At 37.7% G+C, this 57016-nt stretch carries 46 protein-coding genes and 1 pseudogene; 20 read left to right on the top strand and 27 right to left on the bottom strand.

Translation table 11 applies throughout. The annotated features are described in order from the left end of the window. Nucleotides 1-315: pseudogene (locus H592_RS24200) on the top strand (ISKra4 family transposase); the annotation flags it as partial. Between the two features lie 238 nt (nucleotides 316-553). Here H592_RS24200 and H592_RS0107710 read toward each other — a convergent pair. Next, nucleotides 554-2095, bottom strand: a complete 1542-nt coding sequence (locus H592_RS0107710) for a hypothetical protein (protein ID WP_028868264.1) — start codon at nucleotides 2093-2095, stop codon at nucleotides 554-556. Nucleotides 2096-2372: 277 nt separating this feature from the next. Here H592_RS0107710 and H592_RS23565 point away from each other — a divergent pair, with 277 nt between their 5' ends. Then, nucleotides 2373-2594, top strand: a complete 222-nt coding sequence (locus H592_RS23565) for a phage integrase N-terminal SAM-like domain-containing protein (RefSeq protein ID WP_084296230.1) — start codon at nucleotides 2373-2375, stop codon at nucleotides 2592-2594. Between the two features lie 201 nt (nucleotides 2595-2795). Here H592_RS23565 and aspS read toward each other — a convergent pair whose 3' ends face one another. Further along, a complete protein-coding gene (aspS, locus tag H592_RS0107700; protein WP_028868263.1) occupies nucleotides 2796-4577 on the bottom strand; it encodes an aspartate--tRNA ligase in 1782 nt (593 codons plus the stop codon). Between the two features lie 169 nt (nucleotides 4578-4746). Between aspS and cmoA the strand changes: the two genes are divergently transcribed. The 4 genes from cmoA to H592_RS0107680 all read left to right on the top strand — a co-directional run bounded on the left by cmoA (nucleotide 4747) and on the right by H592_RS0107680 (nucleotide 10270). Beyond that, the gene (gene cmoA / locus H592_RS0107695) at nucleotides 4747-5478 is read left to right on the top strand and encodes a carboxy-S-adenosyl-L-methionine synthase CmoA (protein WP_028868262.1); all 732 of its coding nucleotides are present in this window, start codon (nucleotides 4747-4749) and stop codon (nucleotides 5476-5478) included. A 42-nt stretch (nucleotides 5479-5520) separates the two neighbouring features. Beyond that, the gene (gene cmoB, locus H592_RS0107690) at nucleotides 5521-6507 is read left to right on the top strand and encodes a tRNA 5-methoxyuridine(34)/uridine 5-oxyacetic acid(34) synthase CmoB (RefSeq protein WP_028868261.1); all 987 of its coding nucleotides are present in this window, start codon (nucleotides 5521-5523) and stop codon (nucleotides 6505-6507) included. A 256-nt stretch (nucleotides 6508-6763) separates the two neighbouring features. After that, entirely contained in the window at nucleotides 6764-7357 is a 594-nt protein-coding gene (locus H592_RS0107685) for a CoA pyrophosphatase (protein WP_028868260.1), read from the top strand. Nucleotides 7358-8191: 834 nt separating this feature from the next. Beyond that, complete coding sequence (locus H592_RS0107680) at nucleotides 8192-10270, top strand: cation:proton antiporter (RefSeq protein ID WP_028868259.1); 2079 nt, start codon at nucleotides 8192-8194, stop codon at nucleotides 10268-10270. Between the two features lie 303 nt (nucleotides 10271-10573). Here the strand turns inward: H592_RS0107680 and H592_RS0107675 are convergent, their stop codons facing one another. The 4 genes from H592_RS0107675 to H592_RS0107660 all read right to left on the bottom strand — a co-directional run bounded on the left by H592_RS0107675 (nucleotide 10574) and on the right by H592_RS0107660 (nucleotide 15894). Next, a complete protein-coding gene (locus H592_RS0107675; protein WP_028868258.1) occupies nucleotides 10574-12601 on the bottom strand; it encodes a putative bifunctional diguanylate cyclase/phosphodiesterase in 2028 nt (675 codons plus the stop codon). A 187-nt stretch (nucleotides 12602-12788) separates the two neighbouring features. Further along, nucleotides 12789-13403, bottom strand: coding sequence for a hypothetical protein (locus H592_RS0107670; RefSeq protein ID WP_037071254.1), 615 nt, complete (start codon nucleotides 13401-13403; stop codon nucleotides 12789-12791). 71 nt (nucleotides 13404-13474) lie between these two features. Next, entirely contained in the window at nucleotides 13475-14503 is a 1029-nt protein-coding gene (locus tag H592_RS0107665; RefSeq protein ID WP_028868256.1) for a hypothetical protein, read from the bottom strand. A gap of 263 nt (nucleotides 14504-14766) precedes the next feature. After that, nucleotides 14767-15894: an acyltransferase gene (locus H592_RS0107660; RefSeq protein WP_028868255.1), complete on the bottom strand. Its 1128-nt coding sequence runs from the start codon at nucleotides 15892-15894 to the stop codon at nucleotides 14767-14769. Nucleotides 15895-16437: 543 nt separating this feature from the next. Between H592_RS0107660 and H592_RS21750 the strand changes: the two genes are divergently transcribed. Beyond that, nucleotides 16438-18072 carry a DUF3943 domain-containing protein gene (locus H592_RS21750; protein WP_084296229.1) on the top strand — a complete coding sequence of 545 codons (1635 nt, stop codon included), beginning with the start codon at nucleotides 16438-16440 and terminating at the stop codon, nucleotides 18070-18072. 131 nt (nucleotides 18073-18203) lie between these two features. Here the strand turns inward: H592_RS21750 and H592_RS0107650 are convergent, their stop codons facing one another. After that, nucleotides 18204-19379, bottom strand: a complete 1176-nt coding sequence (locus tag H592_RS0107650; protein WP_028868254.1) for an amino acid aminotransferase — start codon at nucleotides 19377-19379, stop codon at nucleotides 18204-18206. 21 nt (nucleotides 19380-19400) lie between these two features. Then, the gene (locus H592_RS0107645; RefSeq protein ID WP_028868253.1) at nucleotides 19401-20315 is read right to left on the bottom strand and encodes a DMT family transporter; all 915 of its coding nucleotides are present in this window, start codon (nucleotides 20313-20315) and stop codon (nucleotides 19401-19403) included. Nucleotides 20316-20463: 148 nt separating this feature from the next. Between H592_RS0107645 and H592_RS0107640 the strand changes: the two genes are divergently transcribed. Then, complete coding sequence (locus H592_RS0107640) at nucleotides 20464-20919, top strand: Lrp/AsnC family transcriptional regulator (protein WP_028868252.1); 456 nt, start codon at nucleotides 20464-20466, stop codon at nucleotides 20917-20919. Between the two features lie 174 nt (nucleotides 20920-21093). Here H592_RS0107640 and H592_RS0107635 read toward each other — a convergent pair whose 3' ends face one another. Continuing rightward, a complete protein-coding gene (locus H592_RS0107635; protein ID WP_051369077.1) occupies nucleotides 21094-22128 on the bottom strand; it encodes an adenosine deaminase in 1035 nt (344 codons plus the stop codon). A 216-nt stretch (nucleotides 22129-22344) separates the two neighbouring features. Between H592_RS0107635 and H592_RS0107630 the strand changes: the two genes are divergently transcribed. Further along, nucleotides 22345-24174, top strand: a complete 1830-nt coding sequence (locus H592_RS0107630) for an ABC transporter ATP-binding protein (protein ID WP_028868250.1) — start codon at nucleotides 22345-22347, stop codon at nucleotides 24172-24174. Nucleotides 24175-24321: 147 nt separating this feature from the next. Here the strand turns inward: H592_RS0107630 and H592_RS0107625 are convergent, their stop codons facing one another. Next, nucleotides 24322-24537: a TIGR02450 family Trp-rich protein gene (locus tag H592_RS0107625; protein WP_028868249.1), complete on the bottom strand. Its 216-nt coding sequence runs from the start codon at nucleotides 24535-24537 to the stop codon at nucleotides 24322-24324. A gap of 235 nt (nucleotides 24538-24772) precedes the next feature. Here H592_RS0107625 and H592_RS23900 point away from each other — a divergent pair, with 235 nt between their 5' ends. Then, on the top strand, nucleotides 24773-24937 hold the full coding sequence (locus H592_RS23900) for a hypothetical protein (RefSeq protein WP_156916090.1): 165 nt from the start codon (nucleotides 24773-24775) through the stop codon (nucleotides 24935-24937). Between the two features lie 17 nt (nucleotides 24938-24954). Here the strand turns inward: H592_RS23900 and H592_RS0107615 are convergent, their stop codons facing one another. The 4 genes from H592_RS0107615 to H592_RS0107600 form a co-directional block, all read right to left on the bottom strand. Continuing rightward, nucleotides 24955-25626: an ABC transporter permease gene (locus H592_RS0107615; RefSeq protein WP_028868248.1), complete on the bottom strand. Its 672-nt coding sequence runs from the start codon at nucleotides 25624-25626 to the stop codon at nucleotides 24955-24957. Between the two features lie 2 nt (nucleotides 25627-25628). Then, nucleotides 25629-26369 carry an ABC transporter permease gene (locus H592_RS0107610; protein ID WP_028868247.1) on the bottom strand — a complete coding sequence of 247 codons (741 nt, stop codon included), beginning with the start codon at nucleotides 26367-26369 and terminating at the stop codon, nucleotides 25629-25631. 149 nt (nucleotides 26370-26518) lie between these two features. Further along, nucleotides 26519-27292, bottom strand: a complete 774-nt coding sequence (locus H592_RS0107605; RefSeq protein WP_028868246.1) for an ABC transporter substrate-binding protein — start codon at nucleotides 27290-27292, stop codon at nucleotides 26519-26521. 96 nt (nucleotides 27293-27388) lie between these two features. Then, nucleotides 27389-28156, bottom strand: a complete 768-nt coding sequence (locus H592_RS0107600; protein WP_028868245.1) for an ABC transporter ATP-binding protein — start codon at nucleotides 28154-28156, stop codon at nucleotides 27389-27391. Nucleotides 28157-28445: 289 nt separating this feature from the next. Here H592_RS0107600 and H592_RS0107595 point away from each other — a divergent pair, with 289 nt between their 5' ends. The 4 genes from H592_RS0107595 (at nucleotide 28446) to H592_RS0107580 (ending at nucleotide 32303) form a co-directional block, all read left to right on the top strand. Then, nucleotides 28446-29021, top strand: coding sequence for an acetate uptake transporter (locus H592_RS0107595; protein WP_028868244.1), 576 nt, complete (start codon nucleotides 28446-28448; stop codon nucleotides 29019-29021). Between the two features lie 397 nt (nucleotides 29022-29418). Beyond that, nucleotides 29419-29991: an acyl-CoA thioesterase gene (locus H592_RS0107590; RefSeq protein WP_211235641.1), complete on the top strand. Its 573-nt coding sequence runs from the start codon at nucleotides 29419-29421 to the stop codon at nucleotides 29989-29991. Nucleotides 29992-30495: 504 nt separating this feature from the next. Further along, nucleotides 30496-31500 (top strand): XdhC family protein, encoded by a 1005-nt coding sequence (locus tag H592_RS0107585; RefSeq protein WP_028868242.1) that lies wholly within the window; start codon nucleotides 30496-30498, stop codon nucleotides 31498-31500. A gap of 110 nt (nucleotides 31501-31610) precedes the next feature. Then, nucleotides 31611-32303: a nucleotidyltransferase family protein gene (locus tag H592_RS0107580; protein ID WP_028868241.1), complete on the top strand. Its 693-nt coding sequence runs from the start codon at nucleotides 31611-31613 to the stop codon at nucleotides 32301-32303. A gap of 264 nt (nucleotides 32304-32567) precedes the next feature. Here H592_RS0107580 and H592_RS0107575 read toward each other — a convergent pair whose 3' ends face one another. The 11 genes from H592_RS0107575 to H592_RS0107525 all read right to left on the bottom strand — a co-directional run bounded on the left by H592_RS0107575 (nucleotide 32568) and on the right by H592_RS0107525 (nucleotide 45450). Next, nucleotides 32568-34871, bottom strand: coding sequence for a xanthine dehydrogenase family protein molybdopterin-binding subunit (locus H592_RS0107575; protein ID WP_028868240.1), 2304 nt, complete (start codon nucleotides 34869-34871; stop codon nucleotides 32568-32570). Next, nucleotides 34868-35341: a (2Fe-2S)-binding protein gene (locus H592_RS0107570; protein WP_028868239.1), complete on the bottom strand. Its 474-nt coding sequence runs from the start codon at nucleotides 35339-35341 to the stop codon at nucleotides 34868-34870. Before H592_RS0107570 ends, H592_RS0107575 begins: the two co-directional genes overlap by 4 nt. Before the next feature lie 18 nt (nucleotides 35342-35359). Then, the gene (locus H592_RS0107565) at nucleotides 35360-36661 is read right to left on the bottom strand and encodes a cytochrome c (protein WP_028868238.1); all 1302 of its coding nucleotides are present in this window, start codon (nucleotides 36659-36661) and stop codon (nucleotides 35360-35362) included. Nucleotides 36662-37140: 479 nt separating this feature from the next. Then, nucleotides 37141-37860 (bottom strand): SDR family oxidoreductase, encoded by a 720-nt coding sequence (locus tag H592_RS0107560; RefSeq protein WP_028868237.1) that lies wholly within the window; start codon nucleotides 37858-37860, stop codon nucleotides 37141-37143. Nucleotides 37861-38186: 326 nt separating this feature from the next. Continuing rightward, the gene (locus H592_RS0107555) at nucleotides 38187-39089 is read right to left on the bottom strand and encodes a LysR family transcriptional regulator (RefSeq protein ID WP_028868236.1); all 903 of its coding nucleotides are present in this window, start codon (nucleotides 39087-39089) and stop codon (nucleotides 38187-38189) included. Between the two features lie 92 nt (nucleotides 39090-39181). Then, nucleotides 39182-39499 carry a hypothetical protein gene (locus H592_RS0107550; protein WP_037071253.1) on the bottom strand — a complete coding sequence of 106 codons (318 nt, stop codon included), beginning with the start codon at nucleotides 39497-39499 and terminating at the stop codon, nucleotides 39182-39184. Nucleotides 39500-39862: 363 nt separating this feature from the next. After that, nucleotides 39863-40516 (bottom strand): PEP-CTERM sorting domain-containing protein, encoded by a 654-nt coding sequence (locus tag H592_RS21745; RefSeq protein WP_051369076.1) that lies wholly within the window; start codon nucleotides 40514-40516, stop codon nucleotides 39863-39865. A gap of 517 nt (nucleotides 40517-41033) precedes the next feature. Continuing rightward, a complete protein-coding gene (gene nfsA / locus H592_RS0107540) occupies nucleotides 41034-41756 on the bottom strand; it encodes an oxygen-insensitive NADPH nitroreductase (protein WP_028868234.1) in 723 nt (240 codons plus the stop codon). Between the two features lie 580 nt (nucleotides 41757-42336). Continuing rightward, on the bottom strand, nucleotides 42337-44370 hold the full coding sequence (locus H592_RS0107535) for an FUSC family protein (RefSeq protein ID WP_028868233.1): 2034 nt from the start codon (nucleotides 44368-44370) through the stop codon (nucleotides 42337-42339). 10 nt (nucleotides 44371-44380) lie between these two features. Continuing rightward, nucleotides 44381-45241, bottom strand: a complete 861-nt coding sequence (locus H592_RS0107530) for an efflux RND transporter periplasmic adaptor subunit (RefSeq protein WP_028868232.1) — start codon at nucleotides 45239-45241, stop codon at nucleotides 44381-44383. A gap of 5 nt (nucleotides 45242-45246) precedes the next feature. Further along, nucleotides 45247-45450 (bottom strand): DUF1656 domain-containing protein, encoded by a 204-nt coding sequence (locus H592_RS0107525; protein WP_028868231.1) that lies wholly within the window; start codon nucleotides 45448-45450, stop codon nucleotides 45247-45249. Between the two features lie 493 nt (nucleotides 45451-45943). Between H592_RS0107525 and H592_RS0107520 the strand changes: the two genes are divergently transcribed. Beyond that, nucleotides 45944-46720 (top strand): haloacid dehalogenase type II, encoded by a 777-nt coding sequence (locus H592_RS0107520; protein ID WP_084296226.1) that lies wholly within the window; start codon nucleotides 45944-45946, stop codon nucleotides 46718-46720. Between the two features lie 114 nt (nucleotides 46721-46834). On the opposite strand, the gene H592_RS0107515 is transcribed toward H592_RS0107520, so the two are convergent. Then, nucleotides 46835-47377: a carboxymuconolactone decarboxylase family protein gene (locus tag H592_RS0107515; protein WP_028868229.1), complete on the bottom strand. Its 543-nt coding sequence runs from the start codon at nucleotides 47375-47377 to the stop codon at nucleotides 46835-46837. Between the two features lie 113 nt (nucleotides 47378-47490). On the opposite strand from H592_RS0107515, the gene H592_RS0107510 reads away from it, so the two are divergent. The 5 genes from H592_RS0107510 to H592_RS0107480 all read left to right on the top strand — a co-directional run bounded on the left by H592_RS0107510 (nucleotide 47491) and on the right by H592_RS0107480 (nucleotide 55001). Then, on the top strand, nucleotides 47491-48078 hold the full coding sequence (locus H592_RS0107510) for a TetR/AcrR family transcriptional regulator (RefSeq protein WP_028868228.1): 588 nt from the start codon (nucleotides 47491-47493) through the stop codon (nucleotides 48076-48078). Nucleotides 48079-48353: 275 nt separating this feature from the next. Further along, nucleotides 48354-50606 carry a penicillin-binding protein 1B gene (gene mrcB / locus H592_RS0107505; RefSeq protein ID WP_051369075.1) on the top strand — a complete coding sequence of 751 codons (2253 nt, stop codon included), beginning with the start codon at nucleotides 48354-48356 and terminating at the stop codon, nucleotides 50604-50606. Between the two features lie 31 nt (nucleotides 50607-50637). Then, nucleotides 50638-51045, top strand: coding sequence for a tetratricopeptide repeat protein (locus H592_RS21740; protein WP_051369074.1), 408 nt, complete (start codon nucleotides 50638-50640; stop codon nucleotides 51043-51045). A 655-nt stretch (nucleotides 51046-51700) separates the two neighbouring features. Beyond that, entirely contained in the window at nucleotides 51701-53083 is a 1383-nt protein-coding gene (locus H592_RS0107490) for an NAD-dependent succinate-semialdehyde dehydrogenase (protein ID WP_028868226.1), read from the top strand. A gap of 1234 nt (nucleotides 53084-54317) precedes the next feature. Beyond that, a complete protein-coding gene (locus tag H592_RS0107480) occupies nucleotides 54318-55001 on the top strand; it encodes a DUF2982 domain-containing protein (RefSeq protein ID WP_028868225.1) in 684 nt (227 codons plus the stop codon). A gap of 223 nt (nucleotides 55002-55224) precedes the next feature. On the opposite strand, the gene H592_RS0107475 is transcribed toward H592_RS0107480, so the two are convergent. Then, complete coding sequence (locus H592_RS0107475; RefSeq protein ID WP_211235640.1) at nucleotides 55225-56463, bottom strand: hypothetical protein; 1239 nt, start codon at nucleotides 56461-56463, stop codon at nucleotides 55225-55227. Between the last annotated feature and the right edge of the window lie 553 nt (nucleotides 56464-57016).

The following is a 57016-nucleotide window of genomic DNA, read 5'->3' as shown; positions in this document are numbered from 1 at the left end:
GGAATGCGTATTAGTGCAACAAAGCAGGGGTTAACCAAGCGCGATAATATTAATAAATGTGCAGATTACCTACTCAAAAACAAGCTTCGTTTACAATATGGAGAAGCATTAAAAAAAGGCTACCCTATCGCGAGCGGCGTCATTGAAGGGGCTTGCCGACACCTTATAAATGACAGGTTAGATATTACAGGTGCCCGTTGGAGTTTAAAGGGAGCAGAAGCAATATTGAAATTACGGTCATTAAAATCAAGTGGTGACTTTAATGACTATTGGGTTTTCCACAAAAAGCAATCGAGGCAAAGGATCTATGGATAGCTGTTTTATTGAAAAAAGCGTCGATTCAAAGGAACTACACCCAAAGCAGTTCAGGAAAGGTGATCTATCGAATAAAGCGATAAAGAGCAAAACACGTTTAACCAGAAAAGTTAGCCCTTTATATTTAAGTGGCGACGTACTTTTGCACGATATCAATTATTAAAAAATAAAGAAAAAACAGTTTAACCTTGATTTACAAGGAGTGTCCATATATGTCCAGCTTTAGTCCATTAGACCTTTATTGCTGATAACTCTGAAGAGAATTACTAACGAGTTCATTTCTTTTAATGCCTTGCGGAATATTATATATAACCTCTGAATCAGGCACATAATAGCCAGTAATTATAACCTCAGCTCCAGCTTTCGCTTCAAAACTAAAGTGCTCACCATTTTTTAACACTAAGTCTTTAGCAACTATCACATCATTCATTTTGATAGATGAAATATGGGTTATTTCATCTTCAATTTCTGCAATCACAACACTTGAAACTTTTGGTGGGATGCTGAAAGAGTCAGTTCCAATACTATTTTGACAGTCAGCAAGTAATTCCTTTTTATATGAAATATTTTCTCCAACAAAGAACAAATGAGGACATGAACCACACTGCCAGTGAAGATCATATGTAAACATATTTGTAAAATCAAAATCACGAATCGTAGTTTCAATAAGAGACTTATTCTTTTTGTATTTTATTGAGCGAATACTGAATCGATCGCCATAAACGATACAATCTTCATTACTTTTTAGATGAATAGATTCATGGTTAGTTATTTGAATGCGGTCTGAAAGACCTTCAGACCTTGTTGATGATATTTCATCACGCTTAAACGAATACAAGGGTGGAATTAAAATACAAATAGGGACAATTACACTTTGGCCTGATTTCAACATAACGTTAGGTATTTTAATGTCTTCTTGCTTCGATGAATTAGTTGAAAAACACTTAAATGAATCACTTTTCAAGTGATTCCCCGTCATTGAGTTTAGTTGTAACGATTTATCAGAATTATTCGTTATACAAATAAATGAGCACCAAAGTTTTCTTAAAATAAATTCTTCTTGTAAATCAATTCCTGCGCAAGCATCTTCATAACCACCTGCAATCGAAATGGGAAATTCGACATTTTTCTCTAACATTAATTTTAATAAACCATCTTTGTCTTTTAAGTTTGTTAACTCATGTTTGTTAGGCACTCTAGTAACCTGAAAGTATGAAAAATTCCCATCACTTCGGTTAGGTATAGAAGCCTCTGGGTATTTTTCTAGGTACTCTTCCACACTGTTATAGTAATCACCGTATAAATTAGAGTTTCTGTAACTATCTGGATGATTAGCTATAATTTCATTTAAAGAACTCATAATAGAATTTTTTAAAATCATTGCATTTTGAACAGGAAATCCTGACAAATCACCGTTATTGATTTCTACTAACCTCTCGTAATTTTCACAAACATAATAATTAATGATTAAATCTTCATCTTGAGATTGACTAAGGATCTTATATTCGTGATTCATGCGTCTTTCATTATAAAACAGCCATGAGGATACAAGAATAAATACCACACCAATAAATGAGAGCGTTGTATCCGATGATTCAAGGAACTCTAATTTAATTATAAAATCATTTGTAATAAGCTCAAACTTAGCAAGTATGTTTAATATTTTTGGAGCGACTAACAAAACTCCAATACCAAAGACAGAGCGAATGAATACATTTTGAAATTTAGGATTGATAATATTATTTAGCTTTGTAATAAAGATATTGAAAATTTGGTTCACTTCATACTCCTAAAGGTGGAAACTGATATGGGGAACACTGAGGTCTAACAGCTTATTAACTTACAAAATGTCATTTTTGAGGTAAAAACACTACACAAGCTAATGATAAAAAATAATTTCAATCTTACGTTAATTTATTTCTATAACAAGTAATTACAGGTAAAACATAAAACTAACATCATGGGAAAAGACGACAAATTGCAATAATTACGGTGAAAATACTGCAACATGGCTACACTGTATATAAACACACTAATTTAAAAGATCGGAGTGACATATGCCTTCTCCATTTTTGAGTGCAGTAACTGAAAATATGCGAATGAAGCACTACGCAGAAAAAACAATAAAAGCCTACCTTTATTGGATCACCTCTTTTATCTATTACAACCAAAAGAAACACCCCAATGAATGCCACGATGATGAAGTGGCTGTCCAGCTTTACTCGGTCCAGCGGTGTTTTTCAAGACAGTTGGCCAGCTTTAGTTCTCATTGTAGGTAAAAAATATTTTCTGAGAAGAGAAAGTAAAATCACCGACAGAGCGAAAACACTGCCAATAAACATCAAACAGCCCCGATGAGCGCAGACGAGCCCACATCTAAACCATAAAGAAAAACAAAAAACAAAAAAAGGGAGGTAACATAGCTATCACTAGCAACATCACCTCCCTTTCTATAAAGAGAAAACTAAATCTTAAAAAGATTAACCTTCTTTAGTTTCTTCTTTCTCAGTCTTAACAACCGCAATATTTAACTCAGCAAGAGCTGCTGGGTTAGCAAAACCAGGTGCGTTAGTTAATGGACATGCAGCAGATGCTGTTTTCGGGAATGCAATCACTTCACGAATTGAGCTAGTCCCTGTCATTAACATTACTAGACGGTCTAAACCAAATGCTAAACCTGCATGTGGTGGAGCACCAAATTGTAATGCTTCTAATAGGAAACCAAATTTATCTTGTGCTTCTTCATCAGAGATATTTAGGATACGGAAGATAGCCGCTTGCATGTCTTGTTTATGAATACGAACAGAACCACCGCCTAACTCACAACCATTTAATACCATGTCATAAGCATTAGAAATAGCGCCGACTGGGCTTGCTTCTAATTCTTCTGCGGTCATATTCATTGGTGCAGTGAATGGGTGATGTAATGGCGTTAATGCACCGTCTTCAAGTGGTTCAAACATTGGGAATTCAATCACCCAAAGTGGTTTCCACTCATCTTTAATAAGACCAAGATCTTCAGCTACTTTTAGACGTAATGCCCCGATTGCTTCAGCCACAATGTTTGCTTTATCTGCGCCAAACATAATGATATCGCCATCTTGTGCATTAGTACGTTTAAGTAACTCTGCCACGATCTCTTCGTTTAAGAATTTAGCGATTGGCGATTGAACACCTTCAAGCCCTTTCGACGCTTCATTGACTTTCATCCATGCTAACCCTTTAGCACCGTAGATTGTCACAAATTTACCGTATTCATCGATATTTTTACGAGAAAGTTTTGCGCCGCCCGGTACACAAATAACCGCGACACGGCTATCTGCATCGTTAGCAGGGCCAGAAAATACGTTGAATTCAACTTCTTTTAATAGGTCTGCTACGTCAACTAATTCAAAGTCGATACGTAAATCAGGTTTGTCACTACCAAAACGACGCATTGCTTCTGCATAGGTCATTTTAGGGAAAGCACCTAAATCAACATCTAGCATTTTTTCAAAAAGCTTAACAATCATCTCTTCCGTTTTAGCCATCACTTGATCGCCAGTCATGAAAGAAGTTTCGATATCTATTTGTGTAAATTCAGGTTGACGGTCAGCACGTAAATCTTCATCACGGAAACATTTAACGATTTGATAGTATTTATCCATACCAGACATCATTAACAGTTGTTTAAATAACTGAGGTGATTGCGGTAATGCAAAAAATTGACCTTTATGTGTACGGCTTGGTACTAAATAGTCACGCGCACCTTCTGGTGTTGCTTTAGTCAAGATAGGTGTTTCAACGTCTAAGAAACCATTGTCGTCTAAGAAACGACGTACAAAGCTACTTACCTTAGAGCGAAATACCATACGCTCAGCCATTTCTGGACGACGTAGATCTAAATAACGGTAACGTAAACGCTGTTCTTCAGAGTTCTTTTGGTTGCTATCAAGTGGAGATGGCTCAGAACGATTCAAAATTTCTAGCTCAAGACCACGGATTTCAATACCACCCGTTGTCATGTCTTTATTAACTTGGCCTTCAGGACGAGCACGAACTTGTCCTTTCATTTGCACACAAAATTCATTACGTACTGTTGCAGCAATCGCTGTCGCTTCTGGTGTATCACCATCAAAGAAAACTTGTACAATACCTTCACGGTCACGTATATCTAGGAATGTTACACCACCTAAATCGCGCTGTTTGTTTACCCAACCTACTAACTCAACTTCTTGACCAATATTTTCTTCGGTCACTTCACCACAATACATAGTGCGCATTATCGTTTCCTGTTTTAAATACGTTAAAAATAATTGTCAGTATTATAAAAGAAAACCACTGATAGTCATATGCTTAAATAAAAAAATGACCCTGCAACACAATTTAAGTAAAATGCGCGGCAATACTCAGTGAGTAACGTCATTAAACCTTAAATAATTAGGTAGCCTTATGAGCCAAACCGACAATATTTTCAGTCAACCACTAGACAAAGTAGATAGCTTTAGTTTTGATCAGCAAGTGGTACAAGTGTTCCCTGACATGATCAAACGCTCCGTACCAGGTTATGAAAACATTATTAATAGTATTGCGATGATCACGCAGCGTTGTGCCGTCGATAACTCTAACCTGTATGACTTAGGCTGTTCTTTGGGCGCAGCCACTTTGTCGATGCGTCGTGGACTTGCTGAAAAGGCAGGTTGTAATATTATCTCCGTCGATAACTCATCGGCAATGGTAGAATCTTGTCAGCAACATATTAAAGCCTATAAGTCAGATATTCCGGTCACCGTATTACAGGATGATATTTGTAATATTAAGATTGAAAACGCGTCTGTTGTTGTACTTAATTTCACACTGCAATTCCTGACGCCGGAAAAACGTCTTTCTTTATTAACCAATATTTATCAAGGATTATTACCGGGCGGCGTTTTAGTGCTGTCTGAGAAATTTATTTTTGATGATGAAAAAAGCAACCAGCTATTAGTGGATTTACATTTAGACTTTAAACGTAGTCATGGTTATAGCGAGTTAGAAATAAGTCAAAAACGCTCATCTCTCGACAATGTATTGATTTCCGATACCGTTGAGCAACATTACGAACGTTTACAGCAGGCTGGATTTCAACATAACAACCTTTGGTATCAATATTTTAATTTTGGTTCGATTCTTAGCATTAAATAAATTAATAAGCGTTAAATACATTCTCAGTAGCAAGGCATTGACATGATCGACTTCAGTAACTTTTACAGCATTATTGCGAAAAACCGTTTAAACCATTGGTTGCGTACGTTACCAGCACAATTGCATGAATGGGAAAATAAACACGTCCATGGCACATTAGCTAGCTGGATACGGGTGTTAAATAAATTTCCAACGATCGAAACCGAACATATTGAACTTAAAGATGAAGTGCGTATAGGCAATGGTTCTGAGCTGTCGACAGGTGAAACCAAGAAATTAGAAAATTTATTACAAAAGTTTCACCCCTGGCGTAAAGGCCCTTTTCATATTCATGGCGTGCATATCGATACGGAGTGGCGTAGTGATTGGAAATGGGATCGTGTTTTACCGCATATAAGCCCACTTAAATATCGTTATGTACTTGATGTGGGTTGTGGCAGTGGTTACCACATGTGGCGGATGCGTGGCGAAGGTGCTGAGTTTGTTGTGGGTATTGACCCAAGTGAGTTGTTTTTGTGTCAGTTTGAAGCGGTGCGTCACTTTGCGAATAAAGATCAAAACGTACACTTATTGCCATTAGGTATTCAAGAGTTACCTAAACTTGAAGCTTTTGATACGGTTTTTTCGATGGGCGTTTTATATCACCGAAAATCGCCAATGGATCACATCACACAACTTCAAGATCAATTGGTTGAAGGCGGAGAGTTAGTGCTTGAAACCTTAGTGATTGAAGGTGATGAAAATGATGTGTTAGTACCTTTTGATCGTTACGCTAAAATGCGCAATATTTGGTTTTTACCTAGCGCCAAAGCATTAAAACTGTGGGTTGAAAAATGTGGTTTTGAAGATGTTCGTATTGCGGATATTAACGACACATTAACCGGCGAACAACGCAGTACCGCTTGGATGACCAATGAATCTTTAGAAGACTATTTAGATCCAAACGATTCCACCAAAACAGTGGAGGGTCACCCAGCACCCAAACGTGCTTTACTGATTGCCAAAAAAGCGGTTAAACCACTTAACTAAAAGTGCCTTGAACGCACTACTTTAAGTTTAAAGGTTTTAACTTCAACGACAGCTTGTCTGCTAGCCTTTGTTTTATCAGGGCTAGCAGTGTCTTTTAGACTACATTAAGATTCAATCAAGTAGTAACATTGTATTACAATGCAATATTATTTAGTTTATTACATGGCTCTGCTTATTTACGAAATGAAGAGAGCTATAAGTTTTAACTCAACGAAAAACTATAAGCGTTTCACGAGCAGGAGTATAAAAGGAAGAGATGAATAGACAACGTTTTCTCAATCGTTTTATCTTACAACAAGCAACGTCCAGTGCGCCTGTTTCGCATTACTTACACACCATCAACAAACATCAACAGCCATTAAAAAAAGCGGCGGTATTAATGCCGTTGATACAAAGAGAAAATGGCTTACACATGATTTTCACACAACGTGCATTACATCTTAAACATCACCCAGGTCAAGTAAGTTTCCCCGGAGGAAGATACGAGTTAAGTGATGATTCATTAGCTTCCACCGCATTAAGGGAAACTCAAGAAGAGATAGGCATTGAGCAGGACAATATACAACTGGTAGGTAGTTTACCCTCACTAACCACTAACAGCGGTTATCATGTCACACCTTTTATTGGTTTTGTGAATAGTACAGAGCAAGTGATCATTGACCGCTCTGAAGTCAAGGTCTGTTTTGAAGTGCCCTTTTCTTATGTATTAGACAGCAACAATTTTTCTAAACAGTATTTAGTGGCGAATAGACAACGTCACTTTACTTATTGTTGTGCTTATCAAAACCATTTAATTTGGGGTGCGACTGCGCAGATGATTATTAATTTGCAACATCATTTAAAAGGTTGATCACCCCAACCGACACAGCCCTAGTGAGTCGTTCAACAATACATTTAACAATACGTTCAACTCGATATAAACAAATAGGCTCTAGTCATTTGGTTAATGGTTTGCTATAAACTCCTCCCCCTGCTGAACACAACTTGTTTTTGAATGCTTGTTTTTAAATAAAACATCACCATAAAGGGGTCAAATACCAACAAAAAAGAAGGAACTAATTAACTGATTAGATTAATGTTTTATTTAACAGCCTTGATAAAACGTGATTAAGATCAAAAAAACACTTGCTCCAATACGTGAATTAGTATGTTATAGAGCAAAATTTAATGATAAAAAAACAATGCTTTTTGTAAAAATAATGATGCTTATTAACAGATATTAGCTAGCCTTATCTCACAAGATGTACTTAGCTAGATGCACTTAAGTCTATTTACTTCGCTAGCGAGACATAACGAGAAGCGGCAATTTAAAGTTAATAGTAAAAGTAATAGATAGAAATAATAGTAGGCTTTTATTAATTAGCGTTGGATTAAACATCTACATCACTTTTAAAGATAAGTTAAAAAACACTCCCATTTAATAACTGATTATTTTTGCTAATTAGATTAATAATTAGTGCGTCGCACTGTGCTTTTTTACTTAATAAAAAAACGTTTTTGAATGAAAGGAAAGAACATAAGTATCGGCAATATTTTTCATTAGTTTGCCAGTCTGTAAATAATATTTAGTGAATAAAATGGTACAAATCAAGTTACCAAACGTATAAATTGCTCACGAATCACCGTGACCCCCATTGCAGGGTAGATAATTAATTTGCAATGGTTTGAAAAAAAGGAAATGAATATGGTTGAACACATCACAGGCATGCTTGCACTGATCGGTGTACTGTCACTTTTGTGTCAATGGATCGGGTGGAAATTACGTTTACCTGCAATTCTCCCACTATTATTATGTGGTTTATTATTAGGGCCAGCACTTGGCATTTTGGATCCTGATGCTATTTTTGGGGATTTATTATTCCCGATTATTTCATTAGGTGTTGCTGTTATCCTCTTTGAAGGCGCACTCACACTTAACTTTAAAGAAATTAAAGAGCATGGCCGAATGGTCACGCACTTAGTCACCATCGGTGCTTTTATCACTTGGGCTTGTATAGCACCCGCGGCTCATTATATTTTAGGCTTTGATTGGTCAATTGCGATGCTGTTTGGCGCTCTAGTAGTGGTAACAGGGCCAACGGTTATTGTACCTATGTTGCGTACCGTACAACCAAAGTCTAATTTAGCCAGTATTTTACGTTGGGAAGGGATTGTTATTGACCCTATTGGCGCCCTACTTGCAGTTTTAGTCTTTGAATATATTGCTGTAACAGCGGACCCTACCTCTCATGTTTTATCTGCATTGGGATATACGTTATTACTGGGCTTTGGTTTAGGCGCTGCTGCGGGTTATTTAACTGGGTTATCGATTCGTAAAAACTTATTTCCACACTATTTACGTAATACTGCGGTATTAACCATTATGTTGGGCGTTTTTGTAGGCTCTAATATCTACCAAGAAGAGTCTGGATTATTAACTGTGACTGTAATGGGTATTTGGCTAGCAAACATGCGTGGCGTTGATATTGCGGATATTTTAGAGTTTAAAGAAACATTAACCGTGTTATTAATTTCAGCACTGTTTATTCTACTTGCTGCACGGCTTGATTCTAGCGCCATGTTAGACCTAGGTTTTGGCGGATTAGGCGTGCTGCTGGTGGTGATGTTTGTTGCTCGTCCACTCAGTATTTGGATTTCTGGTCTTGGTACTAATGTTTCTTCAAAGGATAAGTGGTTCCTCAGCTGGGTTGCACCGCGTGGTATTGTTGCCGCAGCGATTTCATCACTATTTGCGATTAAATTAGAAACGGTTGGCCTTGAAGGTGCAAGCTCTATTGTGCCGCTAGTATTTTTAATTATTATTGGCACCGTGGTTATTCAAAGTTTAACTGCCGGCCCATGGGCAAAATTTTTAGGAGTGAAACAAGGTGCGAATGAAGGTTTACTGATGTTTGGTGCCTCTAAATTCTCACGCGAACTTGCGACGATTTTAATTTCTAAAAATGTGAAAGTGCTATTAGCAGACAATAACTGGGATAGCATTCGTAAAGCTCGTATGGAAAATATTCCCGTTTATTTTGGTAACCCTGCTTCAGAACATGCGACCAACTATATGGATTTAAGCGGTATAGGTCGTGTATTAGTGATGTCACCTTACCGTCAATTAAACCCATTAGTTTCCTTTCACTTCCAAGATTTACTTGGTTCAGAGAAAGTTTATGGCTTGAACAATGCTGACAGTGCCAGCGCACGCCATCAATTATCAGAGTCATATCTAAAACGATTGAGCTTATTTGGAGAGAATATTTCCTACGCTAAGATTGCTAGTATCATGGCAAGAGGCGGTATTCTAAAGGTGACTAACATCACTGAAAACTTTACCTTTGAGCGTTTTAAAAGACGTTACGGCGACTCGGCTATGCCATTAGTATACCTAACTAAAGATGGCGAAATTAAGATTGTTTCTAATGAAACGGATGCTGATTATCCAGTGGGTATTGAGTTGATTAGTTTATTGCCTCAAGAAGCGCAGGATCTAGCAGTAATTCAACGTGCTGTAGATGAAGAAGCAGAGCGTGAAGCCAAAGCACAGGCTAAAGCTACAGCAAAAGCAGAAGCAGAAGCACGTGCGGAAGAACGCGCTATTCGAGAAGCAGAAGAGGCAGATCAACGTGCCCTTGAAAAAGCACGACGCCAGGAGCAGGCTTCAATTGAACAAGCGAAAAAAGCTGAGCAAGAAGAGTCTAATCGTTCAGAATCCGATGACGCAGAAACACAGGATACTGATGAAAAGGAAACACAGGCAACTTCTAAGTCAGCCTAACACTCTTTACTCCTGACTATAAACAAGGTCACACTGTGCAGTGTGACCTTTTAATAATACCAATCACATTAATTAGCTAATCTATTTTACTTGTTAAAACAACTTATTATTTCGCTGTAATTTCCATAAATATAACAATCACTTAGCTAAATTTACGCCTTGAACTAAGTCATTTTTTCCTACGCAAAATTTAGATCTCTTATTTAATATAATCGGTATAATCAACCCCCTTAAAACACTCAAATTTACCAAAGATTGTTACTTATCCAATAGTTATAACATCCAATTTTTATCGAATACTTCTTAAACAACCACTAAAGGTTCCGGCCTAGCAAAATAATAACCTTGTGCATAATCAACACCTAATGCGGTTAATGCTTCAACCAGCCTAAAGTCTTCAACAAACTCAGCAATAACTTCTTGTTTTGCTGCTTTGCCTATCTCGCAAATCGATTTAACAGCGGTAAAATCGATTGGGTTGGTGAGCATATTAGCCACAATCGCACCATCTATTTTAATCTTATCCGTCGGTAATTGTTTGATATAAGCATAGGAAGAATGGCCACTACCAAAGTCATCCAGGGAAAACTGACAACCTAACGCTTTAATGTTACTCATAAATAATCGAGCACGATTGATATTTTTAATAGCGGCCGTTTCAGTGATTTCAAAGCATATTTTGTTAGCGGGTATTTGGCTCTGTGTCAGTTTATTAATAATAAAGGTTTCTAACTCATTATCAGTTAAAGAGTGGCCAGATAAGTTAATCGCAATTGTTTTAATCGACTTAAGCTCCTCAGCACGAACCATAAAATGGTCGCATACAGCATTAATCACCCAACGATCTATTTTACCGGTGAGTTGATAACGCTCAGCAACGGGTAAAAAAGAAGCAGGACTCAACAATTTTCCATCGTTGCCTAACATTCTTAATAATATTTCAAAGACTTTACCTACTTTTTGTTGCTGTAGCGGCACAATATCTTGTTTGTATAATATAAATAAATTGTTATTTAATGCATGGTTTAAGTAGTGCACAGACAATAATTTCTGCTTATTATCAGCGAAAACTTGATCGCAAGTATCGTATAAATAAACAGAGTTCCTTCCAGCATTTTTTGCTAAGCCACAGGCAATATCGGCCGAATTTAATAACTCAGTAGCACTACTGTCATTGATTTGAGGAGCGATACCAATGCTGGCACTTAATTGAAAATTTTCATCTTGCCAGTGATACGTTAACTGGTTGATACTTTGTTTAATCTGTTCAGCAATTTCAAGTGCTTTATCTACAGGGCAGCGATTAATCAAAATAGCAAACTCATCACCGCCTAATCTTGCCACCGTATCGTAGTTGCGCACTTTTTGTTTTAATATACGAGCCACATCAACTAAGACTTGATCACCTACCGCATGTCCGCACGTATCGTTAATGGTTTTAAAATAATCTAAATCGATAAAACATAAAAACCGATTATCTTCATTTATCGTTGATGGTCTCTTTTTATGGTCAATAGCAGCATTTAAATTACGCTCAAAAGCACGACGATTATAAAGTTCAGTCAATGGGTCATGTGATGCTTGATGCCATAATGTTTGTGTTAATAACTTGAAATCATTACTTAATTCAGTGATCTCGGTAGGCGCATCATCGCTAACTTGAAAATCATTACCAGCGAGAGCATTGTGTGAAGAAGCAATCAACGTGTTTAACGGATTACAAATTTTTCTATTTGCCCACCACCAGGTAGCGATTATTAAAAATAAAAATATTCCACGAGCAATCCAACTAGCATTGCTTATAAAGTGTTTTTCTTGTTCTAACGACAATGCATCTTGAGTAATAATCTGATTGGTTTCAGACATCATAAACTGAATGCTTTTAACCAACGATAAACTAACAGTATCATAGTCAGGTAATAGCTTTTGCAAATGTGCAATTAAGGCTTTTTCGGGTAATTTACCGATTGTGTCGAGATATGAATTAATTTTTTTGAGGGCAATAATGGTTTGTTTTATCTCTGCATTAAGTGCAGGGGAAAGGTTTGCATCTTGTATTTTTGACAATTCAGTACTGATGTAATCGCCCATATTTTTTGCACCAAAGATCAGGTAAGTATTGCCAGAGGCAATGACCAAATCCGTAGAGACTAAAAATTGCGACGTGCTATTTTCAATGCGTTCGAAATCTTTTGCTCGTAAAAGACTTTGTGTATGTTTACTGGCTAATATTTGAACATGATTGAAGTGGTACCCCAAGACTTGCTCTAACGTGTAACCACCGAGTAAACAGGCGAACACAAGTATAGCTAAATAGCTTCTTATTCTCATTCAATACCTTTAATTAGTGTGTACACTCAATTAGCTGTATTTTCATTTATTCTGATTCGCTTTTCAATTTTTATACCAATATTTTCAATTATTTACATTAACTATAGTACTTACTTAGACTAGTTTTTTCATTCACTTTGCGTATTGCTTTCATTTATTTATGACCTGCCATTACTTTTTCTTCAGGCTAACTACCTTCAATTTTTTTAATATCTCTGGCCCAACTTATATCGGTAATTGCTAACGTTTTTAATCCAGATCGTAATACTAACAAAGCGAGAGTTGGAGATTTTTTAAATGTCTTTTTCCCAATTTCAGACAGTGTCTCACCATTAGCTGACAGTAATGACTTTAGTTCGTTAAAACTTTTATTTTGAAGCTGTTTATTAATACTTGCTACAACTATATCGTTACATTCAGGGCTTCTACAACGTTGAAAATAGAAACCTTTTAAGCTTCTATCTAAGTTGATACCCCAGGCAATTTCAACTAACCCCCATTTAGCCCATTCTGATCGAGCTTGTAAAAAACCAGCATGTTGCCCCTCTTTATAAAGAACGTACAAGGTATGTTTACTGACTTCACTTTGATGAATAGTAAAAGGCAACTTTTCTTTAACCGCTAATCTATCTTGCTCTGTAACAGTCGTGACGATGGAACGATATTGGTATCCGTCTTTATAGAGTATTTGCATTGCAGACACAGGGTCTCTTAAGGAACAAAAAGCTGCATAAGCAGAAGAGTTCATTAATACCTGTGTCGCCATTAAGACGATTAATGTAAAAAGTTTACGCTGTTTCATATTATTTGGGTTAATGCCTTATCGTTTAATGTCTTTTTGTTTAATATTTTAACGCTTAAAACTATGTGACACTACATTCTATACCTTAGCTGCACACTTAAAATAGGTTCAATGCTCTGATTTTTCATTTCTTTTAGTTTATGCTTGTATTGTGCACTAACATCGAAACCATGATCATTCACCCACTCCACGCCAGCTACCCAATGACTTGCAGAACTACTTTCACTACTCACGTTATGATCTATTTCTGCACGTTGATAACGCAACTGAGTATAGATAGAGAGGTTTTCTTTGGGAGTACGCCACAACACCTCAGCAAAACCATTGGCGACATTATTACCTGCTTTTTTACCAACAGAGGATTCCGCCATAAACCGCCATTGGTAATAATAATAAGAAAGATCTAAGGCCACTTTTTTCTGCTCAATAACGCCATTAGCCGCTAATATGTCGCCGCTTAACCATGATAAGCCTGTTACTATATTTTTAGTACTGAGTGTTCCAATTCGACCAGAAAATAAGTGTGAGTCATCGTTATTATTAATTTCAGCACCTGAACCTTGCGTTAGTGCAACCTCATATTCAAAACGAGGCATGATGCCATTAATCGATAACCCCCAGTCAGCTTTTATACCTCGTTCTATAGCAGTTAATTGACGTAGCGTGCCATTGGTATCGATTTGATATTCGAGCCCAAAAGGTACTTCAAAATGCCCTAATCTAATATTAAACTTGCCTTGATTTAAAGCAGTATAGTTAAAGTTTGCGATACGCCATGTGAGCTTTGTAGCGTTACCATCATCAAAAATGAAAGGAGGGTTGTTAACATTATTCAATTTTACAACATACGGTTGCAGTATTAATGTGCCGATATCTCCAGTATCGCTACTAAATACTTTATGTATATCAATACCTAATACATGCATAAAAGCATGATTTTGAGTATCTAGGTTACTGCTAACACGCGAAGACATATCAATGGATACTCGACTATTTTCTCCTAAAAATGCCGCCTCGGCCATATTTGTAAATACAAAAAGAGGCAAAGATAATAAACAACTGGTACTGAATACTGTCCATGTTGGGTAACTTTTTTTCATAACACGATAACCCTTATTCGAGTTAAGACTGGAAAATCCATTTTCATAAATATAGTTAGTTGCTTAGCTACCTAGCTATTTAGCCACTTAATAACTAAATTGCAGTAAATTTGAATGGAAAATTAATCACTTACTAACAGGCAAAATTAATAAATAGATTTAACCATCCTCAACTCTCTATTTAGGTATTTATTGTAGTATAAGAAGGACAATACAGCGATTTATCAACAAGTGATAACCCCTTGCTTTTAATTACCGCACTATTATGGCACTAAACGTCTAATAAATGGCAGCTTAACTAACAACATAGTCAATAATAATGATGCCGCTAAAGTCAAAAAGGTAAGCATTGGGATCGCAATCCAGTTACTTTGAAATACTTGATAAAACCCACTATTTAAATCACGTATAGGGATCAATACTAAAGGGTGAACTAAGTAAATACCCAAACTATAGGTTGAAATAAGGGTGACTAAAGCGCGTAAACGCCCTTGTATTTTGTGCGCATAAGTTTGCGCTAATACAAATAACATACCACCAATAATAGCAGTATTAATGGTCTTATAACCCATAAATAATGAACTGTACGCTTGTTTTTCGGTAGCGACATACCAAGTACCAAAAAAGTTGAGTAAAAGCATTAAACTACCCGCTGTTATCCAATATTTTAAGTGATCACGATTATCCCTATTAAAGAGATACCAACCTAAAACAAGGTATCCACTATATAACACCAAGTTTTGCTGTAAAAAGTCCCCTATTTTTAACCAATGCATGAACAATAAAATAGCCCAGCATGATAAGGCTAATTTAATATGATCGTCCGAGGCTTGTTTAAGTAAAGGTAGCAAAAAAGGAATAACAAAATAAAGAGGAATAAAATCGTAAAAAAACCAAAGGTGGTACCAAACAGGCTCTGTCAACGAGCTTCCTAATGTCTCGGTTGCAATATTACTCGACCACTCTCCTGTAAAAATACCGTCAACCATATAACCGCTAACTAAAGCAAAGATGATAGTCCAACCAACAAATGGCACAACAACTTTACTGACACGCTTAATCAGGTAAGGCCCCCATTTGAATGATTCTTGCGATGATGCGTCTTGGGATAATGATTTTGATGGCAATTTTGGGGGGGATAACGGTTTGGGTGATAATGCCTTTGATGATAACGTTTTTGATGATAACAATAACGCCCCACTGATCATCATAAATACAGGAACAGCCCAGCGCGTTAGGCTGTTAAGTCCAGCGGCGGCTAACCAATCACTGCCAGGAATTTCACCATATAAATAACGAAAAGGGCCAAGCACATGGATCATAATAACCGCAATGGCGGCAATGAAACGTAAGAAATCGATATAGAAAATAGACTGACGTGCTGCTGTCATGGTATTCACCCGCACCTTATTAACAAAAATAAACAAACAAAATAAATAAACAAACCAAATGAAGAAAGAAAAGTAACGTTAATGAAATTGAACATCCATATTGACCATTACGCTTACAACGACCTGAAATATTAACTTAATGAGCTTTAAGTGACTGAGTTTTAAGAGTATCACGCATCCATTATCCAACACTGAGGTTAAATACGCTTTTTATCCCATTCTCATCATCTAACATGCCGCCAATTACCCGCTAGACATTTAACGACACTCAACAAGACAATTAACAAGACAATCAGTTCCAAATGTACCAGCACCTTTGCATAAATACGTTTGCAACTAACACTTTTATTAGCAGCATCTACCTCACAGTAAATATTGCGGAAAAGATAAAAAACATGATAATGGTCACATACTCCACCCCACAAACCCGCAGTGCTTAATATCGCTTAATTAATTGAATATGCCAACGGTGCAAATTTAGTTTGTATTAGGCAATTTAGAGGCAACTGTCTTGAAAAACACCGTTGCCTACAAGGATTTTCAATGATTAAGACTAACTCTTTTCTATATTTACCATTTGCCGTGTTGCCATTTTTAATAACAGAGGCCTATGCAGAGGATTATGTACAAGGAAATAATCAACAGTTTGATAAGCCGTTAACTCGCATTGATTTCCAATCTAGCAAATTACCTTTAGCTGAAAAAAATGCACTGCAGCCAATCCCACAATACTTTCATGACACGCCCATAAGTGAAGACATATTAGAGACAAAATTAACGGATCAAACGCTATTAAATAAAGAATTAGGGGCTGAGTTAGAAAACAACTTAAATCAAGATGGGCAAGGCAATCAAACAATCAGCAGCGCAGCGTTGAGTAAATACGAAGAAACACACTACCAACCTGCTTTTACTAACTCTGCTTGGGAACAGTTTGAGGTTGAACAGGATTTTTACGATACCCCATATCAAGTGTCTTTATTTTCTCCACAACATGGTGAAGATGGAGAGCGACTTTGGTCACAAACTACTTCTATCTTTTATTATGGATTAGGCGTAGTCGGCGTATTAGCCGCATTACCTGAATCAGTGACAAATTGGGATAGTGATAACGACCAAAGCATCGCTGAAAAGTGGCTAGAAAATGTTAAAGAAGGCCCAGTATGGGACCGTGATGATGCTATTTTAAATTATGTTATGCACCCTTATTTTGGCGGCGTTTATTATCAGTCTGCACGTAAATCAGGCTATAGACAGTGGGATTCATTTTTATACTCAGCATTAATGTCTACTGTATTTTGGGAATATGGTGTTGAAGCATTCGCAGAAACGCCTTCAATGCAAGATTTAGTGGTAACGCCGGTATTAGGATGGGTTTACGGTGAATGGGCTTTTAATACAGAGCGCGAGATTTGGGCTGGCGGCGGCACAGTTTGGGGCAGTGAATACTTAGGTAATACCGCTTTATTTTTATTAGATCCGGTTGACTCTTTAGGTCGAAATGTAAATCGCTTATTTGGTAGAGACTTAATCAAAGCCGGTACAGGTTATGTCAAAATATCAGAGCAAAGTACGCCCGGCGGTTTACAAACGGACAAACAAGTCATGTTTGAAATAAATTACTTGTTTGGTGATGACAGTAGCTTAGCGCAACCGGGTATCAGTGGTAAACGTAAGCTAGGTGAGCGTTACTCATTTGCCAATGCAAAAGACCCTGTTGATGTCGGCATTATTGGTTTAAGTGTTGGGACAGGTTATCTTAACTTTGACCGAAAACGTGGCCAGTTAAATAACAAATATGCGCAGATATCCTTAGGTTTATACTTCTCAAAACGCTTTTCAACGCGTTTAAATTATTCTTCTTCTAAGCTATTAAAAGAAGTCATCGAGCAATATAGCGCTTATGAAACCTTTAGTGTTGATGGTCAATATTATTTCAATACGGACTCTAATTTACGCCCTTACATTACAGCAGGCATCGGTGAAGAAATTTGGGACGAAGATAATGACAGTTATAATTTGCAACTTAACGCAGGCGTCGGCCTTCATTACCGTTTAAATGCCAAATGGGCATTACAGGCTGACCTTGTTAATTATTATACAACTGATGAAGAGAGCCACCATCAGCAACTAATAGGCAAAGTCGTGTATCGATTTGGTGCAGGAGAAATAATGTAACTTTATCTAAAGAAAATGATAAAAGCATATAATAGAGAACAAAGCCCACTAATAAAGAATCCCAATGATAAGGTTTGTCACTGGGATTTTTTAATCATCATATTAATTTAACCACTTAGAGTAAAGTCAATCTAATCTTTGATTACATCAACTAATGAGTCAGCAAGATGTTGAACTTGCTCCTGTTTTAAACCTGCAAGATTAATTCTGCCATTCAACATGCCATATATTGCATGTTTTTCACGTAATACAATCATCTGCTCTGCTGTTAAAGGCAATAAAGAAAACATGCCTTTTTGCCTTGTTACCGCTTGGAAAGAGTCGGGAGCCCCCATTTCAGCCAATAACTTGCCTAATGCATTACGCAAGTTATTAATACGCTCTCTACATACAGCTAACTCAGCCAACCAAGGCTTAGGATCTGAAAATAATAACGATGCAATAGCAGAGCCATGGTTAGGTGGCATAGAATAATTGATACGTGTAATACGTTCTAATAGCATACGTATTTTTGTATGCTGAGAATTATCTTTTGCGACCACCATTGCGACGCCTGCACGCTCGCAATATAGGCCCATATTCTTTGAGCAACTTGCTGCAACTAAGACCAGATCAACTTGATCAACAAACAGTCTTAAACCCGCTGCATCTTGATCAGGGCCATCGCCAAAACCTTGATAAGCAATATCAATAAAAGGAATTATTTTTTTCGCTTTGCAGAAATCAATAAATTGTTGCCACTGTTGTAATGAAGGGTCAACGCCAGAAGGGTTATGACAACTTGCATGTAATAATAAAATATCCCCTTCTTTTGCGTTTTCTAAATCTTTAAAGCAAGTTTCTATGTCCAATAGCCCCCCTTTGTGCTGCCAGCGAAAGGGTTTAACCGTTAAACCTGCACCTTCCATAATAGGACGATGGTTTAAATAACCGGGGTCAGTATTCCAAATCACTGCATTGGGGGAAAGTGTTTTAATAAAATCAGCAATGACTCGCAATGCGCCAGAGCCACCAACTGTTTGAATAGTGCATTGGTCAGAAAAGTGCGCACCATCGCCCAATAAAAACTTCGCCATATGATCATTAAACTCAAGGTTACCGGCCAACATTTTATAAGATTTTGATTGTGCAGCGGTTGCTAGTTTAAGTTCAGCTTTTTGTACTTGCTGCATAACAGGTGTTTTACCTGTTTCATCACGGTAAACGCCCACCAGCATATCTATCTTGTGATTTCGTTGGTCTGCATTAAATTGGTGTAACAATGCCCACAGGGGATCACCTTGAACGCTAGGTAAGTTTTCTAACATAGTTGAATACCTTAAATAAAATTAAACACGATTTGATAAAATAACACCTGTTATGGTCAGGCTAATACCACACAAAATAGCAATTGATAAAGGCTCATCAAAAATAGGCACAGCTAACAGCGAGGTTATACCGGGTGATAAAGCGCCTATTATAGATGACTTAGCCGAGCCTAATTGACTCACTGCATAGGAAAAACCAATAGTTGCAACGATGCCAACACCAATACCTTGTACTAATAAAAATGGCATCGCCTGTTGCAGTGAGAAAGAGCCCCAATTACTTGCTACAGTACCAGACAAGACTAAAAACAGCATAATAAAGAATGAAAAATAAGAAACAATAATGGCCACGGTAAGAGCACTCAAGCCAGCTCGTTTAAGCCCTAACGTATAAGTGGACCATAGCAAACTAGCGCACAATAAAAATCCAATACCCGTGAATACTTCTAGCGACAATTGATCCGCTAATCCAGCGACCATAATAAGCACTCCTATTAATATAAGAGAAAGCATAAATAATCGTTGCTTAGTAATAACCTGTTTATAAAAAACCATAGAAAGTATTGCCACAAAAAAAGGCGGAGTGCCGGTCAGTATTGTTGCAACATAGGCAGTAGGGACTATTTTTGCGCCCAAGGAAGCTAAAAAGAGGAAAGGTATTCCGCCTAATAAAATAAGCAAAAAGTCTGATATTCTCACTTTTTTAATCACTGCAAGATGCTTAATAAACCAGGGAGCCAATAAAACTAATGGTACAGAGAAACGGATCAACGCAACATCTGCGATAGCAAGAGGTGATGCGCCAATATTACGTACCGTCAACGAGAAGCCAGACCAAATTAATAGCACCACTAGCATAGCTAAATAACCATAAGTTAATGGCGATATAGCACTATCACTGACTTTATTGGCCTGCAGCAGTTGTAACTTGTTCATTCAATAACTTCCTATTCATTAAATTATTAAGTAATATTATTAATCAAAATAGGCGCTCTTATTCGGCGAATAACCTCCTTCAAACAAGATTGTTAACTTATTACATCAATAATAACTATATTTACGCTTTAATAAGCCAAGGAAAATCATGGATAAAATAGATCGTCACATACTTGAAGTACTACAAAATGAAGGACGCATATCAATAGCAGATCTCGCTGATCAAGTTGGTTTGTCACCTTCCCCCTGTGCTCGACGTTTAAAACGTTTAGAAGACGAAGGTTATATTGAAGACTACCAAGCGAACTTAAATAAAGATCGCATTGGCATCACCATGACTTTTTTTGTAGAAGTGAGCCTCAACAGACATCAAGAAGAGACAATTGAAGTCTTTGAATCTGCATTGCTTGATATGGATGAAGTGATTAATGCGCATATCGTATCTGGTCGTTACGATTATCTATTAGAGGTAGTTAGCAAGAACTTAGCAGGCTATGAAGCTTTCACTAATAAGCTACATAGAATTAAAAGTGTTAAAGATATCCATACACATTTAGCAGTAAGAAAAATAGCTGATAAACGGGCTTTACCGATTTATGTTTAAACCTATTCCTGTTTAAACCTAGTGATGGTGTTAACAATAGCCTGAAAAAGGCTATTTATTAAATAAGTTTGCTGTTGTTCGGTAAAAGGACAATGATTTGAGATTATTAAAGCAAAATAAGCAGCTTAAAAGTAACGCTCAACAATAAAATAATGAGTGTTGGCAACTTTAGAATCAAACATAACGGTGTAATAAAGCAAATAACTGTTGTTTACGATGATCACTACAAAAGCTAGCCACAATGCTATTTTCGACTAACTTTCTGGCTTGATCTTGATTCATATCCAGCGAAGTCGCTAATGCTTCGAAATTCTCCGTCATATACCCACCGAAATACGAAGGGTCATCTGAATTAACCGTCACACAAACCCCTAGCTTCAATAAATCTAAAATCGTATGTTCACTCATGTCTGTAAATATTTTTAATTTTGTATTCGATAACGGACATACTGTTAATGGCATTTGACTTTCTTTTAAGTAGTCAATCAACTTAGGATCCTGAATAGCATTCACGCCATGGTCAATGCGTGCCACCTTAAGATCGTTAATGGCCGTCCAAATATATTCAGCAGGGCCTTCTTCACCCGCATGTGCAACCGTTAATAAACCTAATTGACGGGCTTTAGCAAATACACGGCTAAATTTCTCAGGCGGATGCCCTTTCTCAGAGCTATCTAACCCCACCGCTTTGATCTTATTTAAATATGGTTCAGCTAGTGTAAGTGTTGAAAAAGCCTCCTCCTCACTTAGATGACGTAGAAAACACATAACCAATTCACTACTAATTCCTAGTTGCTTTTCTGCATCTTCAAGCGCACCAGTTATACCGTCAATCACAGTGCTAAAAGCAATACCACGTTCTGTATGTGTTTGTGGGTCAAAGAAAGGCTCTACGTGATAAACATTCTGTTCTTTACATTTTAGCAAATAAGCCCAAGTCAAATCATAGAAATCCTGTTCAGTGACTAACACTTTTGCAGCTTGGTAATAGATATCCAAAAAATCTTGAAGTTTTGTGAATTGAAATGCTTTTTTAACCGCGTTGACATTTTCATAGGGCAACTTAATATGGTTACGCACCGCTAAATCGAACAACATCTGCGGCTCTAAGCTACCCTCTAAATGTAAATGTAACTCAACTTTTGGCAGTTGAGATAACCAACTTAATGGACTAGAGCAATGATCTGAGTTTAATTTTGAATGTAGCATAATATTCTCTTTGTTTAGATACCTGTTAAGCATAGCGAATTTTCCGACATAAAAAACTTAAGCAGCTTATATTCTTAGAATAAATAGATAAAAATTCATTACAGTAATTAATGCTTGTTTTGTATAACTTAACCATTATCATCGTTGCAATGAACGTCCCTCCAAGATTTACTGTAAAAGACTAATAAGAAACTTAGCAACACTTAAGGAATTATCATGTATAAATTTTTTGAAAGTTTGGTGCCTGCGCTAAACGATCAAGAACCAACCCAGCCGCCAAATACACTCGTTGCTTTTTGTATGCACTATACAAAAGGTTATAAAACGGCGCTTTTTTTTATGACCTTACTAACGGCTGCTTTAGCCATATTAGAAGTGTCTTTATTTGGCTTCATGGGACAACTCGTCGACTGGTTAATCACTAAAAACCCTGAGACACTATTAGTGGATGAAGGACAAAAGTTATTCCTCATGTCCTTAATGGTCTTGGTGTTAATTCCTATCTTAACTATCTTACATTCCTTGATTGTACATCAAGTTTTGTTAGGTAATTACCCGATGTCGATCCGCTGGTTTGCTCATCGCTATTTATTAAAGCAAAGCGTGTCTTTCTATCAAGATGATTTTGCTGGGCGAATCGCCACCAAAGTAATGCAAACAGCACTTGCCGTACGTGAAACGGTAATGAAACTGCTAAATGTTATGGTTTATGTTTTAGTGTACTTTATTTCAATGCTGGTGATGATTGCACAAGCCGATTACCGGTTGGCAATTCCAATGTTGGTATGGATGGTTATTTATATCTGCATACAGTATTACTTTATTCCACGTCTAAGAAAAGTAGCAACAGAACAAGCAGATGCACGTTCAACCATGACGGGACGAATTGTTGATAGTTACACCAATATAGCAACGGTGAAACTATTTGCGCATACAGACTCTGAATCGGCTTATGCAAAACAAGGAATGAAAGGCTTTTTAGACACTGTTTATCGACAAATGCGTTTGGCGACAGGCATTAATGTCAGTGTGCAAATTTCTAATTATGTATTAGCCTTTGCTATCACCGCTTTGTCTATCTCACTATGGATGCAAAGTGCTATTTCAGTGGGCGCTATCGCTATCGCGATCAGTTTAGCACTCCGCTTAAACGGCATGTCACAGTGGATCATGTGGGAGTTTAGTGCTTTATTTGAAAACATAGGCACAGTGACTGACGGCATGAATACCTTGGCGAAGCCAAATATTATCGAAGATAAAAAAGATGCTAAACCATTAGTGGTGAGTGAAGGTAACCTCTACTTTAAGCAAATGAGTTTCCATTATGGTGAGAATAAAGGGGTCATTGAGAACCTTGATCTTAATATCAAACCTGGCGAAAAAATAGGGCTTGTAGGCCGTTCGGGCTCAGGTAAATCGACATTGGTGAACCTGTTATTACGCTTTTATGATGTTGAAAAAGGCCAGATCATTATTGATGGCCAGGATATTAAAGATGTTCAGCAAGAAAGTTTGCGCCTTCAAATTGGCTTGGTGACACAGGATACATCTTTATTACATCGCTCCATTCGCGAAAATATTCTTTATGGTCGCCCCGATGCAACGGAAGAAGAGCTATTGAAAGCGACTAAACAAGCACAGGCACATGAGTTTATCTCTACCCTAACCGATAGTGAAGGCAATACCGGTTACGATGCACAAGTCGGGGAACGAGGAGTAAAACTGTCAGGCGGTCAGCGCCAACGTATTGCTATCTCACGCGTATTATTAAAGGATGCCCCTATTTTGGTATTGGACGAAGCGACCTCAGCATTGGATTCTGAAGTAGAAGCCGCGATCCAAGAAAGCTTATATGAGCTAATGCAGGGTAAGACAGTTATAGCTATTGCGCATCGTTTATCAACAATCGCCGCGATGGACCGCCTAATAGTGTTAGATAAAGGTAGCATTATTGAACAAGGCAGCCACCAGAAATTAATTGAGCAAAAAGGTGTTTATGCACAACTATGGGCACATCAAACAGGTGGTTTTTTAGGATGTGATTAATCACTTCATTGATTACTAACTTCATGACTAATTACTTCATCGATTAATATAACCGGCATAATTAACGAGCATATACCTACCTAATTTAAGGCGGCTCGTTTCCCGTTATCAACCAAAATAGACCTTGATTGATAACGGATCTCTCAGTTACTTCCAGCCCTGTAACCAACATTCTGAATCTTGTAGATCACGCCAACTAATTTCTGCCTCACGATGAGAAATAATCGCTTCTAATAAACAAAAAATAACATTGCCCTGCTCATCAAAATCAACATCGGTGATCAAAAAGTGCTTTTCTTTGTTGAGTGGTTTAACGGCAGTCCATTTACTATTAAGCAATTTTTGTGGGTTAATTTTATTAATGGGAAACTCCTTCTCAGTAAAGGTAACAGTCTATTACTTCGACCTAGCACAACCTAAAATCAAATAAACTCAATAAATAAAGTCGCTATTAAAAATAGCAGCACCTTGAGCTTAAAATAAAACACAGGAAAAGAGAAGCAACAACAAACAAGGAAACAAAAATAGATAGAAAGCAAAATAGAAAAAGAATAATACCAATTTCATTAAGTGTACGAGCAATTTTTGGCAAAGGAAAATGCATCAATTTAAGGCAGAAATTGCGCCAAATGATTGCTCTCATTACAAAATCCCTAACGCAGAAGAGATCTATTTTAACCAACAGAATGATCAGCTATTTGATGGAATTAAGATAAAGCGCAGTGATGCAAAAAGGCTACTGATTATCAACAATAGCCTTTAAGTCTTAATGATTAATGATTAATGCTGATAGCTTTTTTCCCACAGCTTAAATAAGTAAATAACAGAAAATGTTAAACACATATATAACAAACCAGCTGCTAAATAAGCTTCAAAAGGCGCATAATAACGTGCATTAACAACACGAGCAGCACCGGTAATATCAACAATCGTCACCACACCTGCAATCGCACTGCCGTGTATCATAAAGATAATTTCGTTACTGTAAGCCGGTAAAGCACGACGTAATGAATTAGGTAAAGTAATACGCTTAAGTGTTTGCCAGCGACTCATACCATAAGCTTTAGCGGCTTCTAACTCACCAAGCGGCATTGTTCCTATCACACCACGTACAATCTCAGCAGTGTAAGCCCCTGTATTTAATGAAAAAGCGAGTAGCGCACAGAACCAAGCTTCTTGAAAGTAATACCACATCCAACTTTCACGTATCGCATCAAATTGCGCCACACCATAATAAATTAAGAATAATTGTACCAACAATGGCGAACCACGAAAGAAGTACATATAAGCCCAAATAGGCCCTTTGATTAACCAATTTTGATGGCTACGCAAAACACCCGCAGGTATCGCGATCAAAAGCCCTATCAATAATGATAGCGCAACTAGCCAAGTTGTTGTCCACAAACCTTGTAAGTAAAATTCGTATTCATTAACAATGATTGAAAAGTCCATACTTACCTCGTTTGTATACTGTATTTACGCTCGGCCCACTTCAAGACAGTGGTAGAAACAGCAGTGTAAAATAGGAAGATCAGCGCCACCACAAGATAAAAAGTGAAGGGTTTTTGAGTTGATCCAGAAGCATCGCCTGCAATTTTAACCATATCTTGCAAACCGATGATCGACACTAATGCCGTTGTTTTTAATAATACTAACCAGTTATTGCCCAAACCAGGCAACGCATGGCGCATCATTTGCGGGAACATGACCCGTGAAAAGCGTTTATATTTATTCATACCATAAGCAGTAGCGGCTTCTAACTGGCCTTTGTCTACAGATAAGATAGCGCCACGGAAAGTTTCGGCCATGTACGCACCAAAAATAAAACCGATGGTCACAATACCTGCAATATAAGGGCTGATATCAATATAATCTGGTAAATAAGCCGTCCATTCATGATCTGGATAATAACCGGTCACGACTTCATTAAACCATTCATTAAGGTTATAGCTCGTATCATTGATCAACACTTGCCCACCAAAGAAAATAATCAACATTAAGATCAGATCAGGAATACCACGAATGATGGTCGTGTATAGTGTTGCAATACTGGTTAATATAATGGAATGTGAGAGCTTGGCTAATGCTGCTATCAATCCTAAGAAAACAGCCAATACGAGAGATAACAAGGCCACTTGCAGTGTTAACCATGCCCCCTCTAGAAAAATATCTTGGTAACCGTATAAAGAAAACATATCAACTTCTTTTTATTTAATCCCAATTAGCTAATAACTTAATTAATAGCATTGGCATAACAAAAAAGGATGAGACAACATATAAAAGGTTGTACGTCATCCTTTTCATTTTTAACGCTAAAGGTTAAAAAAAATAACCGTGATAACGTTTATTCTTGACCGTATACATCAAAAGAGAAGTATTTATCTTGAATCGTTTTGTAAGTACCGTTAGCACGAATTGCCGCAATCGCTTTGTTTAATTGCTCAACTAAATCTTTATTTTGTTTACGCACGGCAATACCTGCACCGTAACCAAACCATTTAGGATCATTTAGTTTAGGACCAACAAACTCAAACTTGTCGCCACCTTTCTTTGCTAATAAACCTTCAGAAATAGAAGCAGAGTCAGCGATAACATAGTCAAGGCGGCCCGCTTTTAAATCTAGGTATGCTTCGTCAAATGTACCGTAACGTTTGATTTTTGCAGAAGGAAAGTTATCAGAGATGTATAAATCCATTGTTGTTGCACGTTGAACACCAATGTTTTTACCTTTCATGAACGCTTCAGTCGCTTCAAATTCAGCCCCTTTAACGGCTGCAAAACGTGCTGGAATGTGTTGGTATTTATTAGTGAAAGCCACTTGCTTCAAACGCTCTTCAGTAATATCCATTGTCGCAATAATTGCGTCAAATTTACGCGCTTTAAGCGCTGGAATAATGCCATCCCAATCTTGTTTCACTAGCGTACATTTAGCACCTAATTCATCACATAACGCATTCGCGATATCGATATCAAATCCACTTACACTCCCGTCTTCTTCTGTTTTACTAAATGGAGGGTATGCACCTTCAACACCGATACGTATTTCTTTCCATTCTTTTGCTTGTGCCGAATTAAATGCAAAAGCAAATAATGCGATTAGTAGGCTAATTTTTTTCATTGTATTTCCTTATATTATGATAGATAGCTGTTTTAAAAATTTTTACTGAATTGATTTACAATATTATCCGTTTAATAAAACGGTTGGTATACTCATTTAATAAACAGTAGAGATAAACTGCTTAAAACGTTCCGATGTAGGATTCTGAAAAATATCTTCAGGCTTCCCTTGTTCTTCCACCAAGCCTTGGTGTAAAAATAATACTTTATTTGATACGTCTCGTGCAAAAGCCATTTCATGTGTTACCACTAACATGGTGCGACCTTCTTCGGCTAAATCACGCATAACAGTTAACACTTCACCGACTAATTCAGGATCAAGTGCAGAAGTCGGTTCATCAAATAACATTACTTCTGGTTCAACTGCTAACGCACGCGCAATAGCAACACGTTGTTGTTGCCCACCAGAAAGCTGTCCTGGGTAATAATCTTTACGTTCGTATAAGCCAACACGTTGTAATAAAGCTTCTGCTTTTACAATGGCTTCTTTTTTAGGCACCCCAAGTACATGCACAGGCGCTTCGATGACATTTTCAATTACCGACAAATGCGACCAAAGATTAAAACTTTGGAAAACCATCGCTAAACGACTGCGAATACGTTCAACTTGTTTGATGGATGCGGGAATAGCACCACGCTTTTTATCCATCTTCATTTTAATTAATTCACCATTAACCAAAATATCCCCTGACGTCGGGGTTTCGAGTAAATTAACACAACGTAATAACGTACTTTTTCCAGAGCCAGATGCACCAAGAATAGAGATCACATCACCTTGATGAGCTTCTAAGTCAATACCTTTTAATACTTGATTATCCGCGAAGGATTTATGTAGGTTTCTAATCGAGAGAGTAGGTGCTGTCATTGCTAATATTCATTATTGGTAGTTGGATTCATTATTTATTGTACCTATTTTGGAGAATAAATTAAAAAATTAATGCAAACCTTTACTCTGCATCAATTTTTTAAGTTGTACAATATAATAATTCCGTTTTTATTTTCTAAAAACATGCCAAAATTACGCATTAACGCCCTTAAATTGACGTAAAACAAGTGCTAGGCCAAACTTTCACATATTCCTTTACAAAAAAGTCGAGCATGTTATCGTGCGCGCGATCCCAATTTCTTACAAATTATACAAAAAGGTACATGAAGTGTCACAATCAATTAATTACGCTAATCCTGCCCCATTAGGCCTAATGGGCTTTGGCATGACAACAGTTTTACTAAATATTCACAATGCTGGTTTCTTTCCAATCAGTGCCATGATCCTAGCAATGGGTTTATGTTACGGTGGTATTGCACAGATCATCGCGGGTATTTTAGAGTTCAAAAAAGGTAATACTTTTGGATTAACCGCTTTCACATCATACGGTTTTTTCTGGATCAGCTTAGTCGCACTTCTATTATTTCCTCAATTAGGTAATGAAGGCGTAACACAAGCAACACCGCATGCATTTATGGCTTGGTACCTAGTAATGTGGGGCATGTTTACTGCTTTTATGTTTGTAGGTACTTTACGTGGTAACCGTGTTTTACAATTTATCTTTGGTAGCTTAACGGTTTTATTCTTCCTATTAGCTATCCGTGATTTCACAGGTTCTGAGTTAATAGGCCGTATTGCTGGTTATGAAGGCATTATTTGTGGTTTAAGTGCGATCTACCTAGCAATGGCAGAAGTGATCAACGAGCAATATGGTCGTACCGTTTTACCTATTGGTGAACGATAACTGCGATTGCTTTTAAAGCGGTAACTAGATTTAAATATAACTAGCTTTAAAACGACAACAAACTTTAAAGCTAGCATCAATAAACCGAGCCATTATCGCTCGGTTTTTTTATCTCTATACTTTACAAACAAACGCTGCCAATTCTGTAAAGCCCCTTCCATACCGTGGGTGAATAAATGCTGTATCAGCAAAACTTACTTTACCTTATCCATCATCTTCTTCGCTCTCTTCTCCTAACTTGTTACGAAAAGAAATTTTGCAACAAATAATTAACAATTCCGTTGAAAAATATTTATACTGGAACAATGCTTAAAAATGTGACGCAGATCTTACTAGGTGGTTATTTTTTATTACCTTAGTGGGATTTTTCAATACTGGCCTTAAATCAGGAAAAACAATGAAAGCTGTAAAAACGATTGATAGAAAACAAGTTAGACCCACAGATGCTTACATCGAAGATAATATGGAACCTAAAACAGTTGCATTCAGCACTATAACTGTTGTTCAGCAGATGATGGATGTTGATGCCAATATTGCAGGCAATGTTCACGGTGGCTCAATCATGAAGTTAGTGGATAACACCGCTTGTATGGTAGGAATGCGTCATACTGGCGGTAATGCCGTAACCGTCTCGTTGGATCGTCTAGACTTCCACTCTCCGGTATATGTAGGTGATATTCTTAGAATTAAAACTAGTGTTAACTTTGTTGGCTCAACTTCGATGGAAATTGGCGCTCGCATTGAAGCGGAGTCTGTATTAACAGGTGAAGTTCGCCATACTGCATCCGCTTACCTGACCTTTGTTTCTTTAGATCCGGAAGGAAAACCGCGTCAAATTCCACAGATCATTTGTGAAACAGATAGAGAGCGCGAACGCTTTGCCGCAGCCCTAAAACGTAAAGAAAAGCGTTCAGAAGCCAGAAAAGAAGTAAAAGAGCGCTCCCAGCAGAAACAATTACAAGCAAGCTAAAAGCAAATAACTTAAAGCTAACTGCTAAAAAGGTTAACGTTACGGTCAGGATCCACTCAACCTGAATAAACCTAGGTTTAACCTTTTTAAATAACCTCAGTTCGGAATAAGCAACGCTCTAAATAACTTAACAAGCTATTCAACACTACTTAACCTCAATTCTGATTAATGAAAGCGGAATTATATTCCAAATCATAAAATTATTTTTTTGGCTATACAGTGCTGCTAGTTTTGCGGAGTTCAAGGCGCGGAGTTCAAGGCGAATTATTGAAGCAATAACTGGTTATTGAGAGATAATTTAACGAAGAAACCCGCGAAAATAGCGGTGTTGTATCGCTTTGCTTATCCAGAACTGAGGTTATTTATTACATACCGACCTTATATACCGACTTTACTCTTTAAATAACCTTGATATAAAAACGTTAAAGCTTAAAATTGTCTTCAACATTTTTTAGTCGTATGTATTTTAGAAACCAGAGCACGGCAAAATAAAACAGGAAATAAATGTCACATCATATTGAAGATTTATTAGCGCAGTGGAGCAGATTCCCAAATGATAAATGGGTACTGGCAGTTATTACCAAAATCCAAGGCTCTTCTTATCGTAAAACCGGTGCAATGATGTTATTTCATTGGTTAGGAAAAAGTATTGGATTAGTCAGCGGTGGTTGTTTAGAAGGCGATTTACTGCGCCATGCACAGCGTGCTATTCAGCAAGATCAAGCGATTAATATCACCTATGATGCTAGTGATGAATCAGATGCAAGCTATCAACTTGGTTGTGGGGGTATTGTCGATTTATTATTAATACCGGTCACCGCTGAGAATAATTATCTACATTTACAGAGGTTAAAGGAGCAATTAACCTCAACTAATTGTGAGTACCACTTACCGTTAGTTGAATCAGGTACTCAAGCGTCATCTATCGTTGCGAATGTGCTGCCAATTAGCAATACAGCTGACTATGATTTTAGTAAAAGCACTTACAGTAACCCGAGTCAATCAGCAGCATTAACAATGCTTCAAATTCCTTGCCGAACACGTTTCCACCTCGCTATTTTTGGCGGTGGTTTAGATGCGCAACCGCTGGCAATGATGGCTATACAATTAGGCTGGAAAGTCACAGTATTTGATGAACGGTCTAGTTATGCACATCAACATCATTTTCCCAATGTCCATATTATTAAGCATCCCATCGCTCAATTAGATAATGAGAAGTTGTTAAATATTGATGCTGTTGTGGTCATGCAACACAATTTGACCTTGGATGCATTAGCATTAAAACTCATTAGTCAAAGCAACCAAGCTTATATCGCACTTCTTGGCCCGCACCATCGTCGCGATCAGGTTTTTAGTAAAGCTAATATTACCTTGGATGATTTTAAAGGTTTCTTTTCTGCACCCGCTGGGTTTGATATTGGTGGGGAACTGCCTGAGTCTATTGCCCTAAGTATCTTAGCCGAGTGTCATGCGGTTTTTCATAAAAAAATGCAACAAATAAAATCATAGCCATCATTCTGACGATAAATTTCATTGCTTAAATGACGACTGTTAATAAATAAACAGTGTGCAGTCTTTTAAATATAAGCCCAGTAATAAGCAGAACTATAAGGCAACCTGTGGATACGACAACAGTGAATACAATAGAGGAGCTTAAGGCTGCACCAAGAACATTAACTTTAGTGTTGTTAGCGGCGGGCAAGAGTAGTCGATTTAACGGCACTAAATTAGCGCAATCCATTACAGATTTAAATGCTGATGGACTGTTAGTGAAGCAACCCTTGTTATTGCACAGTCTAGATAAGTTAAGCCATGTTGCAGACTATTTAACCTCAAAGCATATAAGCAACAATGTTGTCGTTATATTAGGGACTCACCACAGTGAGTTGAGTCAATTGCTGCCAACATCTTGCGCTTATAGGATCAACAATAACAGCCTTGACGGTTTATCAACATCGGTTAAAGTCGGTGTTAAAGCCGCGCGTTCTGCTAATGCTAGTGGCTTGTTATTAGCACTTGGTGACCATATTGGAGTGACTTACACAGACTATATAACGTTAGCGGAGCATTGGTTAACAGAACAAAGCAATGTTTGTGCATCATACCAAGGTCAGTTAGGGGTTCCTGCTATCTTCACCAGTGAACAATTTGACGCGTTAACACAGCTTAAAGGCGACCAAGGTGCTAAGCCTGTTCTGCAACAATTAGCACAACAGAAGCAGTTAACTTGCTTAGCGTTACCCAACGCTATTAACGATATCGACACGCAAGATGATCTTCAACAATGGCAACAGCAGAAATTAGAAAGTTAGAGAGTTAGAGAGTTAAAATAAGCGAAATGGGTAGTAAGTATAAAAGAGATAAAAAAGCCCGAATCAATCGGGCATTTTTAATGTGACAAGCGATTATATTAATACCAATTCCTTAATTTAATGATCAAATATTACGCAGGAAAAAGGAGCAAGTTTAAGGTAAAATTTGCCGTAAATGGTTGCCCCCTTTACAAAAATTTTAACGCGAAAATAGTTCCTTTTAACCAGTACTATTGATCAGTTAGTTAGTGAAGTTGGTATAACTTAAGCTTTTGCTAGAGCACTTTTTAACTCACTTGGTCTCATTGGGATTTTACGTAAACGCACCCCCACTGCTTGATAAATTGCATTAGCAATCGCAGGTGCAACCGCAGTTACTGCTGGCTCACCTAATCCAGAAGGAGGCATTTTACTGGCAATAAACTCAACTTGAACGTCAGGCGTTTGGCCTAAACGTAAAGGTGTATAAGTATCAAAGTTAGAGTCTTTATACTGTCCATTAAGTAGCTCAGTCCCTTCATACAATGCCATCGATAAGCCCCATAGTGCAGCCCCCTGACATTGTGCTTCTGCACCATTTGGATCGACAATAATACCAGCATCAATCGCAACAACTAATTTCTGTACATTAACCAGACCATTGCTTTTATCGACATGAACTTGCACTGCACAGGATACCCATGTAGGCATATCGCGCTCTTGACCAAAAGTAGAAGCAATACCAAGCCCTGTATCTTCAGCTTGCTCAGTACCCCAACCAATCATTTCTGCCGCTTTTTTCAATACCGCTGCTTGACGTGCTGCACCACCTTCTGCAACTGGTGTAGTACCTGCATTTCGACCTTCTGCAATCAGCATATCAAGGCGGAACTGTACGGGATCTTTACCGGCATGATGCGCCGCTTCATCCATAAAGCTTTCCACTGCCCAACCTGTCCAACCCGGTCCAACTGAACGTAACCAGCCTGGTCTAAAAGTCGCCATCGCAAGGTCGTTAGAGACGGCACGTACTTTTTGTGCGCCAACGCTATACCAGTGATCAGCACCAGCAATGGCAAACGGGTCATAAACCTCGCCATTAACACCTTTAGGCATAAAACCAGGTGCTAATACCTGTGTCGGCCAACCTGCTGTTGCGTGATGTTCCATCGCAGTTACTGCTTTTTTATCATCAAAGGCCATTTTTAATTGTTGAACTGATGCTGAACGCGCGCTATCAAATTGCATATCTTGTGGACGCATCAACACCATTTTAACCGGCTTACCACCCAATGCTTTAGAAGTTAATGCCGCAGGAATAGTGTAATCACCATTTAGTCGACGGCCAAAACCACCACCTAACATATAAGTACGAATCACAATATTAGCGACATCTTCACCTAATGCAGTGGCTAATACTGGTAAAGTAAGGGACTGCCACTGGCAACCAGAATGTACTTCCCATATGCCATCTGAATTTTTAAATACCAAAGCATTCAAAGGTTCCATTTGCGCATGTAAGACGGTGCTAGTAATATATTCTTCAGAAATCGTGCTGCTCGCACTTTCAAATGCAGGTTCCGTTTTAACATTACCTGTATCTAAAATACCACCTTTGCTTGAGTCGCTTAGTAGTTTTTTACCATGCTCTATTATGTCAGCTTCAGACACATCAGTTGTTTTACCTGCATCCCATGTGACTTTAACCAGTTTTGAGGCTTTTTGCGCGCCAATAAAACTACTCGCAATCACCATCAACCATCCCGGTACGCTGCCACTTGCATCTTCTAATACGATGGTTTTTTGATAACCTTTGACAGCTTTTGCTGCTGAATCATCAAAACTAACTACTTTAGCGCCATAACGAGTCGGCGGTAAAATAGGGTTCGCATACACCATGCCATCAACTTTAGCGTCGATACCATAGATTGTTTTACCGTTGGTTTTATTGGCGACATCAAGCGACGTTACTTGTTGGCCAACTAATTTAAGATCTTGATTCGGTTTAAGGGGTAAGGTTTTTAACTCTTCTTCAGTAAACTTGCGTGTCAGTCCTAAGGTGACTAACTCACCGAAGGATAACTCACCTTTACTAGAGATGATCTTACCGTTTTTAGCTTCACAATCTTTTGTTGAAATGCCCCATTTTTTAGCCGCAGCTTCAATTAAAGCCGTACGCCCCGCGGCGCCCGCTTGACGGTAAACAGGCCAACTTTGTGAAATAGACCAACTCCCCCCCGTAACCATGTAACCCCAACGAGGATCACTATCAACATGAATAATTTCAACATCATTCCAATCAGCTTCTAGCTCATCAGCAAGAATACGCGCGATAGCCGTACCCACATGTTGGCCCATTTCTGAGCGCATAATATTCACTTTAATCTTGCCGGCAGTATCAATTGAATACCACAATGACGGCTCATAAATATCACCTTCACTAGGTAATACTTTACCGTCTGCACTAGCTGGGTCCATCGCAGCCATCAAATGACGTGGGAAACCAAAGCTGATACCCACAGCTGTCATACCAATTAAAAAACCACGACGGGTAATGCCCGGTGAACCACGTTTAGGTAATCTACTCATGATTGCACTCCTTTAATTTCAATAGCATTTGCAGCTTCATGAATGGCACTACGGATACGTACATAAGTCATACAGCGGCATAAGTTACCGCCCATTACCGCATCAATATCTTTATCTGTCGGTTTAGGAATATCTTTTAATAGTGCTGCGGCCTGCATGATTTGACCTGACTGACAGTAACCACATTGTGGCACTTGTAAGTTTTTCCATGAAACTTGTAATGGGTGGTCGTCTTTTTCTGACAATCCTTCAATCGTTGTTATTTCAGCACCTTCCACTGACGAAACCGGCGTAATACATGAACGTGTAGCACGTCCACCTACATGCACAGTACAAGCGCCACAGGTACCGATACCACAACCAAATTTAGTACCAGTCATATTAAGTTCGTCACGAATAACCCACAGTAAAGGAGTATCACTTTCTACATCGGCTGTCATCGACTCGCCGTTTAAAATAAATTTTGCCATTGTCACTTCTCCTGTGAATTATTGCTCAAATCGGGGTTGATTGCGGATTTCAGTTACTTTTTGTTGCAATTCAGGCCAAGGCTTTTGACCTGCCGATTGACGTAAGTAGGCAACGATTGCACTAATATCTTGATCACTTAATGCATCACGGAATCCAGGCATAACAACGCCACTAATACCTTGGTCACTGCGCACACCATCCAATATTACATTAACCAAATTGGTTGGTTGTTCAAGGTGAGTCGCTGACCCTAGTGTTAATAATGGACGACCTTTGACTAGTTCGTCACTGCTGTAATGGCAAGCTTGGCAAGCCGTTGCATATAATCTAGCGCCTTCGTCAATACGTAGGTCTGCTTGTGTATGTTGTGCTTTTATCGCTGCTTGTAAATTAGCATTAGCAGCAGGGTCATCACTTTCATTCGCGCCGCTATGATCAGCAAAATACAAACTAATCGCTTGCACATCATGCTCTGGTAATGCCGATAAACCTTTGTGCATGACCGGTGCCATTGGACCTGCAGCACTGCCATGATATGGAGAATTACCCGTGGTTAAGTATTCATAAAAATCTTGCGCACGCCAAGGGATGGGAGAAGTGCTTGTTGCCGTTAATGAAGGAGCTATCCAGCCATCAATATCCGCACCTTGATACATTTGGTCGTATTTTTCACCACCCAACGCATTACGTGGCGTATGACAGGCACCACAATGGGCAATACCTTCAGCCAAATAAGCACCGCGATTCCATTGCTCAGATTTATTATCATTAGTTTGGAATGACTGTGTATCTGCAAATAACAACTTCCAACCTGCTTGTAACCAACGAATATTAAGCGGAAATGGAATACCATTTTCTTTTTTAACTTGGTTAACAGCTGGCACTGACGTCATGATATAAGCGTAAACAGCACGAATATCCTCGTCGGTCATTTTATTAAAATGCTCAAAAGGAAACGCGGGTAATAAATGGTGCCCATCACGGCTCACACCGCTGCGCATAGCACGATTAAAAGCTTCTTCAGACCAGCTACCAATACCTGTTTCAACATCTGGTGTGATATTACTAGAATAAATCGTACCAAACTCGGTGTGCATTTCGTAGTTACCTGCGTAAGGTTTACCACCAGCGGGTGTATGGCATGTACTGCAATAACCGGCAGCTGCAAGTACTTTGCCTTGTTCAATAACTTGTTGGGAATAATCACTCTTAACTGGGGGGGTTATTGGATCAATAGAAGGGTTCCAAGCATAAAAGCTGAATAAACCAAGTCCAATAATTACTGCGCCAGATACGCCATAAACAATACGTTTTAGCATATTACATTGCCTTATTTAAAATATTTCGGGGGGGGGCAGAGAGTGAACTAACATTCCCTGTTTGACTTCGTATTACAGGTACTCTTTGTGAAAAAATGATTTACCATGACCTGAGACAATAAAACCTGTAATCGACGTTAATTTTAATGTGAATAAAATATGAAAGCAACCTTCAGAGACTACTAATCACTTAACAAGTTAACTGAAATGTGTATTGTATGTTTGAATATCTAATAAGAGTTAAAGACTTGACTGTGCAAGCCAGTAATGAATAACAAGCCAATAATATCCGTTATCATTTAGATGCAAAAATTAACCGGCCTCAATTTATAAGCAATGCCGTGGACATGTTCTCAGTATAACGTGAGAGGTAACCTTGAGAACTAACAAGATATTTGATGTATTAGGCTTTTCCAATATAAAGCGAGCCATCCATTAAATAACCCGCTTTGTATTCTATTTAACTCAGTATCTCTTTATTATGGTTGCTGCATGGTCGGGGCAAGTACCACTTCTCTTATGCACACTTGTTGAGGTTGTGCATAAACATACTCAACCGCTTGGGCAATATCATCAGGCATTAATACCCCTCCCATCTCCTCTTTCCATGCTTGATAGCCGCTTACAATATCGTTCGATGTTGTGTGTGACAGTAGCTCAGTTTCTACTGCACCTGGAGCAATAGTACATACTCGCACATTACTGCTTGCCACTTCTTCACGTACATTTTCAGTGATAGCGTGTACCGCAAATTTAGAACCACAATAAGCAGCATGATTAGGAAAAGTTTTACGACCAGCTACCGAGCTAATATTAATAATGGTTCCAGTTTTACGCGCTTTCATAGGTGCTAATACCGCTTGCATACCGTTCATCAGGCCAATCACGTTAACATCAAACATGGTTTTCCATTCTTCTGGATTCTGTACATCAAGCTCACTCAATAACATGACACCTGCATTATTCACGATACAATCAGTTGCGCCGTAAGTCGCTTCTGCTTTAGTGATTGCAGCGGTAAATGATGCTTTATCAGTCACATCTACTTGTTCGCATAGAGTATTAGGTAAGTTAAGTGCTTGTATACGCTCAATCCGACGTGCCAATAATAATAATGGATGGCCACTGTTACTTAGACGACGTGCAATCGCTTCGCCAATACCAGAACTCGCGCCAGTGATCACTATTAATTTTTTCATATTCAACTCCATTATTTTTTAAACCTGTGCAGCTAGTTTGCTGCAATGAAGGCATTATAAAAAACGAATCTGTGTTGATATATATGGCTGAAGTTAAAATACTGTTGTTATATGGCAACAATAAACCCATGATAGAGAAAAATTGTGTTCGTTTTTAAGCCTATATTCATTATTCATTATTCACTATTCACTATTCACTCAGCAGCAAAAACCATCAAGCAATGAGGGGAACGGATTCTAGCCGAATAAATGAAGGTGTTACGGGTATATAGCAGATGGGCTTGCTGAAGTTAGAATTACTGAAGGTAGAGTTACTGAAAGTAGAATCATTGAAGGTGTTGCTCGAAACGGTTTTTTATAAAATCGATAAATTCACGTAAGCGCTTAGGGCGATATTTGTCACTATGGTAAATAGCTGAAAATGCAACCACTGGTATATGCCACTCCGGTAATAACTCAATAAGTGTGCCCTTTTCTATTTCCGCCTCACAATACATTTTAGGTACTCTAATAATACCAGAGCCTGCCAATGCCCCCTGCAACAGTGCATGACCATTTTTACAAATTAACTGCCCTGTGATGTTGATATCACAATGTTGCTCTGGATTTGCTACGCGGTTAAAACTCCAACGCTTAACCGACCCTGTTAAACAGCGATGCAACATAAGTTCTTGTGGGTGGCTCGGGCTACCATAATTTTTTATGTATGCAGGACTTGCCAGCGTGACAATATGAATATCCATGAGTTTTTTGGCAACAAATCCCAGATCCTCAATATCCCCCATTCTAAACGCGATATCAAACTCATCATTGATTAAATCAACACGATGGCTACTAAAATCTAGTTCAACTTTTATTTGCGGATATAACACCATAAACTCGCTGATATACCGAGTAACAATTTCTTCACCAATGTATCCTCCGACGCAATTGATGCGAATAAGGCCACGAGTTTGTTGTGTATCGTCTACCGCCGCAATAAGTGCCTGATCAATATTTTGCAATGCACTTTCACATTGTTTAAATAATTGCTCACCGGCAAGGGTCAACTTAAGCGTACGCGTAGTTCGTGTCAGTAATTTAACCGATATTTTATTCTCCAATGCACTTATTTGACGTGACACATGAGAACGAGAAACCCCCAATGCTTCAGCAGCTTTAGTAAAGTTGCCCAACTGTGCAATAAGTACAAATGAGCGAATATCGGCAAGATTAATATTATTTAGCATAGTAAGCTCCAAACAAATGATATGTTCAAGTTATTCATCAACCTCAACTCGATATAAGCAAATCAGCACTGTAAATTTTAAAGCTTAACTTGTTAAAAACTCTTTCTTGAGGGATCTGTTGCTTCGCGAAACTCATCAGATAGTTCTGTTAATAACGTCTGGTCGGCGAGCCCTTCTGAACGAATAGCAAGCAACTGTGACCAAGCCCTTGAACGGCTATGCCCATCAAATAATACAGCCATCTTCTCATCTCTATTTTGCAACAACTTATAGATCAACAAATACTTGTTATGTGCACTTTCATCTTGCTTCGATATTAGCGCTTGTGATGCTTCTAAGACCAAGTTGCAATATTTTTCAATAGCAATCTCTTTAATAGATTTGAATACTTTCCAATCAGATTCTTTCAAATTACAGCTCCATATTATAAATATGATCCTTATGCTTATTCGATAATTGTACAGAATAAATTCACCCTAACAGTAAAAATCCAGAATAAAATAGCTGTAGGACGAGATTCTTTTGATCATTGGCCCGTCACTTTCTCAGACCAAGTATTTTGTGGTCGCTTCACGTCGTCGTCAACAACCATCCTTATTTAGTTGGTTCTCGTTATATTGGCGGCCACCAAAAGAACTAAAAAGATGAATAGTTTCCTTGAATTTATTTTTCTAATTGAAAAAGACCTAACAGATAGAAAGGTCTTTATAAGAAACGATACTTATCGCTAAATGAGGTTAATTACATATCCATAATGAAATTTACGATAGTAGTTAACGTAATTTACGACGGTTTCTACTAAGTCCAAAACCTACCAAACCCAATCCTAACAGAAGAAGCGTTTCAGGCTCAGGTACATTAGCTCCTGCCGAGTATTTTGTTAAGACTCGAATATAATCACCAGGGGTACTTGCTGTCCAATCAACGTTCACCGTTGAACCTATGAATGTTGCACTGTCACTATTTTCAAGACCACGTAGGGTCGGATTAAGATAAGTGACCGTATTATTCAATAAAAAGTCACTGCCATTTAAGTTGATCGTACTCGTAATGAGTGCAAGAATATCAGCATCAAAATTTACAAATCCAACTTGTGACCTGCTTTTATTAGGATCAAAGAATACATAGTGACTAGCAACCGTTGTCCCTGCTGATAACGTTCCTGCAAGGCCTCCTCCTATATCATCTACCGATAAGTTTGTACCCAGAGTAATATTTTGACCTTCGTTAAATGCATAAAGATTATTATTATTGAAAGTATTATTACCTACAGTATTACTCGGAGTGGATTGGTTAAAAGGAACACTAAGCTCAACAAAATTTCCAACACCAGAAGTTACGGCACCACTAGTAATGATTGCTTGAGCGCCAGAAGCAAGGCTGCAAAGAGCAGTAAACACAGTACAATTTTTAATTATATTTTTCATATTGACTCCATGTCATCATTGACGTTATGAATAAAATAAAACCGTTTTATTTAAACGACCTTATTTTAAATAAAGCATTTAAGGTGCCAATAAAAAACACATGCTAAATCAACATAATAAAAAATAAATAGATATCAAGTGTCAGAGCTATCGACAGTTGCCTAGCGGCTAAATGCCTCGTTGGTAATAGTTAGGATTAGTTTTTATGCTTAAAAGGCAAACAATCTAAACAATCGAGTAATCAGGATGAATTTATAAATTGCCCATGCCACTGAAGAACTCACTCTGTTTGCGGCGCAACTCAATAAACACATCACACACTTTAAAATACAGAAATCAATAGCTGCACTGCATTGGGTATTGGAGGTACATTTATACACAGAAAAAATGCCATTTAAAGTGATCAATGAAAGAGTCTATTTAACTCAATAGGCTCTTTTTCTTCTTTTACGTAATAACTTCACCCATTACGTAACTCACAACCATAAATAGCAAGCGAGAAACAACGATGCTAAATCTAACGTTTTGTAAGCCCTTTTTTATTCAAATATGGCAGGATATGTGGACGAGATTCTTTTGATAATTGCCCCGTCACTTGCTCAGACCAAGTACTCTGTTTTTGGTTACTCGAACGGCTTGCATAATAATCATGTATCACCTGATCATAATCTTTAATATCGCCCATATTCAGTGGCTGATATTTATTTTCATGCATAATTACATGAGCCGGTAAACGCGGCTTAATTTCAGGGTCTTGGGCTGGGTAACCTAAACACATGCCAAATAATACCGATGTATTTTGAGGTAATTCAAGCAATTCATCCACCAACTGTATTTGATTACGTAACCCACCAATATATACACCACCTAACCCTAATGATTCAGCGGCTAATAAACAGTTTTGAGCCATGATGCCACAATCCACTGCACCAATAAGCGTAAGCTCAGTAAAGTCAGCTTGTACATCAGGATTAATCGCCGCATGACGTTGATAGTCAATACAAAATACTAAAAATTCAGGCGCATTTTCAACATAGGGTTGATTACCTGCATACTCCGCTAGCAATTTACGTTTACTTTTACCCGTTACCCTAATGATAGAGACAACCTGTAGCATACTCGAAGAAGAAGCGGCTAATCCAGCTTGAATAATACTGTCGAGTTGGCTTTTCTGTATTGGCTGTTGCGTATATTGGCGAATCGAACGATGGTTTAACATCGTCTCAATGGTTTTGTTCATAAATCAGTAATCCTTGTCGCTATAATTGAAGTCATAATTGAAGCCATAATTGAAGTCATAATTGAAGCCATAATTGAAGCCATAATTGAAACCATAGTTATTATTATTATAATTATAAAATGCACCATAAGGTGTAATGCACTCTTAATAACCCGAATCAAAACATGGCAATGCAGAGAATGAAATAAAATAATACGGTGACTATTTCAAAGCAAGGTAGGCTTGTCAAATCAGTTCATTAATGGCACGTCATGTTCGCTTTAATGCCGCAAAATCGATTAGTTAATATGGAGGCTAATTGTTGATTAAATACCACCCTCATTTTCTACCACTAATTATTTGAGATGATTAAATTCAACCTTCGGGTAATTTTGTATTTTTGAGTCCCCCACATTTTGAATACCGTCTCTTTGTCGCATTACTCACTTAAAAATGATACCTGCAATCTGATACCGTTTTATCTCAACACTCTGACTGCCCATTAATCATTATTTTGTACAAGCAGCGAGAATGATTTACTTTATCATTTGGCATAAATTTTATGGCTAATAACCGATAAATAAACGGCTGAATCTCCGCACTACTTTATTTTACTGGCGCTTCTTTCTAAGGTGAGGTTAATACGTATAAACATGCCTTGAATAGCATCTATTTGAGCCGAGTCACGCCCTTCAGATACAAGCTCTTGGTACAATAAATCAGAAGCTTGTTTAAAATCGTCGTTACACTTACCTTGGCTCGCTAATAAAAAAGCATCAGCTAATTTGTATTGCCATTTTTTAAGGTACTTTAATTTTTTGCCTACTAAGTTTTCACATATTGATTGCACTCGAACCAATGCATGCCCTAAGTTAAGTCCAGTTAAAGCGAGATCGGTAATGGCACGAGAATGAGAACCTTGATCGTAATTAATTAACCTTAACAATCTATCTGCCATTCGACGGTTGTACCAAATAGCAGGCATTTTCTGATTATCTATATTCATTAAGTCTTTATGAGTCGCTTTAAAAACTCGGCTAACTAATAGCTGAATGCTAGGCCCTGTAAATAAGTGAAAAATCCAAAACAAAATACTAACACCAACAAAAATAGCCATCGCTGCACTTAATGTATAATCAATGGTGAAAGCTAAGCTCATGTCAGTACTGGGGCGAACTAAAATTGAAAATGGAATGCAAAATCCTAAACCATAGGGTAGTGTTTCACGTTCAGCAATTAGCAACAGGCCTAAAAAATAAGGTCCAGCTAGCACTAATAATAATATCTCTAATTGCCCGCCGCTTTGCGCGAGTAAATTAAGAGCGTAAAAGATAGTTACCACAGAAGCTGCCACGACCCCAATTAGCAAGCGTTTTATAACGACACGTAAAATAGCCAAAGGTATTCGCGCTAACATAATAGAAAATATGACGGGTAAAATCATGATCATCAATGCAGCCGATGAACCTGTACTTATCCAAATACATGCGCCAATCACAAACACTAATAAAGTTCTAAAGCCAACAATGATGCCTGCTAACGGATCCCGGTAAGTCAACATACTTGGCGCATTCAACAAGGTTTTATCACGTTCCTGTAGTGCTTTATAGGCACGCAATAAAATGGTTAAATCCCCTGTTATATCTAAGGCGACATTAAACATATGCGATTCAAAAGGAGCTTCAAAGGTATTATTGACTCGCCATTCTGTCAGTTCCCTTCGAAAGGCTTTAACTTCCTCAGCGCAAAAAGCATAGTTATCAGATGCTGCAATACTGGCTAGTACCTGTTTTAATCGGTTAAATAATTGTGCTAAATCAGCAGTAATTAGTTCAGAATGATTACGTTGCAGACGACCAAAGATTTGAATTAAAGCCAGTAACGACAATACTTTTTGCGCTAATTGATTTGCCGCTCTTGAACGCCCTGGCCCTTTTGGTCCTTCGTAACGTACAGCACTGGAATCTTCATTTATCAAGCCTAAGGTCGCCATCACGCCATCAATTTGTGTATGACGTTTTTCATGTGTCCCTTTAGTGTCTAGCTCAGCCACTAAATAATTTAAGGTTTGGTTGATCACCGACCTAGCTTGGATTTGTAGCGAATTTTTTATTTTTACTGGCCAGAATAGATGGCTGACAATTCCTGCACAAAGAGAGCCGATAATGATTTCACTCATACGCGCCTGTGCCACGTCGAATACACCTTGGCTACTAACGGTCGTCGGACTCACCATCACTAAAAGTACAATAATTTCAGCCGTTACTGCCGCCATCGCAAAGGCATAAACAAAGTTAGCTTGCCGCACCATTGCAGATAAAGCTGAGTTTAAGCCTAGCCAAATAGCCAATGCACCCAGTGCTAAATAGGGATATGACATCAACTGACTTAATAGCAAGATGCCAAATAACCCACCGACAATGGTACCTATTATTTGGCAAAGTGCTTTTTCGATCACCAGACCACTTTCTGGGCGTAACTGTAAAAAAATAGCCGAAACTAATGCCCAGTAAGGGCGATCAAGGTTCAGCGCCATCGCAATCGTTAAAGCCATCGCCATCGCAATAACACCTTTTATCGCAAAAATAACAGCCTGTTTTTTAGGAAAAAATAGATGACGTAACACCACTCCCAAGTTATTCCCCTTAGTCTGTCGCGAGATGAATCGACACTGTCATTCCCGCACTCAGCTGAATACCTTTAGGTAATGTGTCTAATTGAATATCAACGGGAATACGTTGTGACAAACGCACCCAATTAAACGTTTGTTGAACTTGAGGTAAAAGTTGGTTGTTACTTTGTGTATTGGTATTAGCAATTGCTTTGCCCACGCTAACAACATGACCCGTTAGTTGTTCACCACCACTGAGTAATGCGATTTTGGCAGCTTGGTTTTCATAGATAAGCGGCACTTTAGTCTCTTCAAAATAACCTGTGACATAAAATGAATCAGATTTAACAATCGCAAAAACAGATACACCCTGCCCGATATAATTTCCCTGACGTAAATTTAAATTAATGATTTGGCCTGATACTGGGGCAACGACTTCCGTTCTATCAAGGTTTAATTGTGCTAAAGCTTGCTCTGTTTTAGCAAGATCATAATTAGCTTTTGCAATATTTCTATTGATACGCGTTAGTTCTAAGCCTTCTTCACTGATTGCTTTTTGATTGTTTAATGCTTCGCGGCGGTTGTATTTATGCTTAGCTAACTCCCACGCTAACAATGCACCTTCCGTGTTTGCTTTACTTTTATCTAAAGCAGCTTGATAACGTTTGTTATCAACACTAAACAGTAACTGGCCTTTTTTAACTAATTGCCCATCTTTAACATTGAGCGTTGTCACCCAACCCGAGACATCAGCTGCGACGGTGACAATATCAGCTCGAACTCGTCCATCGCGAGTCCATGGCGTATGCATATAATCAGTCCAAACCCAACGCCCTGCAACTACCGCCATGATCACAACAACAACGGTAAAAAGAATACGTAGATACTTTGTCATAAAATTTATCTTCCACTCAGTAAATATACAGTTAAGGCGAAATAGCATACAAAAAGTGATACTTCAAACCAGGCAACTTTCCATATGCGATCGTGCCAGTCTAAACGGTGTAAAGCAAAACGAGTTAATGCAGATAAGATAAAAGCAATCGGAATATAGATAACCAAAGGGCTAAACTCCATTCCACCTAACACTACAGTTTGAAGCATAAATACCCTTACATTGATTAAAAAGTTACATCGATTAAAAAAGCCTATCGTAAAAATGAAGACCTGAATCGTTTATTAATAAGACAGCATAACAAGACAACTTGCTAAAACCATAAGATAAAAAGTTTCACCCAAATGACATTTTTTGTTATCAACCATTGAAATCAAGTTTACTAATAAATAACGTCATTTAAAAATCTCTCAATATATTTTCAATATAATATTTTTAAGGACAGTATTTTTCAAACAAATACGCCCTTTAAACTATTGTTCTGTATAAATAAACAACGTATTTTTTATTTATAAAAAAATTTGAAATTTAAACGAGTATTCAGTGGTCTGTAGATGACGGTATTTACTTTCTCTTTTTATGTGTAAACCGTTTTTCGTTTATTAAGGGGCGTTAAGCCCAGTTATAGACTCAGTTATAAACTTCTTAGATTCAAATAATAAGTGCATAACTTCAACAATTTAACTTTACAGGTATTTTATAATGATTCGCTTTAAAAATTTTATGATTGGCTTACTAGTATCAATAAGCTTGACTTCAACCTTTGCACACTCTCAAGATTCAGACTCAAATCAACCAATAAAACCAAAGGTCATTTTCTTTGATGTTAACGAAACACTACTAGACTTAGAAAATGTAGGTAAATCAGTTTCTAAAGCCTTAGGTGGACGCGATGAACTAGTCCCTTATTGGTTTACTACAATGCTACATTACTCTTTAGTTGGAAATGTGACAGGTGAATATAATAGTTTTGCTGAAATAGGCATCGCCTCATTAGAAATGATTGCAAACCAACAAAATATTAAACTAACACCTGAAGAAGCGCGTACCGCAGTACTAACCCCCTTTAGAGACCTAGCACCACATAAGGATGTAGTTGAAGGCTTGAAAAAGATACGCGCACTGGGTTATACCATGATCACATTAACTAACTCTTCTGATGCAGGCATTGCAGCTCAACTTAAAAACTCAAATCTAGCACAATATTTTGATGGCTCATTAACTGTTCAAAATTTAAAAACCTTTAAGCCAGATTTAAAAGTATATGACTGGGCACAAAAAGAAATGAAGATAGCACCTGAAGATGCCATGTTAATTGCCGCACACCCATGGGATTTAGCAGGAGCAGATAAAGCAGGTTGGAAAACCGCATTTATTATGCGTCCAGGTAAAGCACTCTACCCTCTTGCCGCCAAGCCAGATTTGATTGGCCGAGATCTTATTGAGATAGCAAATCAGTTAGAAGCGAATGCTAAGTAGACTTTGTATTTAACCTTTAGCGAGGATTGGTTAGGTTTGGGGTTGTTAATACTTTTATAAACACAAAAGGCAGCCGAAGCTGCCTTTTTTATATCACTTTTTAAAAGTCATAAATTATTTCATGAATTTTTTAAATGGTGCATCAACTGGAGTATCTGCAAGGTGGTTTGTGTAGTTGCTCATTACTTTTTGAGATAAACCAACAATAATTTCCAGTAGTTGCTGCTTGCCATAACCTGCAGCAAAGAACTTCTCGATTTGGTGGTCGCTAATAACACCACGCTCACGTGTCATTGCCAATGTAGTTTCACGTAGCGTTTCTAACTTAGGGTTAGCAAGCTCTGTTTTGTTAACGAGCGCATCAACAATATCTTGGTCAACTTTCATTGAAGCCGCAATTGCACTGTGTGCCGGAACGCAGTAGTGACATTCGTGCTCAACGTTAATTGACTGCCATACCACGGTTAACTCTTCAGCGTTAAATGATGTTTTTTGGAATAGATCATGCAGTACTTGATAGCCTTTTAGCAAGGTTGGTGCTTCAGCCATTACTGCGTGTAAGTTAGGTAGCATACCAAATGCGGCTACAGAGTCAGCCATTAGAGGTTTTGATGCTTCAGGTGCGTTTTCTGCTGTGTATAAAGTAAATTCTGTCATGTTTAGCTCCAATAAATAATGAGTTTTAAGTAACTTCAGGACACATACTAGTTGATTTTGAGCGATTGCTAAAGTTAAAATTGAGCAAGTGTTCAAATAAATTGAGAAATCACATGGCTAACAAAATAAAGTTTGAGCGTGAGTCGGTTGTGCGCCTTGCAAGCCAACTCTTTTGGCAAAAAGGTTTTCATGCAACCTCAACCCGTGACTTACAAGAAGCTATTAACATGCGACCGGGCAGCATTTACTCTGCATTTGGCTCTAAAGAAGGGCTATACAGCGAATCGTTAAAAGATTACACCCTACAAATGAAAGCTCAAATAGAGGGCTTTTTATCAAACACGGATACTGTACTTGAAGGTTTACGTGCATTTGTAGAAAACGTGATCATCGAGACAAAAGATTGCAGTCCCAGTGCTATCTGTATGCTGGTTAAAGCAAACAGTGAATTTGCCGAAAAGGATGCTAATTTATATGAGTTAAGTTTAAATCTAGCCGCTCAATTTGAAGCCTATTTAACGCAATTATTTGAGCAAGCAATAAACAATGGTGAATTAAATAGTACGATGACTGCACTTGAGTATGCGCGTTTTTTTCAGGTGCAATTTACAGGTTTACGCGGTTATTTTAACCGTCCCGGCGTAACGCAATTAGCTCAACCAATGATCGAGCAAATGTTTTTACTGATCAAAAAACTATAAAATTAGATTAACGATCATACTCAACCAGTTATCTGTTCCAGCACTGAACAGAGAAAACCACGCCATGAAAAGGAACTTTGATGATAAAGATTAGTCAATGTTATTGGGAAGTCATGACTCGCACAATCAGCACTGGCTCAATCAGAACAAGGCCAATCAAGCTTTCTGCGTAAAACACCTTCCTTTTTTAGAAATTCATAAGTTAATATCTCTGTAATAACGTGATGATCATGCTATTACTCTGTTTTTATTTCTCGTCCTGATAAGGTCTTGCTGTGCTTCATAAATATGCCACTAAAAGATGGGCTCCATTATTAATATTAATAATGATCGCTGTCGGTATTCTCCTCTACTTAGATTCCATAGTTAATTCAACTTTTAAAGATAAACAGTGGTCAGTTGCATCAACTGTTTACGCGCGACCTTTAGAAATATATGAAGGATTGCCACTCACGTTGACTGATTTACGTGAAGAAATGACCATGCTTGGATATCATTTTGTGGGTCAAGTTAATAATCCAGGGGAGGCATTAATCGATCGAAATAAAGTGACTATTTTCATCCCTCAATTTCAGTTCAGTGACGAATTAGCTGCAGCACAAAAAATAAAAATAACCTTAAATAATGGCTTTATATCAAAATTAGAAAGTAAAGATAATAAAGCATTAGTGCGTTTACAGCCCTTGGTGATAGGCGGTATTTATCCTTCCCACAACGAGGATAGATTATTAATTCAACTTGCCGATACCCCTGTTTCTTTACAAGCAATGCTAGTTGCTGTTGAAGATAAGGACTTTTACGACCATTTTGGTATTTCACTACGCGGTATCGCCCGAGCTATGGTTACCAATATTAAAGATGGTGGATTCTCACAAGGTGCATCGACACTGACACAACAATTGATTAAAAATTATTACCTCACGCCAGAGCGAACATTAATTCGTAAAGCACAGGAAGCGCTGATGGCAGTGCTATTGGAATTACATGCAAGCAAAGCTGATATTTTAGAAGGCTACATGAATGAAATATACCTTGGTCAAGATGGACCACGCGCTATTCATGGCTTTGGTCTAGCCAGTCAGTATTATTTCAAAAAAAATATTATGGACTTATCGCTGTCGCAACAAGCACTGTTAGTTGCACTTGTGCGCGGTGCCAGTTATTACAATCCATGGCGTAACCCTGAGCGAGCATTAAAACGTCGCAATTTAGTGTTAGATATTGCAGTCAGAGAAAAACAACTTGATGCAGACCTTGCTGAATTAGCTAAGCAAGAACCACTAAAAGTGGGTGAACGCAGCGTTAGCAGTACTAAACGTTATCCTGCTTATTTAGACCTTGTGCGCAGGCAATTACAAAATGATTACAAAGCTGAAGACTTAAGTTCTGATGGACTCTCTATTTTTACTCATTTTAATCCATTAATTCAACAAACGGCTGAGTCTAGCTTGGTTAAAATGATGACTAATGATAAAAAATCTGACCCCAGTGCGAACCTACAGGGGGCGGTGATTGTTACGCAACCTAATACCGGCGCGGTAACTGCAATTGTTGGAGGTAGTGACACACGATATGCGGGATTTAACCGTGCAATTGATGCCCGCCGACAAATTGGCTCGTTAATGAAACCCGCCATATATTTAACGGCGTTAGAAAAAAGTGAACAATATACGTTAGCGACTTTAATAAGCGATGCCGCCTACGAGAAAAAATTAGACAACGGTGATAGTTGGTCCCCTAAAAACTACGATTTAAAAGATCATGGTGATGTGCTTTTATATAAAGCGTTAGCACGTTCATACAATCAGGCAACGGCGCGTTTAGGCAATGAGTTAGGCTTAGATAATATCTTATCAACATTAAAACGACTTGGCGTTGATAGTGACATTCCCGCACTCCCTGCGATTACGTTAGGCGCGGCTGAGTTAAGTCCACTTGAAGTGGCTCAAATGTATCAAACCATTTCATCTGAAGGGTTTTATACACCGTTATTGGCGATCCGCTCGGTTGTCGATCCGCACGGAGAAGTGTTAACAAGTTACCCTATTGCTATTGAAAAACGCTTTAGTTCTAGTTCGATTTATACATTACGCCATGCTTTACAAGCCGTTACGCACGAAGGGTCAGCTAAAGCATTACAATGGTTATTACCTGATTTTGCTGTTGCAGGGAAAACTGGAACAACCAATGATCTGCGAGACAGTTGGTTTGCAGGTTTTTCAGATGATATGCAAGCGGTTGTTTGGCTTGGCCGTGATGATAATAAAACAACGGGATTGACCGGTTCAAGTGGTGCACTTCGTGTCTGGGCTGATATTTTCAAAGCGCGATCTCAGCAACCTTTACAGAACCTGCCACCCAAAAACATCACCCTAGGTTGGATTGATAGTGAATCAGGTGTAGGTACCCAAGATAGCTGTGATAATGCAATACTATTGCCTTTTGTAAGTGGCACTGAACCAAAACAAGAAATACGTTGCAATACAACCGATAAAGTCATCGATTGGTTCCGTAATTTAACCAACTAAACCAACTAAATCAACTAAAGAGATCATATTAATGAACCATTATAAAATTGCTGTTGTTGTTTGTTTATCTAGTTTTTTATGGGCCTGTAGTACCAAACCTGTCACATCGCCAACGACAGAGTCCACGACTCCAAGTTCAGTCAGCACCGCAACTGATGGTATTGATAATACGGTGAAGGGAAGCGCGGCCTTAGACTCATTATTTAGTCTTGCTGAGCAGCAAGAAAGCAAGGGGAACTTACGCGGTGCAACGGGGATTTTAGAACGAGCAATCAGGATATCTCCACGTAACCCTGAAATCTATTTACGACTAGCAGAGTTAAATTACCGCCAAAGTAAAAATGCACAGGCACAATCTTTTGCTGAGAAAGCACTTAGTTTAAATCCGAATAAAGCATTAACGGGTCAAGCTGAATTATTACTAAAAAAGCTGTATTAGAAAAGTTGCAGTAGAGAACTTGTATTAGAAAGCTTTTATTACAAAACTGTTATTACAAAGTCTTTCTAATATCCCCCTCCTCTTCATTCAGTAATGTATGTGTTGAGGGTTAATGTTTTTGTTGAAGGGGTTTACGCTGCATCGAGCAGTAAAAGTTTATGAGTCAGTGCCTTTTTTCCTACAGCCTTTTTCTGGACCTTTTTCTAAATCTTTTCGACAATATTTTTTGACTTTTGGTTATAGTTTTGATTTTTGGCTTTTTGGTTACAAGCTGTGTTTTTCAAGGCAGTTGGCACTCATTAGCTAGTTTTTATGCTGCTTCTTTCATAGAATTATCTTGATATTTATTCTCAGTGTTTTCGCTATCGCTGTTTTTCAAGACAGTTGGCAACTCTTCTTTTTTGAACAGCAGAATATTTTTACCCACAACATCCCCAATGAACAACATTATCGTTGCGTGTTCTGCGATTCTTTTTCAATATGTAAATTTAACATTTTTCATTGAACATTTTTCATTATCCTGTCACCGCCATATCACATCTTTCATTTAAAAACACAAAAAACCAATATTATTCAACACCTTAAAGAAAAACCAAGCAGTGGCATTATATTTGCTCCAATCTAATCACTAATGCAATAAAGAGGTAACAGTGTAATGAGTAATTCAATAGTAACAATCAATCCTTTTACTGAGCAAAAGCTAAAAGAATATACATTGATGACACATAATGAAGCTAAAAATGCAGTAGTCAATTCAAGTGAATGTTTCGAACAATGGAAACTTGTGCCTATTTCAGAGCGCGCAAAACTTGCCAAAGCACTAGCAAAGGTGATTGAAGAAAATAGCGATGAATTAGTTCAACTAATGGTTGAAGAGATGGGCAAAGTAAAATCTCAAGGCGAACAAGAAGTTGCTCTTTGCGCTAATATTTGTAATTACACCGCTGATATTGCAGAAAAAGAATTAGCGAATGAAAATCGTGATTATGAAGGTGGTAAAGCAATAATTACATATCAGCCAATAGGCGTAATATTAGGCATTCAACCTTGGAACTTTCCACTCTATCAAGTAATTAGATACAGCGTCAGTAATTTAGTGGCCGGCAATACAACAGTAATGAAACACGCTTCAAATGTATTCGGTATGGCAAAGAAAATACAATCGTTATTCGAACAGGCAGGCTTCCCAAAATATGCTTACCAATCACTATTAATTGATGGTGAAACAGCCAGCAAACTAATTAGTCATGATGGCATCAAAGGCGTTACTTTTACGGGTAGTGATGCAATAGGTAAAAAAGTGGGCGCAAAAGCAGCTGAATACAGTAAAAAGACTGTATTAGAATTGGGCAGTAATGATGCTTATATTGTTTTAGATGATGCAGATATTCCATTAGCGATTGAAACGTGTATCAAAGGTCGTATTGTCAATAACGGCCAAACCTGTGTCTCTGCAAAACGTTTTATCATCACAGAAAAAAATTATGAGCTATTCAAAGAAGAGTTCAAAAAAGCGATGATGGATCTGAAAATGGGCGATCCAAAGGCAAAAGATACCGACCTAGGGCCTATGGCTAGAAAAGACTTACAAGAAAAACTACACAAACAGGTCACTGAATCCATTGACGCAGGCGCTAAAATTGTTTGTGGATGTAAAATACCTGATGAAAAAGGTTTCTTTTACACAGCTTCTATTTTAGAAAATGTAACGCCCAATATGCCCGCTTACGATGACGAATTATTCGGTCCTGTCGCAGCACTTATCAAAGCAAAAGATAATGATGATGCAATGCGTATAGCTAACGATTCACGCTATGGTTTAGGTGGTGGCATTTTCTCTAAGGATGAAGCTAGCGCAATAGAACTGGCGATCAAACACTTCGACACAGGGATGGTTAATATCAATGGCTTTGCCCTATCTCAACCAAACTTACCATTTGGAGGAGTAAAAAGTAGTGGTTATGGACGTGAGCATGGTGGTTTTGGTTTAAAAGAGTTCATGAATATAAAATCTGTGATGGTTGCTCAGACTAAATAACCATTAAATTATAATAGCTAAATTGTAATAGCTAAATTGAAAATTAGTGCTCAACACATGTTGGGCACTCCTTAACAAGACGCTCACTTCTTAAAAATAACTACTCTAGGAGATAAACTCATGCCTAGGGCATACTCAATTAGCATTAATTTACATGCTTTATAACATCTAAACTTTCAGTTAGCCTCAGCAATAGCCAGACAAAAATGATTAGGGATTCAGCCCTTTTTAAGCATCTACCTTAAAATAACAACAAAATAAAAATACCCGAGCACACTCATTAGCTGAAAAAGCACTAACTGAAAAAGCACTAACTTAAAAAAGCATTCAGCTAAAATGTGAATCAAGTATTAACGGGGCAAGCTAAATTATTGCTAGAAAGCTGTACTAGAAAACTTGTATTAGAAAATCTCCATTAGGGAACCTGCATTAGAAAAGCCTGAATGCAAAGAGTAGGTTAAGCGCTTCATTAGGTGATGTGTTTATTGAGGGATGACAGTGCATCAATCAATATCATTTATGGGATCTACGATTTCTCGTATATATTAATAAAATTGATTAACGATAGAGGCTTTAAAAGGCCATCGGAAAATTGATGACCTTTCATCTAATCTTTATTTAGCTAAAAATCCAACTTTTGATTTTTTAGCTATTTTTAATGTTCTTTTTTCTTTTGCAGTCAAAAGCGGTTTTTTCTTACCGTCTTTTTTGCTGTCTTGGCCTTTACTCACGATGCTTTCCTTTATTAAGATAAACAACTAATAACCCTATGACTAACGTTACACTATGACTTTAAATGATCTTGTAACGGCGAGATTATGTGCCTAAGAATTAAATATAGATAGCAATATTTATCATAAAATTGGAAATAATTTAGCCCCAATTTAAAGCATAAATTCAGGTGATAAAAGGTAGGATTTAAAAGATGAGCAGCAAATACTTAGCAACCAAAGCAGCCTAGATTCAGCCTTAACAATCAAAAACTTAGCAGTATAAACAGTATTACTCAAAAGGTACGGTGACCTACTTTTTCAAATAAGCTTAAATCAAGTAAGATAACCTGTTTCTAAAAAATTTACAATCGAGGGCAATTACTCAAATACTCTCTTTGTTTATGATAGTTTTTTACATTTGTTATATAGTTTGTATAAGCTCGTATTTACTCTAATAATATATTTATCGTTGCTAATGAAAAGTATTTGCTCAGCAGACAAAGTTTTCAAGGAAGGCTAAATTGGATAATACAACGGATAGAGTTATTACCATTCACCCTAATTCAAAACGTCATACACACACATTTATATGGCTTGGATGTATCTCGCTATTTATTTTTTGGCTTCTAAGTTTATTCCTTTGGCAAACTTTTAAAATTCAATTAATTTTCCTCATATCAGCTACATTAGTCATTATTTTAATAGGTGTACTTAAATATCTAGAGCCCGGAACCAGCTTTTTTATCACCCCAAAAACGATTCTATATTGTCATCGCCATGGTCAATGGGCACTACCATGGCAAGATATTATACGCTTTGGAGAACTTAAAGCGGATGTCCAAGGAGAGCATATACAATTACCTTATGTCGGCATCAAACTAAATAATTTAGATCATGTAGCGAAAAGCATATCACCAAGACTAGCCAACAAGTTAATTCACGAACAACAAGAATTGCTCATTTTGGCGATCGCTAATAAAGAGGTTAGTTTTGAAGGCAGTCTGATTAATTTTGAACCCTACACATTAAATGAAGTTATATATAAAGGCCCAATTGCAGCATGGTTACATCGTAGTGAACAACTCGCCAAGGCATATGGCTATCACCTATATTTACCCGAGAGCAGTCTGGATCGAAATTTAAACAGCTTTTTAAATTTATTAAAAAAATGCCATGATTACACCATTGTAAATGGGCCTTATTAATCTAATGCCAGTCAGTTAAGAACCGACGGGCATTTTTTGCTTCTTTTTTCTGCATATCTTTTGGGCGTAGCCGTAGCCGCATTGAGCAATGTTTGTAGCTTTCAATATGGATTACGATTAACTCAACGAGAGGTTTGATGTAACCACATTGAGTTTCGACTTAACTCATTAACTAATTGATATCCCTAACTTCAACATTTGGGTGTCCATAACTTGTTACACTTTAAGCATCATAACCACGGAATGAAAATGCTCTTTTTAGGAGTTTTTGTCTTTTAAGTAAACTACTTTTATCCGCAGGTAAATCTAAAAATTTATTGGCTTCTTCAATATCAGAGAAGTATCCAACATTACTTATATGAAATAATAATAATCCTTTGAAATACCTTTGAATTTGAAAACCATGATTCTTAGCTTTTTTACTTTCTTCACCTGCATGCACATTCCTATTACGGTATTCTCTTAAGTGTTCCAGGATCTGTTTATGATATTCATGTTCTTCATACAAAAATGAGCAACGTCTCGTTACCGAATCACAGTTGGTTTCATTAGGAGCAGCTATAGTTTCAAGTGCTCCCCATGCCCTCATAACGGCGACATTTTGGTTATTCTCATCAAAAGAACGAACATATCTCAGAAGTCCATCTGTTAATATTGATTTATACCTCCTTCCTGACTTTTCTAAATTAGTTATTATGAACTTTACGTTTTTTAGAATAATAGGAATATTGTTAGAAACATAAACACTCGCGACTGAGTAACTCGGATCAAACCAGAACATATCAGCATAGACTTTACCCGTACTATCATGCACAGTATGAAACTCCCCCAATCTAATTTTATTAATTGGGTTCCATTCATTTCCAATGTACTCAGAAATATTATTAGAAAATAAGTTAAGCATACTTCTAAACAAATCAAGAATACGTAATGCCTGAGCTGCTGCCATTTCTTCTGATTTAGCCGATAATTCGATCACAACTTTTGTATAGCCAAGTGATTCAATTTCAGAACAATTTCTTTTATTTTTAATTAGACTATCACGGCCCTTAAACTTACGAGGGAAACTGGATTTATAAAATTTAATAACGCAATCATTCAACTTTATAAAGCGTACCCCGATGTTTGAGATAGAAATGGACGTTAATAGAAAGTATTGATTATTGCGTTTCTCTAATACTTCTCGGATATTAGTAGATATCTGATCAATAAATATTCTAGGATCACTAGGTTTATTATTTGCAACTTCCCGTATTGCACTAGAAATGAGTTTGTTTTTATCTAGATCTCTAGCTACGAGAGGGAAATTGATCATACTTTCCAAAGCAGTTTTAGCGTCATGAAATTCAAAACTAGAATAGCTTGTAGTCCCATTTGAAACTGTTACAAGACTATCTATTTTATCCAAAATGACTTTAGGCTTTAAACTTTTACTCTTTTTCCACTTAGCTTGCAAATTCACCTCTGCGCTTAAAAAACAACGTATTAGATAGAATAATTCTATATTAATAACGAAAATACGGCCTAGTTTATTTTATCTAAATGAAGTTCAGAATACGCTTATAAAGTTTTAAATCAAACTGTTACATACATTAATCAAATAATAATCACGAAGTTAGACAGAATTATTCTGAATTAACAGGAGGAACATAGACTGATTCCCAGAGCTGCAAATAATATTGGGATTATTCAAAGTTGTGGAAATACACTTATTGAAATAATACATATCAATAAATTACGTTAAAAATTGCGCCAAGACGAATTAAAACTCAATGCAGCTACAACTGTCCCACCATTGAGATTTCCAACAATTAATGACTTTCAGCAATAGCAAACAGGACGTTTACTGTAAGTTTATTCAGCACATGGATGTTCGTATGAACTGGTGCGTTAAGAAAGTTATTTAGTAACTACTCAGCAGGGATAAAAATATTAGGTAGCATGCCATTCAACAATAGCGTTAAAGCAGTAGAGCCACTTACTCCCTGCTTTTTACAGCTTGATAAGTAACTACG

Origin of the sequence: Psychromonas arctica DSM 14288 (assembly GCF_000482725.1) — a bacterium.
Classification (GTDB): domain Bacteria; phylum Pseudomonadota; class Gammaproteobacteria; order Enterobacterales; family Psychromonadaceae; genus Psychromonas; species Psychromonas arctica.
Note: the sequence above shows the minus strand (reverse complement) of the source record. Positions and strands in the feature narration are given on the sequence as shown.

Bases quoted from the DNA above. Each gene is read 5' to 3' on its own strand.
- H592_RS0107640 (WP_028868252.1), top strand. From the start codon at position 20,464: ATGGATAAAATAGATCGTCACATACTTGAAGTACTACAAAATGAAGGA.
- H592_RS0107510 (WP_028868228.1), top strand. From the start codon at position 47,491: ATGGCTAACAAAATAAAGTTTGAGCGTGAGTCGGTTGTGCGCCTTGCA.
- H592_RS0107645 (WP_028868253.1), bottom strand. From the start codon at position 20,315: ATGAACAAGTTACAACTGCTGCAGGCCAATAAAGTCAGTGATAGTGCT.
- H592_RS0107650 (WP_028868254.1), bottom strand. From the start codon at position 19,379: ATGTTAGAAAACTTACCTAGCGTTCAAGGTGATCCCCTGTGGGCATTG.
- H592_RS23900 (WP_156916090.1), top strand. From the start codon at position 24,773: ATGCATCAATTTAAGGCAGAAATTGCGCCAAATGATTGCTCTCATTAC.
- H592_RS21745 (WP_051369076.1), bottom strand. From the start codon at position 40,516: ATGAAAAATATAATTAAAAATTGTACTGTGTTTACTGCTCTTTGCAGC.
- H592_RS0107670 (WP_037071254.1), bottom strand. From the start codon at position 13,403: ATGAAACAGCGTAAACTTTTTACATTAATCGTCTTAATGGCGACACAG.
- nfsA (WP_028868234.1), bottom strand. From the start codon at position 41,756: ATGAACAAAACCATTGAGACGATGTTAAACCATCGTTCGATTCGCCAA.
- H592_RS0107680 (WP_028868259.1), top strand. From the start codon at position 8,192: ATGGTTGAACACATCACAGGCATGCTTGCACTGATCGGTGTACTGTCA.
- H592_RS0107635 (WP_051369077.1), bottom strand. From the start codon at position 22,128: ATGCTACATTCAAAATTAAACTCAGATCATTGCTCTAGTCCATTAAGT.
- H592_RS0107685 (WP_028868260.1), top strand. From the start codon at position 6,764: ATGAATAGACAACGTTTTCTCAATCGTTTTATCTTACAACAAGCAACG.
- H592_RS0107525 (WP_028868231.1), bottom strand. From the start codon at position 45,450: ATGCTTCAAACTGTAGTGTTAGGTGGAATGGAGTTTAGCCCTTTGGTT.
- H592_RS21740 (WP_051369074.1), top strand. From the start codon at position 50,638: ATGAACCATTATAAAATTGCTGTTGTTGTTTGTTTATCTAGTTTTTTA.
- H592_RS0107490 (WP_028868226.1), top strand. From the start codon at position 51,701: ATGAGTAATTCAATAGTAACAATCAATCCTTTTACTGAGCAAAAGCTA.
- H592_RS0107560 (WP_028868237.1), bottom strand. From the start codon at position 37,860: ATGAAAAAATTAATAGTGATCACTGGCGCGAGTTCTGGTATTGGCGAA.
- H592_RS0107575 (WP_028868240.1), bottom strand. From the start codon at position 34,871: ATGAGTAGATTACCTAAACGTGGTTCACCGGGCATTACCCGTCGTGGT.
- H592_RS0107605 (WP_028868246.1), bottom strand. From the start codon at position 27,292: ATGAAAAAAATTAGCCTACTAATCGCATTATTTGCTTTTGCATTTAAT.
- H592_RS0107615 (WP_028868248.1), bottom strand. From the start codon at position 25,626: ATGGACTTTTCAATCATTGTTAATGAATACGAATTTTACTTACAAGGT.
- H592_RS0107660 (WP_028868255.1), bottom strand. From the start codon at position 15,894: ATGACAGCAGCACGTCAGTCTATTTTCTATATCGATTTCTTACGTTTC.
- cmoA (WP_028868262.1), top strand. From the start codon at position 4,747: ATGAGCCAAACCGACAATATTTTCAGTCAACCACTAGACAAAGTAGAT.
- H592_RS0107555 (WP_028868236.1), bottom strand. From the start codon at position 39,089: ATGCTAAATAATATTAATCTTGCCGATATTCGCTCATTTGTACTTATT.
- H592_RS0107530 (WP_028868232.1), bottom strand. From the start codon at position 45,241: ATGACAAAGTATCTACGTATTCTTTTTACCGTTGTTGTTGTGATCATG.
- H592_RS0107630 (WP_028868250.1), top strand. From the start codon at position 22,345: ATGTATAAATTTTTTGAAAGTTTGGTGCCTGCGCTAAACGATCAAGAA.
- H592_RS0107600 (WP_028868245.1), bottom strand. From the start codon at position 28,156: ATGACAGCACCTACTCTCTCGATTAGAAACCTACATAAATCCTTCGCG.
- H592_RS0107565 (WP_028868238.1), bottom strand. From the start codon at position 36,661: ATGCTAAAACGTATTGTTTATGGCGTATCTGGCGCAGTAATTATTGGA.
- H592_RS23565 (WP_084296230.1), top strand. From the start codon at position 2,373: ATGCCTTCTCCATTTTTGAGTGCAGTAACTGAAAATATGCGAATGAAG.
- H592_RS0107515 (WP_028868229.1), bottom strand. From the start codon at position 47,377: ATGACAGAATTTACTTTATACACAGCAGAAAACGCACCTGAAGCATCA.
- H592_RS0107665 (WP_028868256.1), bottom strand. From the start codon at position 14,503: ATGAAAAAAAGTTACCCAACATGGACAGTATTCAGTACCAGTTGTTTA.
- H592_RS0107520 (WP_084296226.1), top strand. From the start codon at position 45,944: ATGATTCGCTTTAAAAATTTTATGATTGGCTTACTAGTATCAATAAGC.
- aspS (WP_028868263.1), bottom strand. From the start codon at position 4,577: ATGCGCACTATGTATTGTGGTGAAGTGACCGAAGAAAATATTGGTCAA.
- H592_RS0107675 (WP_028868258.1), bottom strand. From the start codon at position 12,601: ATGAGAATAAGAAGCTATTTAGCTATACTTGTGTTCGCCTGTTTACTC.
- H592_RS0107610 (WP_028868247.1), bottom strand. From the start codon at position 26,369: ATGTTTTCTTTATACGGTTACCAAGATATTTTTCTAGAGGGGGCATGG.
- H592_RS0107570 (WP_028868239.1), bottom strand. From the start codon at position 35,341: ATGGCAAAATTTATTTTAAACGGCGAGTCGATGACAGCCGATGTAGAA.
- H592_RS0107585 (WP_028868242.1), top strand. From the start codon at position 30,496: ATGTCACATCATATTGAAGATTTATTAGCGCAGTGGAGCAGATTCCCA.
- H592_RS0107590 (WP_211235641.1), top strand. From the start codon at position 29,419: ATGAAAGCTGTAAAAACGATTGATAGAAAACAAGTTAGACCCACAGAT.
- H592_RS21750 (WP_084296229.1), top strand. From the start codon at position 16,438: ATGATTAAGACTAACTCTTTTCTATATTTACCATTTGCCGTGTTGCCA.
- cmoB (WP_028868261.1), top strand. From the start codon at position 5,521: ATGATCGACTTCAGTAACTTTTACAGCATTATTGCGAAAAACCGTTTA.